Origin of the sequence: Streptomyces sp. NPDC051172, from assembly GCF_040682555.1 — a bacterium.
Taxonomy (GTDB): domain Bacteria; phylum Actinomycetota; class Actinomycetes; order Streptomycetales; family Streptomycetaceae; genus Streptomyces.
The window spans coordinates 57,672-114,495 of the sequence record NZ_JBFBBE010000009.1 but is presented as its reverse complement, the minus strand read 5'-3'; the positions used below and the strand labels follow the sequence as shown (position 1 = coordinate 114,495).

47 protein-coding genes and 1 riboswitch (2 of these 48 only partly in view) are annotated in these 56,824 nt (G+C 71.4%); of the genes, 30 read left to right on the top strand and 17 right to left on the bottom strand.

The window, feature by feature from the left end; genetic code table 11:
• Positions 1–809 carry the 5' portion of a PucR family transcriptional regulator ligand-binding domain-containing protein gene (locus AB0N07_RS07710; RefSeq protein ID WP_365833157.1) on the bottom strand. 799 nt of this gene lie to the left of the window's left edge, so 809 of the gene's 1,608 nt are visible here — the first part of the coding sequence; the start codon lies at positions 807–809; the stop codon falls past the left edge of the window.
• 243 nt (positions 810–1,052) lie between these two features.
• Between AB0N07_RS07710 and AB0N07_RS07705 the strand changes: the two genes are divergently transcribed.
• From AB0N07_RS07705 to AB0N07_RS07645, 13 genes are all read left to right on the top strand, one after another.
• The gene (locus tag AB0N07_RS07705; protein ID WP_365833155.1) at positions 1,053–2,321 is read left to right on the top strand and encodes an aminotransferase class III-fold pyridoxal phosphate-dependent enzyme; all 1,269 of its coding nucleotides are present in this window, start codon (positions 1,053–1,055) and stop codon (positions 2,319–2,321) included.
• A 154-nt stretch (positions 2,322–2,475) separates the two neighbouring features.
• Positions 2,476–3,915 carry an NAD-dependent succinate-semialdehyde dehydrogenase gene (locus tag AB0N07_RS07700; RefSeq protein WP_365833153.1) on the top strand — a complete coding sequence of 480 codons (1,440 nt, stop codon included), beginning with the start codon at positions 2,476–2,478 and terminating at the stop codon, positions 3,913–3,915.
• Between the two features lie 63 nt (positions 3,916–3,978).
• Entirely contained in the window at positions 3,979–5,535 is a 1,557-nt protein-coding gene (locus tag AB0N07_RS07695; protein WP_365833151.1) for an oxidoreductase, read from the top strand.
• A 383-nt stretch (positions 5,536–5,918) separates the two neighbouring features.
• Positions 5,919–6,815 carry a glutathione S-transferase C-terminal domain-containing protein gene (locus AB0N07_RS07690; RefSeq protein ID WP_365833149.1) on the top strand — a complete coding sequence of 299 codons (897 nt, stop codon included), beginning with the start codon at positions 5,919–5,921 and terminating at the stop codon, positions 6,813–6,815.
• A 66-nt stretch (positions 6,816–6,881) separates the two neighbouring features.
• A riboswitch (SAM riboswitch) is annotated at positions 6,882–6,991 on the top strand.
• A gap of 350 nt (positions 6,992–7,341) precedes the next feature.
• The gene (locus tag AB0N07_RS07685; RefSeq protein WP_365833147.1) at positions 7,342–8,322 is read left to right on the top strand and encodes an amino acid ABC transporter permease; all 981 of its coding nucleotides are present in this window, start codon (positions 7,342–7,344) and stop codon (positions 8,320–8,322) included.
• Positions 8,319–9,116: an amino acid ABC transporter ATP-binding protein gene (locus AB0N07_RS07680; protein WP_365833145.1), complete on the top strand. Its 798-nt coding sequence runs from the start codon at positions 8,319–8,321 to the stop codon at positions 9,114–9,116. The genes AB0N07_RS07685 and AB0N07_RS07680 overlap by 4 nt, the downstream gene beginning before the upstream one ends.
• A gap of 77 nt (positions 9,117–9,193) precedes the next feature.
• Positions 9,194–10,216, top strand: coding sequence for an ABC transporter substrate-binding protein (locus AB0N07_RS07675; protein WP_365833143.1), 1,023 nt, complete (start codon positions 9,194–9,196; stop codon positions 10,214–10,216).
• Positions 10,217–10,290: 74 nt separating this feature from the next.
• A complete protein-coding gene (locus tag AB0N07_RS07670) occupies positions 10,291–11,016 on the top strand; it encodes a GNAT family N-acetyltransferase (protein ID WP_365833141.1) in 726 nt (241 codons plus the stop codon).
• A gap of 26 nt (positions 11,017–11,042) precedes the next feature.
• Positions 11,043–11,153, top strand: coding sequence for a putative leader peptide (locus AB0N07_RS07665; RefSeq protein WP_365833139.1), 111 nt, complete (start codon positions 11,043–11,045; stop codon positions 11,151–11,153).
• A gap of 75 nt (positions 11,154–11,228) precedes the next feature.
• Complete coding sequence (locus tag AB0N07_RS07660; RefSeq protein WP_365833137.1) at positions 11,229–12,443, top strand: LLM class flavin-dependent oxidoreductase; 1,215 nt, start codon at positions 11,229–11,231, stop codon at positions 12,441–12,443.
• Between the two features lie 22 nt (positions 12,444–12,465).
• Complete coding sequence (locus tag AB0N07_RS07655) at positions 12,466–13,842, top strand: NtaA/DmoA family FMN-dependent monooxygenase (protein ID WP_365833135.1); 1,377 nt, start codon at positions 12,466–12,468, stop codon at positions 13,840–13,842.
• Positions 13,839–14,930, top strand: coding sequence for an LLM class flavin-dependent oxidoreductase (locus AB0N07_RS07650; protein ID WP_365833133.1), 1,092 nt, complete (start codon positions 13,839–13,841; stop codon positions 14,928–14,930). Before AB0N07_RS07655 ends, AB0N07_RS07650 begins: the two co-directional genes overlap by 4 nt.
• A complete protein-coding gene (locus AB0N07_RS07645) occupies positions 14,923–16,047 on the top strand; it encodes an MsnO8 family LLM class oxidoreductase (protein WP_365833131.1) in 1,125 nt (374 codons plus the stop codon). The genes AB0N07_RS07650 and AB0N07_RS07645 overlap by 8 nt, the downstream gene beginning before the upstream one ends.
• A gap of 3 nt (positions 16,048–16,050) precedes the next feature.
• On the opposite strand, the gene AB0N07_RS07640 is transcribed toward AB0N07_RS07645, so the two are convergent.
• Positions 16,051–16,560 (bottom strand): hypothetical protein, encoded by a 510-nt coding sequence (locus AB0N07_RS07640; RefSeq protein WP_365833129.1) that lies wholly within the window; start codon positions 16,558–16,560, stop codon positions 16,051–16,053.
• A gap of 208 nt (positions 16,561–16,768) precedes the next feature.
• Here AB0N07_RS07640 and AB0N07_RS07635 point away from each other — a divergent pair, with 208 nt between their 5' ends.
• On the top strand, positions 16,769–17,734 hold the full coding sequence (locus tag AB0N07_RS07635; protein WP_365833127.1) for a cytochrome c oxidase assembly protein: 966 nt from the start codon (positions 16,769–16,771) through the stop codon (positions 17,732–17,734).
• A gap of 74 nt (positions 17,735–17,808) precedes the next feature.
• Positions 17,809–19,086, top strand: a complete 1,278-nt coding sequence (locus tag AB0N07_RS07630; RefSeq protein WP_365833125.1) for an MFS transporter — start codon at positions 17,809–17,811, stop codon at positions 19,084–19,086.
• Here AB0N07_RS07630 and AB0N07_RS07625 read toward each other — a convergent pair.
• The 4 genes from AB0N07_RS07625 to AB0N07_RS07610 all read right to left on the bottom strand — a co-directional run bounded on the left by AB0N07_RS07625 (position 19,076) and on the right by AB0N07_RS07610 (position 24,093).
• Positions 19,076–19,582: an AAA family ATPase gene (locus tag AB0N07_RS07625; RefSeq protein ID WP_365833123.1), complete on the bottom strand. Its 507-nt coding sequence runs from the start codon at positions 19,580–19,582 to the stop codon at positions 19,076–19,078. The two genes, AB0N07_RS07630 and AB0N07_RS07625, sit on opposite strands and share 11 nt — an antisense overlap.
• A 299-nt stretch (positions 19,583–19,881) precedes the next feature.
• Positions 19,882–21,420, bottom strand: a complete 1,539-nt coding sequence (locus AB0N07_RS07620; protein ID WP_365833121.1) for an FAD-binding protein — start codon at positions 21,418–21,420, stop codon at positions 19,882–19,884.
• A 109-nt stretch (positions 21,421–21,529) separates the two neighbouring features.
• The gene (locus AB0N07_RS07615; protein WP_365833119.1) at positions 21,530–23,047 is read right to left on the bottom strand and encodes an APC family permease; all 1,518 of its coding nucleotides are present in this window, start codon (positions 23,045–23,047) and stop codon (positions 21,530–21,532) included.
• A gap of 110 nt (positions 23,048–23,157) precedes the next feature.
• On the bottom strand, positions 23,158–24,093 hold the full coding sequence (locus tag AB0N07_RS07610; RefSeq protein WP_365833117.1) for an NAD(P)-dependent oxidoreductase: 936 nt from the start codon (positions 24,091–24,093) through the stop codon (positions 23,158–23,160).
• Positions 24,094–24,248: 155 nt separating this feature from the next.
• Here AB0N07_RS07610 and AB0N07_RS07605 point away from each other — a divergent pair, with 155 nt between their 5' ends.
• On the top strand, positions 24,249–24,857 hold the full coding sequence (locus AB0N07_RS07605; RefSeq protein ID WP_365833115.1) for a TetR/AcrR family transcriptional regulator: 609 nt from the start codon (positions 24,249–24,251) through the stop codon (positions 24,855–24,857).
• 356 nt (positions 24,858–25,213) lie between these two features.
• Here the strand turns inward: AB0N07_RS07605 and AB0N07_RS07600 are convergent, their stop codons facing one another.
• Entirely contained in the window at positions 25,214–26,299 is a 1,086-nt protein-coding gene (locus AB0N07_RS07600; RefSeq protein ID WP_365833113.1) for a M12 family metallopeptidase, read from the bottom strand.
• A gap of 95 nt (positions 26,300–26,394) precedes the next feature.
• Here AB0N07_RS07600 and AB0N07_RS07595 point away from each other — a divergent pair, with 95 nt between their 5' ends.
• Complete coding sequence (locus tag AB0N07_RS07595; protein ID WP_365833111.1) at positions 26,395–28,296, top strand: LuxR C-terminal-related transcriptional regulator; 1,902 nt, start codon at positions 26,395–26,397, stop codon at positions 28,294–28,296.
• A 168-nt stretch (positions 28,297–28,464) separates the two neighbouring features.
• On the opposite strand, the gene AB0N07_RS07590 is transcribed toward AB0N07_RS07595, so the two are convergent.
• Positions 28,465–31,029: a CHAT domain-containing tetratricopeptide repeat protein gene (locus AB0N07_RS07590; RefSeq protein WP_365833244.1), complete on the bottom strand. Its 2,565-nt coding sequence runs from the start codon at positions 31,027–31,029 to the stop codon at positions 28,465–28,467.
• Between the two features lie 149 nt (positions 31,030–31,178).
• Between AB0N07_RS07590 and AB0N07_RS07585 the strand changes: the two genes are divergently transcribed.
• From AB0N07_RS07585 to AB0N07_RS07575, 3 genes are read left to right on the top strand one after another with little or no spacing between them, the layout of a single operon-like run.
• The gene (locus AB0N07_RS07585) at positions 31,179–32,615 is read left to right on the top strand and encodes a S8/S53 family peptidase (protein WP_365833109.1); all 1,437 of its coding nucleotides are present in this window, start codon (positions 31,179–31,181) and stop codon (positions 32,613–32,615) included.
• Between the two features lie 59 nt (positions 32,616–32,674).
• A complete protein-coding gene (locus AB0N07_RS07580) occupies positions 32,675–33,250 on the top strand; it encodes a sigma-70 family RNA polymerase sigma factor (RefSeq protein WP_365833107.1) in 576 nt (191 codons plus the stop codon).
• A 5-nt stretch (positions 33,251–33,255) separates the two neighbouring features.
• Positions 33,256–33,789: a hypothetical protein gene (locus tag AB0N07_RS07575; RefSeq protein ID WP_365833242.1), complete on the top strand. Its 534-nt coding sequence runs from the start codon at positions 33,256–33,258 to the stop codon at positions 33,787–33,789.
• Positions 33,790–33,804: 15 nt separating this feature from the next.
• On the opposite strand, the gene AB0N07_RS07570 is transcribed toward AB0N07_RS07575, so the two are convergent.
• The 3 genes from AB0N07_RS07570 to AB0N07_RS07560 all read right to left on the bottom strand — a co-directional run bounded on the left by AB0N07_RS07570 (position 33,805) and on the right by AB0N07_RS07560 (position 36,161).
• On the bottom strand, positions 33,805–35,025 hold the full coding sequence (locus AB0N07_RS07570) for a cytochrome P450 (RefSeq protein ID WP_365833105.1): 1,221 nt from the start codon (positions 35,023–35,025) through the stop codon (positions 33,805–33,807).
• A 72-nt stretch (positions 35,026–35,097) separates the two neighbouring features.
• Positions 35,098–35,901, bottom strand: coding sequence for an N-formylglutamate amidohydrolase (locus tag AB0N07_RS07565; RefSeq protein ID WP_365833103.1), 804 nt, complete (start codon positions 35,899–35,901; stop codon positions 35,098–35,100).
• The gene (locus AB0N07_RS07560; RefSeq protein WP_365833250.1) at positions 35,898–36,161 is read right to left on the bottom strand and encodes a hypothetical protein; all 264 of its coding nucleotides are present in this window, start codon (positions 36,159–36,161) and stop codon (positions 35,898–35,900) included. Before AB0N07_RS07560 ends, AB0N07_RS07565 begins: the two co-directional genes overlap by 4 nt.
• 109 nt (positions 36,162–36,270) lie before the next feature.
• Between AB0N07_RS07560 and AB0N07_RS07555 the strand changes: the two genes are divergently transcribed.
• Positions 36,271–36,612 (top strand): DUF5713 family protein, encoded by a 342-nt coding sequence (locus AB0N07_RS07555; protein WP_365833101.1) that lies wholly within the window; start codon positions 36,271–36,273, stop codon positions 36,610–36,612.
• Positions 36,613–36,986: 374 nt separating this feature from the next.
• Here the strand turns inward: AB0N07_RS07555 and AB0N07_RS07550 are convergent, their stop codons facing one another.
• Positions 36,987–39,206: an NADP-dependent isocitrate dehydrogenase gene (locus AB0N07_RS07550; RefSeq protein ID WP_365833099.1), complete on the bottom strand. Its 2,220-nt coding sequence runs from the start codon at positions 39,204–39,206 to the stop codon at positions 36,987–36,989.
• 219 nt (positions 39,207–39,425) lie between these two features.
• Here AB0N07_RS07550 and AB0N07_RS07545 point away from each other — a divergent pair, with 219 nt between their 5' ends.
• Complete coding sequence (locus AB0N07_RS07545) at positions 39,426–40,985, top strand: M1 family metallopeptidase (protein ID WP_365833097.1); 1,560 nt, start codon at positions 39,426–39,428, stop codon at positions 40,983–40,985.
• Positions 40,986–41,006: 21 nt separating this feature from the next.
• Here the strand turns inward: AB0N07_RS07545 and AB0N07_RS07540 are convergent, their stop codons facing one another.
• On the bottom strand, positions 41,007–42,113 hold the full coding sequence (locus AB0N07_RS07540; protein WP_365833095.1) for a mechanosensitive ion channel family protein: 1,107 nt from the start codon (positions 42,111–42,113) through the stop codon (positions 41,007–41,009).
• 145 nt (positions 42,114–42,258) lie between these two features.
• The gene (locus tag AB0N07_RS07535) at positions 42,259–43,023 is read right to left on the bottom strand and encodes a crotonase/enoyl-CoA hydratase family protein (RefSeq protein ID WP_365833093.1); all 765 of its coding nucleotides are present in this window, start codon (positions 43,021–43,023) and stop codon (positions 42,259–42,261) included.
• 104 nt (positions 43,024–43,127) lie between these two features.
• On the opposite strand from AB0N07_RS07535, the gene AB0N07_RS07530 reads away from it, so the two are divergent.
• Entirely contained in the window at positions 43,128–43,844 is a 717-nt protein-coding gene (locus AB0N07_RS07530; RefSeq protein ID WP_365833091.1) for an SDR family oxidoreductase, read from the top strand.
• Positions 43,845–43,859: 15 nt separating this feature from the next.
• On the opposite strand, the gene AB0N07_RS07525 is transcribed toward AB0N07_RS07530, so the two are convergent.
• On the bottom strand, positions 43,860–44,849 hold the full coding sequence (locus tag AB0N07_RS07525; RefSeq protein WP_365833089.1) for a lysylphosphatidylglycerol synthase transmembrane domain-containing protein: 990 nt from the start codon (positions 44,847–44,849) through the stop codon (positions 43,860–43,862).
• A 165-nt stretch (positions 44,850–45,014) separates the two neighbouring features.
• Here AB0N07_RS07525 and AB0N07_RS07520 point away from each other — a divergent pair, with 165 nt between their 5' ends.
• Positions 45,015–46,913 (top strand): ABC transporter ATP-binding protein, encoded by a 1,899-nt coding sequence (locus AB0N07_RS07520; protein ID WP_365833239.1) that lies wholly within the window; start codon positions 45,015–45,017, stop codon positions 46,911–46,913.
• Between the two features lie 75 nt (positions 46,914–46,988).
• Here AB0N07_RS07520 and AB0N07_RS07515 read toward each other — a convergent pair whose 3' ends face one another.
• Entirely contained in the window at positions 46,989–48,404 is a 1,416-nt protein-coding gene (locus AB0N07_RS07515; RefSeq protein ID WP_365833086.1) for an amino acid permease, read from the bottom strand.
• A 179-nt stretch (positions 48,405–48,583) separates the two neighbouring features.
• Between AB0N07_RS07515 and AB0N07_RS07510 the strand changes: the two genes are divergently transcribed.
• Together AB0N07_RS07510 and AB0N07_RS07505 are read left to right on the top strand one after the other, a co-directional pair.
• On the top strand, positions 48,584–49,309 hold the full coding sequence (locus tag AB0N07_RS07510; RefSeq protein ID WP_365833084.1) for an FCD domain-containing protein: 726 nt from the start codon (positions 48,584–48,586) through the stop codon (positions 49,307–49,309).
• Between the two features lie 53 nt (positions 49,310–49,362).
• Entirely contained in the window at positions 49,363–50,835 is a 1,473-nt protein-coding gene (locus tag AB0N07_RS07505; protein ID WP_365833081.1) for an APC family permease, read from the top strand.
• A 501-nt stretch (positions 50,836–51,336) separates the two neighbouring features.
• Here AB0N07_RS07505 and AB0N07_RS07500 read toward each other — a convergent pair.
• A complete protein-coding gene (locus AB0N07_RS07500; protein ID WP_365833079.1) occupies positions 51,337–52,398 on the bottom strand; it encodes an AraC family transcriptional regulator ligand-binding domain-containing protein in 1,062 nt (353 codons plus the stop codon).
• Positions 52,399–52,657: 259 nt separating this feature from the next.
• On the opposite strand from AB0N07_RS07500, the gene AB0N07_RS07495 reads away from it, so the two are divergent.
• From AB0N07_RS07495 to AB0N07_RS07480, 4 genes are all read left to right on the top strand, one after another.
• Positions 52,658–53,803 carry an MFS transporter gene (locus tag AB0N07_RS07495; protein ID WP_365833077.1) on the top strand — a complete coding sequence of 382 codons (1,146 nt, stop codon included), beginning with the start codon at positions 52,658–52,660 and terminating at the stop codon, positions 53,801–53,803.
• 71 nt (positions 53,804–53,874) lie between these two features.
• The gene (locus AB0N07_RS07490; RefSeq protein WP_365833075.1) at positions 53,875–55,221 is read left to right on the top strand and encodes an NAD(P)/FAD-dependent oxidoreductase; all 1,347 of its coding nucleotides are present in this window, start codon (positions 53,875–53,877) and stop codon (positions 55,219–55,221) included.
• Entirely contained in the window at positions 55,218–56,096 is an 879-nt protein-coding gene (locus AB0N07_RS07485; RefSeq protein WP_365833073.1) for an SDR family oxidoreductase, read from the top strand. The genes AB0N07_RS07490 and AB0N07_RS07485 overlap by 4 nt, the downstream gene beginning before the upstream one ends.
• Positions 56,093–56,824, top strand: partial view of an aldehyde dehydrogenase family protein gene (locus tag AB0N07_RS07480; RefSeq protein ID WP_365833071.1) — the 5' portion only. It continues 690 nt past the right edge of the window; the window shows 732 of its 1,422 coding nt (coding positions 1–732); the start codon lies at positions 56,093–56,095; the stop codon falls past the right edge of the window. The genes AB0N07_RS07485 and AB0N07_RS07480 overlap by 4 nt, the downstream gene beginning before the upstream one ends.

Here is a 56,824-nt window from a genome sequence, read left to right as displayed (position 1 = left end):
GTCAGGGCCATCGCCGTCCGCTCCAGCACGGTGACGTCCTCGTCCCCGAACTCCCCTCTGCGGTCGGGGCCCGGGAGCATCACGGCGCGGCCCCAGCGCTCGCCCTGGTACTCCACGGGCGCGACGAGCCAGCCCTCGCCGCCGCACACCTCGGTGCGCTCGCAGGACGGCACGCCCCGGGAGCGCTGCTCCCAGCCGGTGAGCGCCTCCGCCACCGTGGTGCCGGAGGGCTCGCAGATCAGCGCCTGGTGCACCAGGTTCTCCAGCACGACGGTACGGCCGCTCATCTCCGCCGCCGCGCGCACCACGTCCTCGGGCCCCGCACCGCGCAGCGTCAGCGCGGTGAACGCCTCGTGGATGCGCTGGGTCCGGCGCATCGCGTCCGTCTGGTTGCCCAGCAGGAGGGCATGGACGACCTGGGTGACCTCCAGGAAGTTGACGTCCGCCGCGAGCGTGACGAGGGGCAGACCGCGGGCCCGGCAGGCGTCGACGAGCTCCTCGGGCGGCCGGTGGTAGCGCCGCACCAGCTCGATGACCAGCGCGGCCGCCCCGACGTCGGCGAGTTCGTCGACGTACCGGCGCACTCCGGCCGGCTGCTCGGGCAGGGGCATGCCGGTGGTCAGGACGAGTTCGCCGCCCTTGAGGAAGGAGGCAGGGTCGGTCAGTTCGGTGATGTGGACCCAGCGGATCTGCCGGTCGAGGCCGTCCACGCCGGTGACGACCTGCGGCTGCCCCGCGGCGAGCACGGGCAGGGCCAGCGCGTCGGCGACGGTCAGTGGACGGCTCGCCGTGTCGGCGTTCTCACGCATGGGGCCTCGTCTCGGGCATCGGGACGGCCTGCCCGGACACTGTGACAAGCGGTGCTGACCTGCGCAAGACGCCCCGGACGCCCGTGCCTGCGCCCCGTGCGGGCGCATTGCCGCGCAGCGTGGTTGACACACCGTCCGAACACGGTGCTCCGGCTGGACAGTTCAGGCGTTGTGGCCGACCGTGGGCCGCCGGGACGCTCGAAGGACGGGAGCAGCCGACAACGCACGGCCCAGGAGACGAACATGACCGCACTGTCGCCGCACCTTCGCCAGGCCACCCCCGTCGTGGCGGCCCGGGGCGAGGGCGTCCACCTCTACGGCGAGGACGGCCGCCGCTATCTCGACTTCACCGCCGGCATCGGCGTCACCAGCACGGGCCACTGCCACCCGAGGGTCGTGGCGGCGGCCCAGGAGCAGGTCGGCACCCTCATCCACGGCCAGTACACGACGGTCCTGCACGAGCCGCTGCGCCGCCTCGTCGGCAAGCTCGGCGAGGTGCTGCCGGCCGGTCTGGACAGCCTGTTCTTCACCAACTCCGGCAGCGAGGCGGTCGAGGCCGCGCTGCGGCTGGCCCGCCAGGCCACCGGCCGCCCCAACGTCCTGGTCTGCCACGGCGGCTTCCACGGCCGTACCGTCGCCGCCGCGTCCATGACCACCTCCGGCACCCGCTTCCGCTCCGGGTTCTCGCCGTTGATGAGCGGAGTGGTCGTCACGCCCTTCCCGACGGCCTACCGCTACGGCTGGGACGAGGACACCGCCACCCGATTCGCCCTGAAGGAACTCGACTACACCCTCCAGACCATCTCCTCGCCCGCCGACACCGCCGCGGTCGTCGTCGAACCGGTGCTCGGCGAGGGCGGCTATGTGCCCGCCACCCGCGCCTTCCTGGAAGGCCTGCGTGAACGCGCCGACCGCCACGGCTTCCTGCTCGTCCTCGACGAGGTGCAGACCGGCGTCGGCCGCACCGGGCGCTTCTGGGGCCACGACCACTTCGGGGTCGCGCCGGACATCCTCGTCACGGCGAAGGGCCTGGCCAGTGGGTTCCCGCTGTCCGGGATCGCAGCCTCCGAGGAACTGATGAGCAAGGCGTGGCCCGGCTCGCAGGGCGGCACCTACGGCGCCAACGCCGTTGCCTGCGCGGCCGCTTGCGCCACACTCGACGTCGTACGCGACGAGAAGCTCGTGGAGAACGCCGAGGCGATGGGCAAGCGGCTGCGCACCGGCCTGGAGGCGGTCGCGGAGCGCACCCCGGCCATCGGCGACGTACGCGGCCTCGGCCTGATGCTCGCCTCCGAGTTCGTCACCGAGGACGGCACCCCCGACCCCGACACCGCCGCCCGCGTACAACGGGCCGCCGTCGAGGAGGGTCTGCTCCTGCTGCTGTGCGGAGCCTGGAACCAGGTCGTACGGATGATCCCCGCCCTTGTCATCGACGAGACGGCGGTGGACGAGGGGCTCCGGGCGTGGGCGGCAGCGGTGGAGGCCGGAACCTCGGGGGCCGCGGCCCGATGACGGAAGCCCGAACGGCCTCGCAGAAGGCCGTGGCGGCTCGGCAGCGCCCCTCAAGAGGCGCGGGGCTGTACCCATATGCGGCTCCGCCGGCCCCCACCGCGCGCGGCGGCGCCGGAACGGCGGGCGGTGCCGCCGACCGACCAGGAGAGACCTCATGACCGACACCCCCACGCAACTCTTCATCGGCGGCGCCTGGCTCGACGCCTCGGACGGCGCCACCATGCCCGTCGACGACCCTGCGACCGGCGAGATCCTCTGCCACGTCGCCGACGCAGGCCCGAAGGACGCACGGCTCGCGGAGGACGCGGCCGTCAACGCCCAGCAGGAATGGGCCCGTACGGCACCGCGCGCCCGCAGCGAGATCCTGCGCCGCGCGCACGAGATCATCCTCGCCCGCACCGACGAACTCGCCCACCTGATGACCTCCGAGATGGGCAAACCGCTGGCCGAGGCGCGGGGCGAAGTGGCCTACGCCGCCGAGTTCTTCCGCTGGTTCTCCGAAGAGGCGGTCCGCATCGACGGCGGATACGGCGTCCTTCCCGACGGCCGCAACCGCATGCTGCTCTCCCGCCGCCCGGTCGGCCCCTGTCTGCTGATCACTCCATGGAACTTCCCCCTGGCGATGGGCACCCGCAAGATCGGCCCGGCGATCGCGGCGGGCTGCACGATGGTCCTCAAGCCCGCCCCGCAAACCCCCCTGTCCAGCCTCGCGTTGGCCGCCGTCCTGAAGGAGGCGGGCCTGCCGGACGGTGTCCTGAACGTCGTCACCACCTCCCGCGCGGGCGAGGTGTGCGAACCGCTCCTGCGGGGCGGCCGGATCCGCAAGCTGTCCTTCACGGGTTCCACCGCCGTCGGCCGGCTGCTGCTGGCCCAGTGCGCCGACACCGTGGTACGGACGTCGATGGAGCTGGGCGGCAACGCCCCGTTCATCGTCTTCGACGACGCCGACCTCGAGGCGGCCGTGGACGGCGCGATGGTCGCCAAGATGCGCAACATGGGCGAGGCGTGCACGGCCGCGAACCGCTTCTTCGTCCACCGTGCGGTGGCCGAGGAGTTCGGACGGCGCCTCGCCGCACGCATGGGAGCCCTCGTCGTCGGCCCCGGCACCCGGGACGGCGTCGACGTGGGCCCCCTGATCGACGCGGCAGGCCGGGCCAAGGTCGAGGAACTGGTCGCCGACGCGGTGGACCGCGGCGCCAGGGTGCTGGTCGGCGGCCGTACCCCGGAAGGCCGGGGCTGCTTCTACCCGCCGACCGTCCTCACCGATGTCGCCCCCGGCAGCAGGCTGATGGACACGGAGATCTTCGGCCCCGTCGCCGCCATCCTCGCCTTCGACGACGAGGACGAGGTCGTGAGCCGCGCCAACGACACCCCCTGGGGCCTGGTCGGCTATCTCTTCACCGAGGGTCTGGACCGGGCGCTTCGGGTCAGCGAACGCCTGGAGGTGGGCATGGTCGGCCTCAACACCGGCCTGGTCTCGAACCCGGCGGCCCCGTTCGGCGGCGTCAAGCAGTCGGGGCTGGGCCGGGAGGGCGGCCGGGTCGGTGTCGAGGAGTTCCTCGAGTACCAGTACCTGGCGATCCCGGTGAGGTGACCACCGCCGTGGCGAGCGCGGAGAAGCAGGCCGGCGGAGAGGAAGGATCACTACTCTGTCCGTGTGCTGTCATACGACGAACTGACTCCACCGGAACGTGAGTTGTGGGACGCGTTCCCCGACGGGCGCCGCGTGGATCTGCGGTCCGGTGTGGCCGAGGACGACCGTGTGGCCGACGGCGGACAGTGGGGCCCCGGGCGGACCGTCCGGGCCGAAGTGATCGTCGCTCTGCTGCTCGGTGCGCACTCCGTGCAGCCCGGCGCGGTGGGCGCCCTGACGCTTGCGGGCGCGCGGATAACCGGCCGGATCAACCTGGCGGGTGCGCGGATCGATCACCCCCTCTGGATCGAGGACTGCTGGTTCGAGCAGGACGTCGGCCTCTTCGGGGCCGAGACCCGCACCGTCGCGCTCACCCGCAGCCGGATACCCGGCCTCGAAGCCGGGTCGGCCCGCATCGAGGGACGTCTCGACCTGCTGGGGTCGACCGTGGAGGCCGGCCCCGTCTCCGCCTTCCACCGGGAGCTCAGCGCGCTGTCCCTCACCCACGCGCATGTGACCGGCGGAGTCAACCTCAACAAGGCCCGACTGCTCGCACCCGAGGGGTGGGCCCTGTCCGCCGGTGGCCTGGTCACGGACGGAGGCCTCTTCTGCGGGGGCGGCTTCGTCGCGCACGGTGAAGTGCGGCTGCTGGGCGCGCAGTTGCCGGGCGGCCTTTTCATGCAGGGCGCGCAGCTGGAGTGCCCCGGCCCGCGCGGAGTGGCCCTCGCCCTGGACAACGCCGTGGCCTCGACGCTCGAGTTCTCCCGGGGCTTCACCGCGAACGGGACCGTGCGTCTGCGCGGTACCCGGGTCTCGGACAACGTCACCTTCCAGGGAGCCGTCCTGAACGGCCCTCCCGGCGGTGACGGCCCGGCCCTGCTGTGCGCGCTCATGCAGGCCGTCGACTTCGACCTCACCCTCGCCCGCCCGCCGTCCCAGGCGGTGGACCTGCGGGGCGCGCAGGTGTCGTACCTCCACGACAACGAGCACAGCTGGCCGCAGACGGTGGAGCTGGACGGTTTCGTCTACGGCTCCATCAAGGTGGCCGTGGCGGGCGAGCGGCGGGAGGCGGTGGGGCGGCCGGACTCCGTGGCGCACCGCATGCGGTGGATAGGGCGCAGCCCCGGCTACAGCCCCCAGCCGTACGAGCAGTTGGCGAGCTGGTACCGCAAGGCGGGCCATGACGACGACGCCCGCCGGGTGCTGCTGGCCAAGCAGCGGCACCGGCGCCGCACGCTGCGGCCGGCGGCCCGCGCCTGGGGGCAGTTGCTGGACGTGACCGTGGGCTACGGCTACCGCCCCTGGCTGGCGGGCGTCTGGCTGCTCGTGCTGACCCTGCTGGGGACCGCGACGTTCGGCGCTCACAGCCCCACACGGGTGCAGGCGGGCGAGGTGCCCCGGTTCCAGCCCCTCGTCTACACACTCGACCTGCTGATCCCGATCGGCGGTCTGGGCCAGCGCACCACCTGGTACTGGACGAGCGGCATCCTCCAGTGGCTGGCCTATCTGCTGATCGCCTTCGGCTGGGTGCTGACGACTGCCGTCATCGCGGGCGTGACCCGCGCCCTGCAGAAGAACTAGGTTCCCACCGCCGGGCCCGCGATCGGCCGGGAGGCACCGGCGAGTGCCACCGAGCCCTTGGCGCCCGGCACCGCGGGGGCCGGCGATGCGGCGGTGACGCCAGGGGGAGGGGTGTGTCCACCGTGCTGTCCGCATTGCGGGACGGCCCTCTTGACGTGGCTCCGAGCCGGACCGACACTCCAGAGGAGAATCCTAGTGAATGGGTAGGGAAACGCATGGGGCGCCTTGAGCCGGTCACCGTCCGAGTGATCCGTCCGCCTCTCCTCACCTCCCGCCGTCACATCGATCTGCAGCGTGTCTGCAGTGCGATCAGCCCCCAGGGCTGAGTTCGCCCGACGTCGCTTCCGCCGCGTGTACGTCCGCGCCCTCTCCCGGGGAGACCCATGTCCGTCACACCGCTGGCCGCCCACACCTCCGCCCAGCCCACGCCCGCCTTCCGCGGCCGGATCGGCAGCGATGCCCGCAGTGGTCACTACGCCGTACCGGGCCGCTACCGTCTCCATCTGTCGACCGCGTGTCCCGACGGTCTGCGCATCGCCGTCACCCACAGCCTGCTCGGCCTGCACACCGTCTGTCCGGCGACCTTCCTGCCCGCCGTCCCCGACACCCCCGAAGGCAGCCACTACGCCCTGCGCCCGCTGTACGAGGCGAGTGCGCACCACTACACCGGCCCGGCCGTCGCGCCCGTGCTCAGCGACGACTGGTCCGGACGGATCGTCAGCACGCACGCCCCGGACATCATGCGCGACCTCGCCCGCCGCTTCGGCAGCGACCGCCCCTCGCCCTACCCGTGCGGCGCGGAGTCGGAGATCGAGGCCGTGGAGCGGATGTGCGCGCAGGGCATCGAGGACGCCGCGCAACGCGCCGGATCGGCCGGCGGTGAGGAATCCGAGCGCGCGGCGGCGCTCGATACGCTGCTCGAAACGCTCGGTGCACTGGAGCGGTGGCTGGTCGGGCGGACGTACATGATCCGTGACGAAATCACCGCCGCGGACGTCGAGTTGTGGGTCGCGCTGGTCCAACTCGACACCGTGCACCGCAACCACCTGGACGCCGGTGCCGTCCAGCGGATCGCCGGCCATCCCACCCTGTGGGCCTATGCCCGCCGGCTGGCCGCCCACCCGGCCTTCGGCGCCCATCTCGACCTGGACGGCATCGCCCGGCGCCACCACGCCCGTTGCCAGGGTCTGGAGGCCGCCGGAGCCGCTGTCCAGATCCTGGACTGGGCGGCCCATGCATCCGACGGAAACGGGACAGGATCGCAGGTCAACAGGAATTGAGTCGTTCCACACAGTGGACCGGCGTTGACATTCCTTCGGGCAATTGTTTTAACTACGAACCAGAACGGTCATGAGTGTCAGCGACAAGCCCTGGCTAGCTGACCGGCAACCCTCGCTCCGCGGTGGGGTGCCCCAGGTGACGACCGGACCGGATGACGTTTCGGTAAGCGCGAGGCCCACAAGGGCCGGAACAGTGATGGTGACGCCATGTACGCAGCTCCCAGGACGGCCGCACGCCGCCCTCAGGGCTGCGTACAGCCGTACGCGAACCTGCTGAACCTGTTTGCCGCCGACCGTGCCGTCGACCTGCTCCGTGTGAACAGCGCACTGTGTACCGCACCGGGCTGTGCCCGCTGTCGGGGCTGACACCTCCCCGCAGTCCCCGCACTCCCTGACGAACACCGCCCGCGCGGTGTGTCGTTGTCCTCCCCGCCCCCGGTGCCCCTGCACACCCGTGCGCCGAGCAAACCGCTCCGGCGCACGGCTGCCGCGGCCCGTGGGGTGTCCGACTCCGCCGGAGCCCACCATGAGTGAACCCCCTGGCGCCACGGTCGCCCTCGCCGATGCGCCGCCCGCCGACGAACAGTCAAAGCCCCTCGCCGCACAGCGGGTTCTGCCGCTGCGCAGGCCGGGGCGCTGGATCGCCACCGCCGCCGTCCTGGTCCTCGCGGCCCAGTTCGTGCACGGCCTGACGACCAACCCGTTCTACCAGTGGGACCGCTTCGGCTACTGGTTCCTGCGGCCGAACATCCTCGACGGTCTGCTCATCACCCTCGAAGTCGCCGCCTACAGCGCGGTGCTGGGCCTGGCCGGTGGCATCGTCCTCGCCCTGGCCCGGCTCTCGAAGAGCCCGGTGCTGCGGGCCGTGAGCTGGACCTACATCTGGGCGCTGCGCTCCATCCCGCTCATCGTGGTGCTGCTCTTCCTCTACAACTTCAGCGCTCTGTACAAGACGTTGAGCGTCGGCGTCCCCTTCGGACCGGCCTTTCTCTCCTTCGACGAGTCCAAGCTCGCCACCGACATGGTCGTCGCCGTCATCGGCCTCAGCCTCAACGAGGCGGCCTACGCGGCCGAGGTCGTCCGCGGCGGCATCCTCTCCGTCGACCAGGGCCAGCAGGAGGCGGCGGCGGCCCTGGGCCTGCCGAAGAGCTATCAGTTCACGAAGATCGTCTTCCCGCAGGCGCTGCGCTCGATCACCCCGAACTACGTCAACCAGCTCATCGGCCTGATCAAGAGCACCTCGCTGGTCTTCTACGTCTCGCTGCTCGACCTGTTCGGCACCGCGCAGTCCATGGGCTCCACCTACCCCGGCGACATCGTGCCGCTGCTGCTGGTCGCCACCGTCTGGTACCTGATCCTGACCAGCGTCGTCTCCGTCATCCAGTTCTACGTCGAGCGGTACTACGCCCGGGGCGCCACCCGTTCCCTGCCGCCGACCCCGTTGCAGAAGCTCCGCACCGGTCTCATCGACCTGCGGGCCCGTATCCGCAGGGAGGCCGCCGTATGAGCGCGAAGACCCTTGAGGCGCTGGCCGGCGTCGAGGCCGCCACCGTAGAGGTGCACGACGTGCACAAGTGGTACGGCGCCCACCGCGTCCTGAACGGCATCGACCTGACGGTGCGGCCGGGCGAGGTGACCGTGATCCTCGGCCCGTCCGGCTCCGGCAAGTCCACCCTGCTACGGGTCATCAACCACCTGGAGAAGCCGGAGATCGGCCACGTCAGCATCAACGGCGAACTGATCGGCGTGAAGCGGCACGGCGAGCGGCTGAAGGAACTCAGCGAGCGGGCCATCCTCACCCAGCGCGGCCGGATCGGTTTCGTCTTCCAGAACTTCAACCTCTTCCCGCATCTGACGGTCCTGGACAACGTGGCCGCCGCCCCGGTCGCCACCGGCAGGCTCAGCAAGCCCGAAGCGCAGGAGCTGGCCCGCGAGTTGCTCGGCCGGGTCGGTCTTGCCGACAAGACCGGCGCCTACCCGCGCCAGCTCTCCGGCGGTCAGCAGCAGCGCGTCGCCATCGCCCGCGCCCTCGCCCTGCGCCCCGGCGTCATCCTCTTCGACGAGCCCACCTCCGCCCTCGACCCCGAACTCGTCGGCGAGGTCCTCGCCGTCATCAAGGACCTGGCGACCAGCGGCACCACGCTCGTCATCGTCACCCACGAGATCGGCTTCGCCCGCGAGATCGCCGACCGGGTCGTCTTCATCGACGACGGACGGATCGTCGAACAGGGCCCGCCCTCCGAGGTCCTCGACAAGCCACAGCACGAGCGCACCAGGGACTTCCTCAGCAAGGTCCTCTGACCCCTGACGCATCCGGCGCGCCCCACGACTTCCCCCCACGCCACCACCTCCTCACCTCTCAGCGACAAGGAACGGCCATGTCTGTCCACTTCACCCGACGCAGCCTGATACGCGGCATCACCGCGGCGACCGCGGTCGCCTCCCTCGCCACCGGGCTCGCCGCCTGCGGTGGGAACAGCGACGCGGCCACCACGACCGACGCCGCCAACGGGACCGTGACCGTCGGACAGCTCTCCAACGGCGCCGCCAAGCAGACCAGCCTCGAGGTCTCCGAGGTGAAGTCGATCAGCGCGGAGCTGCCCAAGTCCGTCAAGAGCAGCGGCAAGCTGGAGATCGGCGTCGGCGCCCTGCCCGCCGGGTTCGCGCCGCTGGCCTACGTCGGCAGCGACCAGAAGACCCTCACCGGCGCCGAGCCCGACTTCGGCCGCCTGGTCGCCGCCGTCCTCGGCCTGAAGCCCGAGGTGAAGAACTTCACCTGGGAGAACCTCTTCGTCGGCATCGACAGCGGCAAGGTGAACGTGGCCTTCTCGAACGTCACCGACACCGAGGAGCGCAAGAAGAAGTACGAGTTCGCCTCCTACCGCAAGGACAACCTCGGCTTCGAGGTGCTCAAGTCCAGCAAGTGGAACTTCGACGGCAACTACGAGAACCTCGCCGGCAAGACCGTCTCCGTCGGCGCCGGCACCAACCAGGAGAAGATCCTCCTGGAGTGGAAGAAGAAGCTGGAGAGCGAGGGCAAGAAGCTCACCGTCAAGTACTACCCGGACCGCAACGGCACGTACCTGGCCCTGAACAGCGGCAAGATCGACTCCTTCTTCGGCCCCAACCCCGGCATCGCGTACCACATCACCCAGTCCGCCAACACGCCCAACCCGACGCGCAACGCGGGCACCTACTCGGGCGCCGGAGCCTCGCTGCAGGGCCTGATCGCCGCCACCGCCAAGAAGGACAGCGGCCTCGCCAAGCCGCTCGCCGACGCCGTCAACTACCTGATCAAGAACGGCCAGTACGCCAAGTGGCTGGCCGCCTGGAACCTCTCCAACGAGGCCGTCGCCAAGTCCGAGGTCAACCCGGCCGGCCTGCCCCTCGACAACTCCTGACCCGCCCCCGACAGGGGACTCCGCCGCCCCGCGGCGGGGTCCCCGCTCCCAGGCCCCTCGGAGACCGCCCCACGATGTCCGCCACCAGCATCGAAGCCACCTCCTCGCACCTTCTGGACAACCCCGCCTGGGCGGCCCTGACCGGCCCGCACGCGCACTTGGCCGAACGCGTCGGCCGCGCCGCCCGCTACCGGCAGGACGTGGCCCCCTTCTACGCCGTCACCGACACCGGCGACCCGCAGGCCTGGGCCGACCTGGCCACCCTGATCGGCCCCGACGGCACCGCCTCGGTGCGCGGAGTGACCGAGGCACCGGCCGGATGGGAGGTCCTGCGCACCGGACGGGGCGTCCAGCTCGTGGACACCGGCCTGCGCGCCGAGCCCGACCCCGAAGCCGTACGGCTCGGCGCCGAGGACGTACCCGAGATCCTCGACCTGGTCGCCCGCACCCAACCGGGCCCCTATCTGCCCCGCACCGTCGAAATGGGCACCTACCTCGGCATCCGCCACCGCGGCCGGCTGATCGCCCTGGCCGGCGAACGTCTCCACCCGCCCGGCTGGACCGAGATCAGCGCCGTGTGCACCGACCCCGACCACCGCGGCCGGGGCCTGGCCACCCGCCTGGTCCGCGCGGTCGCAGCCGGCATCAAGGAGCGCGGCGAACGCCCCTTCCTGCATGCCAGGGCCACCAACGCCAACGCGATCCGCCTGTACGAGTCGATCGGCTTCACCCTGCGCCGCCGTACGGTCTTCTCGCTCCTACGGCCGACCGGAGCCGCAGTTCTGGAAGAAACGGCATAGCTGTGCCGTTGTCCTTGTCGAAGGTGATGCATCGAGCGGAGGTGGGCCGGATGACACGTGTACTGCGCGCCGTCCGCCTCCACTCCCGGCCCCATATCGACCTCCAGCGCGTGGCCGGCGCCCTCTGTTGCTCCTGACCCGTTTCCCCTGCCGCCGTGCGCCCCGATCCCGCGGGCCGGCGATCTCGTACGGACCTCCAGGAAGGCACCCTCGTGTCCTCAACTCCCGCTTCCCATCTGCACCTTGCCGTGGCCCTTGAGGGCACCGGCTGGCACTCCGCCTCCTGGCGCGAGCAAGTGGCCCGCCCCCGGGACCTGTTCACCGCCGGATACTGGGCCGGCCAGGTCGCCGAGGCCGAGCGCGGACTGCTCGACTTCGTCACCCTCGAAGACGGCCTCGGCCTGCAGTCCTCGCACTACGGAGAGCTGGACGGCCGCACCGACGAGGTCCGTGGCCGCCTCGACGCCGTACTGATCGCGTCCCGCATCGCACCCCTCACCCGGCACATCGGTCTGGTGCCGACCGTGATCGCCACCCACACGGAGCCGTTCCACATCTCCAAGGCGATCGCCACCCTCGACTACGTCAGCACCGGCCGCGCGGGCCTGCGGGTGCAGATCACCGCCCGCCCGCACGAGGCGGACCACTTCGGCCGCCGCACCTTCCCGCCGATCAACCTGGCCGAACTCCAGAGCCCGGCCGGCCAGGAACGGCTCACCGAGCTCTTCGACGAGGCCGCCGACCACGTCGAGGTCGTGCGCCGGCTCTGGGACAGCTGGGAGGACGACGCGGAGATCCGGGACGTGGCCACCGGCCGCTTCATCGACCGGGACAAGCTGCACTACATCGACTTCGAGGGCAGGCACTTCAGCGTCAAGGGCCCCTCCATCACCCCGCGCCCGCCGCAGGGCCAGCCGCTGGTCACCTCCCTCGGACACCAGACCGTCCCGTACCGGCTGATCGCCCGCCGGACCGACGTCGGTTACGTCACCCCGCAGGACACCGACCAGGCCCGCGCGATCGTCGCGGAGATCCGTGCCGAACAGGAGGCCGCCGGGCGTGCCGGTGAACTCCTGCACGTCTTCGGCGACCTGGTGGTCTTCCTCGACGACGACCAGGCCGCCGCCGAGGACCGCCGCGCCCGTCTCGACGCCCTCGCGGCAGAGCCGTACACCAGCGACGCCCGCATCTTCGCCGGTTCGCCCGGCCAACTCGCCGATCTGCTGCAGGAGTTCGCCGAGACGGGGCTGACCGGGTTCCGGCTGCGGCCCGCGGTCGCCGGACACGACCTGCCCGCCATCAGCCGGGGCCTGGTCCCCGAACTCCAGCGCCGCGGCGCCTTCCGCACCGCCTACGAGGCCGACACCCTGCGCGGCCTGCTGGGCCTCGCCCGCCCCGCCAACCGCTACGCCGCCGCCACCGCCTGAGCCGGAAGGACCGCACCCAATCATGAGCAAGCCGCTGAAGCAGATCCATCTGGCCGCGCACTTCCCGGGCGTCAACAACACCACCGTGTGGAGCGACCCGAAGGCCGGCAGCCACATCGAGTTCAGCTCCTTCGTCCACTTCGCGCAGACCGCCGAACGCGCCAAGTTCGACTTCCTCTTCCTCGCCGAAGGTCTCAGGCTCCGCGAACAGGGCGGGAAGATATACGACCTGGACGTCGTGGGCCGCCCCGACACCTTCACCGTCCTGGCCGCGCTCGCCGCCGTCACCGACCACCTCGGCCTGACCGGCACCATCAACTCCACCTTCAACGAGCCCTACGAGGTGGCCCGCCAGTTCGCCAGCCTCGACCACCTCTCCGGCGGCCGCGCCGCCTGGAACGTGGTCACCTCCTGGGACGCCTTCACCGGCGAGAACTTCCGCCGCGGCGGCTTCCTCCCGCAGGACGAGCGCTACTCCCGCGCCAAGGAGTTCCTGACCACCGCGCACGAACTCTTCGACTCCTGGCACGGCGACGAGATCATCGCCGACCAGGCCACGGGCGTCTTCCTGAAGGACGCGAAGGCGGGCTCGTTCGTCCACTCCGGCCGGCACTTCGACATCCACGGCCAGTTCAACGTTCCGCGCTCCCCGCAGGGCCGCCCGGTCGTCTTCCAGGCCGGCGACTCCGACGAGGGCCGCGAGTTCGCCGCCGCCTCCGCCGACGCGATCTTCAGCCGGTACGCCACCCTGGAGGCGGGCCAGAGCTTCTACAAGGACGTCAAGAACCGCCTCGCCAAGTACGGCCGCCGCGCCGACCAGTTGCTGATCCTGCCCGCCGCGAGCTTCATCCTCGGCGACACCGACGCGGAGGCCGAGGAGCTGGCCAAGGAGGTGCGCCGCCAGCAGGTCAGCGGGGCCACCGCCATCAAGCACCTGGAGTTCGTCTGGAACCGGGACCTGTCCGCCTACGACCCGGAGGGCCCGCTGCCCGACATCGACCCGGACGTCAGCGACAACCACATCTCCAAGGGCCGCGCCCAGGTGCGCATGTACCGCGACCCGCTGGCCACCGCCCGCGAGTGGCGCGAGCTGGCCGCCGCCAACAACTGGTCCATCCGTGACCTCGTCATCGAGACCGGCAACCGCCAGAACTTCATCGGCTCCCCGGCCACCGTCGCCAGGACCATCAACGACTTCGTGCAGGCCGACGCCAGCGACGGCTTCATCCTCGTCCCGCACATCACCCCCAGCGGCCTCGACGTCTTCGCCGACAAGGTCGTCCCGCTGCTCCAGGAACAGGGCGTGTTCCGCACGGAGTACGAGGGCCCGACCCTCCGCCACCACCTGGGTCTCGCGCACCCCGGCGAGGCGTCCGACGAGCAGCGGGTGGCCTCGTGAAGTTCCTCGCGATCACCCTGATCGTCCACCGCCCGGACCCGGTCACCGGGGTGCAGAAGTCCACCCACGACCGGTTCCGAGAGGTGCTCGACAACGCCCTGCTCGCCGAGGAGCTGGGCTTCGACGGCTTCGGCGTGGGCGAGCGGCACGAGCGGCCGTTCATCTCCTCCTCGCCACCGGTCGTGCTCAGCCATGTCGCCGCGCTGACGAAGCGCATCCGCCTGTTCACCGCGGTGACGACCCTCAGCCTCCTCGACCCGGTCCGCGCCTACGAGGACTACGCCACCCTCGACCACCTCTCGAACGGCCGACTCGACCTGATCATCGGCAAGGGCAACGGCGCCGCCCAGCGCGACCTGTTCCACGTCACGCCCGAGGACCAGTGGGACCGCAACGCCGAGAGCTACGAGGTGTTCCGGCAGATCTGGCGGCAGGACAAGGTCACCGCGGCGACGCGTTTCCGCCCCGAGCTGGCGGAGGCGGAGGTCTGGCCGCGCCCGTACCAGCAGCCGGTCCGGGTCTGGCACGGCAGCGCGACCAGCAAGGAGTCGGTCGACCTCGCCGCCCGCTACGGCGACCCGCTGTTCTCGGCCAACGTCACCAACCCGATCGAGCCGTACGCCGAGTTGATCCGCTACTACCGCGAGCGCTGGGAGCACTACGGCCACGACCCGGCACGGATCGCCGTCGGTGCGGGCACAGCGGGCATCCATGTGGCCCCGACCTCCCAGGAGGCGCTGGCCGCGTACCGGCCGGTCTTCGAGTCCAACCTGGCGTTCTTCAAGAAGGCCGGTCTGCCGGTCGTCTTCGAGACCCTGGAGGACTTCGTCGAGCGCAGCTCCGCACTGATCGGCAGCCCGCAGCAGGTCATCGACAAGGTGCACCGCTACCACGAGCAGTTCGGGCACACGGTCGTGCACCTGCACGCGGACGCGAGCGGACTCACCGACACCCAGCACCGCGACTCGCTGGAGCTGTTCCAGTCGGCGGTGGCCCCGACTCTGCGAGGGGCCATCCCGGACCCGCCCTTCGACTGGGGCCCCGTGCTGCCGGGAGCACCGACCAGTGAGGAGCCGGCCCATGTCTGACATCCCCCTCGGCGTCCTCGACCTGGTGCCGATCTCCTCCGGTTCGACGGCCGCCGACGCCCTGCGCAACTCCATCCACCTGGCCCAGCAGGCCGAACGCCTCGGCTACGCCCGCTACTGGTTCGCCGAACACCATCTCAACCCGGGCGTCGCAGGCACGTCCCCCGCGGTCGTCCTGGCCCTGACGGCCTCCGCCACCTCCACCATCCGCCTCGGCTCGGGAGCCGTACAACTCGGCCACCGCACCGCCCTGTCCACGGTGGAGGAGTTCGGCCTGATCGACGCCCTGCACCCCGGCCGCTTCGACCTGGGCCTCGGCCGCTCGGGCGGCCGCTCGCCGGGCGAGAAGGCGACCGGGCAGACGGCCACCCCGGTCGTCGACGGCCGCGCTCCCAACGGCCTGCTCATCCCGCCCCGCTTCTCCTTCGAACGCCTCCTCGGCTCACCCCGGATCGCCCTGCAACGGAGACTGCTCCTGCTCCCGAACGCCGAATCGCAGGACTACGCGCAGCAGATCGACGACATCCTCGCGCTGCTGGCCGGCACCTACCGCTCCCCGGAGGGTGCCGAGGCGCACGCCGTGCCGGGCGAGGGCGCCGAGGTCGAGCTGTGGATCCTCGGCAGCAGCGGCGGCCAGAGCGCGGAGGTCGCGGGCGCGCGCGGCCTGCGGTTCGCCGCCAACTACCACGTCAGCCCGGCCACCGTCCTGGAGGCGGTGGACGGCTACCGGTCCTTCTTCCAGCCCTCCGACGTCCTCGACAAGCCGTACGTCAGTGTGTCCGCGGACGTCGTGGTCGCCGAGGACGACGAGAAGGCACGCGAACTCGCCACCGGCTACGGCCCGTGGGTGCGCAGCATCCGCACCGCCGAGGGCGCGATCGAGTTCCCGACGCCCGAGGAGGCACGCGCCCACCCCTGGACCGACGAGGACCGCGCCCTCGTCCAGGACCGCCTGGACACCCAGTTCGTCGGCTCCCCGGCGAGGGTGGCCGACCACCTGGAGCAGCTCCAACAGGCCACGGACGCCGACGAGTTGCTCATCACGACGATCACTCACGACCATGCGGACCGGGTGAGGTCGTACGAGCTGTTGGCGCAGGAGTGGAAGCGGCGGTGAGACTCAGCACCCCGAACCGGCCGGGGCGAACTCCACACGGCTGTGCCGGTCCGCCGCCTGTGCCCGGTCGTAGGTCTCGCGGGTGACCCGGTACCAGACGTCGTCCTGGGCCTTGACGCCGTTCACGTCGTCGAGGCTCACGCACCACCGCTCAGGCCGGACGACCCGCCGGTACGTCTCCGTACCCTGACGGACCTGTCTGCAGCTCCGGTAGTGCTCGGTGGTGTACCGGACGCGGGTCGTCCTCCGGGTGCCGGAGCCCGAACGCGAGGTGTGCCGGACCTGCTTGGTGGCGGACGTGCACTTCCTGACCAGGTGCGCCCGCGTGTCCGTGACCGTCCTCCGGGAGAGATGCCGGACGGTGTCCCGGAGCCCGGAAACAGTGTCCGGACTCGGCCGGACGTGCCCGGCGACGCTGCCCTGCGCGGCGTCGTCGGGCACGCCGCTCCGACAGGCGCCGAGCCCGGCCATGAGTACGGCCGTCACCCCGGCAGCCAGCAGTCGACGCGTCATGAACATGTCTCCCCCTGAGGTCGGCGGCCAGCGTAGTCGATCCCTGGCCGAAAATGATCGCTTCGGAGGTCTCGGTAAGAGCTCGGCATGAGCTCGGTATGACGGGCGCCGATCGCCGGGCCCAGCGCGGTCCGGCCGATCGAGGGCGGCGTAAAGTGCCAGGCCGGGTCCGGTCGGGTGGCCCGACATGCCGTGGAGGGAGCGCGCGATGGTAAGTCCGCCGGAACTCACACCGGGGCGGCTGCTGTCCTCATGGCAACCGGACCTGCCCGCGCTGCTGCTCGTCGTGCTGCTGGGTGCCCTGTACGGCTGGGGCGTCCTGCGGCTTCGGCGCCGGGGTGAACGCTGGCCGGCCGCCCGCATCGCCGCCTTCGCCGTGCTCGGTCTCGGCACCCTCGTCGTGGCGACCATGTCGGCCCTCGCCGTCTACGACCACGTGCTGTTCTGGCCGGCCGCGGTCCAGAACATCCTGCTCGACCTCGTCGCACCGCTCGGCCTGGCACTGGGCGACCCGCTGCGGCTGGCCGCCCGCGCCCTTCCCGAACGGGCCGCCGGGCGCGCCCAACGGGCGATGACCGGACGCCTGGTACGCCTGCTCACTTTCCCACTGGTCAGCACAGCCCTGGTGCTGGCGACCGAACTGACCGTCTACTTCACCCCGTACTTCGAGACGGCCCTGCGCCACGGCTGGCTGCACCAGCTGATGTATCTGCACCTGCTGCTCGCCGGCTGCCTGTTCGTGGTGCCGGTGCTCACCCGCGAGGAGACGCTCCCCGCCTGGTGCACCCACCCGGTGCGGGCCGCGCTGGTGTTCCTCGACGGCATCGTCGACGCCGTCCCCGGCATCGTGGTCATGACCCACGGCACGCTGATCGCCGGCGCCTGGTATCTGCACCACGCCCCGCCCTGGTCACGGGACGTACAGCATGACCAGCAGCTCGGCGGCGGCGCGATGGTCGGCATCGCCGAACTCGTGGCCCTGCCCTTCCTGCTCGCCATCCTCGTCCAGTGGGCCCGCACCGAACGCGCGACGACGGCCGTACTGGACCGCCGCCTGGCAACGGAACTGATCCCGGCGGCGCCGACGCAGGGGCAGATCGAGTCGCCCGACCTCGTACGCCCGTGGTGGGAGACCGAGAACAGCGACATCGCCCGCCGCATCCGGCAGCAGTGACCCATGCGCTGACCCACGCCGCCACCTCTCATGGCAAAGTGCGGCCGTGGATCTGAAAGCGGGGGGTCGGTGCGGTGACGGAAGCAGCGAAGGATTTGCAGGGCCTGTGGCGGCAGCGGGATTTCCTGCTGCTGTGGAGCGGCCAGACGGTCAGTGAGATGGGATCGGCGGTCACCGAGGTTGCTCTGCCGCTCCTCGCGGTCGTCGCGCTGAAGGCGAGCACGTTCCAGGTCGGACTGCTGACCGCGGCCACCACCCTGGCCTTCGCGGTGATCGCGCTCCCGGCGGGTGCGATGGTGGACGGCGCCGCCAAGCGCTCCATCATGATCGTCTGCAACCTTCTCCGTCTGTTGATCATCGGCTCGGTTCCGGTGGCCGGGGCGTTCGGTGCCCTGACGATGGCGCAGCTGTACGCGGTCGCGGTGGCGGCCGGTGTGTGCTCGGTGTTCTTCGACGTCTCGTACCAGAGCTATGTGCCCTCACTCGTCCGTCCCGAACACCTGATGAGCGCCAACGGCAGGCTCGGGACCACCCAGGCGTTCGCCCAGCTCGGGGGACCGAGTCTGGGCGGCGGCCTGGTCGGGGTGTTCGGCGCCGCGGGGGCGATGACGGCCGACGCGGTCTCCTACGCGGTCTCGGTCCTGTCGGTCCTCGGGATCAGGACCCGGGAGCAGCCGCCGCCTCCGCGACCCGCGGACGAGACGGTGCGGCACCGGATCGCCGAGGGCCTGAAGTTCGTGTTCGGGCACGCCATTCTGCGCAGGGTCGTGGCCTGCACGGCCACCGCGAACCTGTTCGGCGGTATGAGCTCGGCACTGGCGATGGTCTTCCTCATCCGGGTGCTGCACGTGCGCCCCGCACTCACCGGGCTGATCATGGCGGGTGCGGCCGTCGGAGGGATCGTCGGAGGAGCGTTGGCCGGCCGGCTCGCCAGGAAGGTCGGCTCGGCGCGCATCATCTGGGTGTCGATGCTGGTCTTCAGTGCGCCGCAGGTGATTGCGGCGGCGGCCTGGCAGGGCTGGGGAGTGCTGCTGTTCCCGCTGGGTTGGGGTGTCGCGTACTTCTCCGGGATGGTCTACAACATCGCCCAGATCAGCTACCGGCAGTCGGTGACACCGCCGGATTTGATGGGCCGGATGAATGCGGCCGTCCGCTGGGTGGTGTGGGGCACGCTGCCGCTCGGCGGCGTCATCGGCGGGGCGCTGGGCACCCTGATCGGGGTGCGGCCCGCACTCTGGCTGGCCTTCATCGGTTCGTGGGCGGCCGGCTGGTTCGTGTTCTTCTCCCCGCTCCGCCGCATGCGCGATGTTCCGCAGGCCGCGCCGGCGTCCGCCCCCGTGGTCACGAGTTGACGGTGATCGCCCTCACCAGCGCGGCCAGCGACTCCTCGGGGGTTGCCCCTGCGGTGTCCACGACGATGCGCTCGCGGTCCCACGGCTCGTACCGTCTGCCGGTGGCCTCGTCCCAATCCGGCAGCGGCAGACCGGGGATGTCCACCGACCGTGATGCCATGCGCCGCCGGTGCTCCGTCGGATCCGAGCAGACCACCTCCACCTCGGCCCAGGCGACACCCGCCCGCACCGCCGCGTCCCGCCAGGCGTCCCGTGTGACCGCCAGTGGATTCACCGACTCCGCGATCACGGACAGGCCCTGTCGCAGATGCTCCTCGGCCAGCGCGTACCCGACGACGTAACCGGCAGGCCCCACCGGGTGCCGCGCCAGACCGGAGCGGACCAGTGCCTGCTCGATGGTGTCCACCCGCACATGCACCGCGCCGGTCTGCGCCGCCAGGAGCCGGGCAAGGGTGGTCTTTCCGGTGGCGGGCAGGCCGCCGATCACAACGAGCATGCGGTCATCCTGCCGGGGGTCGGACGGCCGGCGGCCGCGATGGTTGAGTGTTCATACGAGTGCAATGCTGCGGCCTGGCCCGTTGCCGGGCGCGCCGTCTGCGGTGACGGGGTGACCGGCCCGGCGCTCATGACCCCCGTCACCAGCCACGACACCACCCTCGGCAGCCACCACTTCGGTGTCGACCTGCCCCGAACCGTCGATGACACCACCGCCGACGCGTTCGACCACCCGGACCGCCCTCCGCCACCCCGAGAACCCGTTGGTCCATCCGCACAACGTCCGCGTCTACCGCAAGGTCATCGGCGTGGAGCCGTTGCGGCCCGCCCCCTGAGCATGCCCCGGCGCCGCCCGTCCGTGGGGGTGGAGAAGATGCCCTGGCCGGGCGCCAGGATCCCGCACGGGTCGTACGTGCGCTTCGCTGACTCGAACCGCTCCCAGGCCGGACCGAAGTGGGTGCGCCAGTCCGCGTGGGTGAAGGGGATGCTGCCGACCGGGTACTGCGTGCCGCCGGCCGCCGCGGTGGCCTCGTAGGCCCGGCGGTTGGCGGCGAGGAGTCGGTCGACGGCGGCGGTGTCGTCCGGTGGGGTGGCGCGCAGGACCGCGAAGAGGTACGGCACGGGATCGTCGGGGGTGCGCAGCAGGGGCGTGGTGAGGCGCTCGGGCAGGAGCGGGTAGACGAGGACGACGCCGGGGCCCAGGTCGGTCGTGGTGAGCGCGTCCAGTACGTCGCCGGTGAGGTCGGCAGCGGACCGTCCGGGGAGCAGGAGGTTGAGCCAGGGGTGGGCGTACGTCCACAGGCCGGCCTCCTTGAGGGCTTCGACGCCGGGGGCGATCCGGTCGAGGAAGTCGTAGTAGCGGAGGTCGGACTGCTCGACGCCGGACGGGTTGTGGCGCAGGCCGCGCAGCAGGACCGTGTCGTCGGGTACGGGGCCGACGGGCGGGCCGTACGCCACGGCCTCCAGGGTGTACGCGCGGAAGGCTCCGTCGGCGTCCGCCGAGACCTGGCCCTCGACGTAGTCGAAACGTCCCTCCCGGACCAGGGCGCGCTGATCCTCCAGGAAGGTCTGCAGGTCGTCGTAGGGCAGCAGGTAGTGCCGTACGGTCTGCGGCGCCGGCAGCAGGCGCAGGGTGGCGCCGACGATGACCGCGCACTGGCCGAGGCCGGCCAGGACGGCGTGGAAGAGGCCGGGGTGCCGGGTGGGGGAGCAGTGCACCGACTCGCCTGCCCCGGTGACGACTTGGAGTTCGGTGACGTTGTCGACCTGGGCGCCGTGCCGGTGCGTCTGGCCGCCCAGACCGCCCACGGAAAGGGTGCCGCCGACGGAGAGTTCCAGATAGTCGGTGAAGACGGGCGGGGTGCGGCCGTGCGCGAGAGTGGCCTTGGCGACCTCGCTCCATCTGGCGCCCGCGCCGACGGTGACCGTCGTGCTGTCCGGGGCGAGGGGGCCGATGTCCGCGAGGGCGGCGGTCTCGATGACCAGGCCGCCCTGGACCTGCGCCTGGCCGTGGGTGGCATGTCCCTGGCCGCGTGGTGCGAGGGGCAGGCCGTGCGTGTTGCAGAAGCGGACCATCGCGACGACGTCACGGACCGAGCCCGGGCGCAGGACGGCGAGGGGACGGTGGTGCACGATGTGGCCGAAGTCCTCGGAGGCGGCGGCGAGTGACGCCTCGTCGATGACGAGCGTCCCGTCGAGCGCGGGGATGCCCGCCAGGCCCGGGCCGGACTCGGATCCCGTCACCGCCCAGCTCCGGGCGGCGGGGTCGAAGCCGACCACCGCCGCACCGGAGACCGCGAGTCCGCGCAGCAGGGCACGTCGTGACGGTGTGTGGGACATGGGCACAACCACCTCGCACGCAACTGAGGGCGATCAACTCCCTGTCATCCTAGGAGAGTTGAGCGGGTTGTTGTGGTGTGCCGTGCCGTCCGCGGGGGAGCGGATCAGGTCATTTCCCGTCGGCGAGCGACGCGCGGGTCGGCTTGCCCAGGGCCCAGAACAGCACGCCCAGGAGCATGAACCCGACGAGTGGGACGGCCTCCGTCAGCAGGTACTTCCAGCGCTCGCCGTGACTCCAGCCGCTCGGCGCGTAGGCGGATCCGAACCAGTGGTCGCCGAGCCCGGGGGCGACCAGCTGCACGCTGGCGAACAGGATCAGCACGCTGAGCACGACGCTGATGATGCCGGGGATGGGCGCCTTGTACGGACGGGGGACGTCCGGGGCCTTGCGGCGCAGTACCGCGAGCGCCGGGAAGATGCCCAGGTAGCTGACGAGCGTGGTGGAGACGGCGAGACCCAGGACCGCGCCGAAGAGCTTGGCCGCGCTGCCGTGGGTCAGTTCGTGGGCCAGCACCAGGACGACGGTGGAGACCAGGCCGCTGAGGATGTTGACCCGCACCGGGGTGCCGAAGCGGCTGGAGATGACGCCGAGGAAGCGGGGCGCGGCGCCGTCGTAGCCGGAGACGGCGAGGGCGCGGTCCGAGCCCATGATCCAGGTGACGCCCGACGACAGCACGGTCAGGATGAACATGATCGCGGCGAGGTCCCCGAGCAGGCTGCCGGCGCCGCTCAGCGTGGCCGTGCCGTCGGAGGCGACGTGGCCGCCGTAGACGGTGAAGACCTGCCGGATCGCGTCCAGGAACCCGCCGAGGCCGGTGACGGCCTTGACCGGCAGGACCAGCAGGATGCCCAGGATCGGCAGTGCGTACAGCGCAACGGAGAGGGCGGCGCTGCGGAAGATGGCGAAGGGCACGTCCTTCTGGGCGTCGGTCATCTCGTCGCCTGCGGTGTTGGGCAGTTCGAAGCCGACGTAGTTGAACATCAGGACCGGCACCAGGCCGACGAAGCCCGCGTACGTCGGTGAGAAGTCGCCGGTCCCGAAGCCGTGCAGGCCGTGCTTGATCCCGTAGATCACGACGGTGACGGTGAACAGGCCGAGGAGGACGAAACGGCTCCAGGCGCCGAGGGTGGGAATCCACTTGCCGACGTCGAAGGAGAGGATCGCGGCGAGGACACCCAGCCAGACGAACACCAGGGTGAACACGTAGAAGGCCGGCGTGCTCAGGTCCTTGCCGTCGTTGAAGAAGGTGGTGAAGGCCGTGACGGCGGAGACGGAGAGCGTGCCGCCCAGCCACACCGGGTTGGTGATCCAGTACAGGAAGTTGTTGACGGCACCCGCGAGGCGCCCGAAGGCCCGGCTGGTCCAGATGTAGGGACCGCCCTCGTCGGGGAACGCGGCCCCGAGTTCCGCGGTCAGCAGCGCGGAGGGCACGAAGAACACGACCGCCAGCACGATCAGCCAGGTGAACGCCTCGGCACCCTTCGAGGCCACCGTGCCGATGGTGTCCACGCCGACGATGGTGCACAGGAGGAAGAAGAGGATGTCGAAGCGGCCGAAGTGCTTGCGCAGCTTCTGCCGCTCCGTCTGGGCCGTTGCCGGCTCGGACGCGATCTGGCCAACGGTCACGGGAGCTCCTGCGTGCGCGCGGGGTATGGGTGCGATTCGGCCAATGATCGGCGCCGCTGCACAACCGCACAAGCGTTCCTGTACAAGTCTTGACCATCGCCTGGTGCGCCTTACTGCACCGGAAACCCAGCCGAAACATCTGACCCGGCAGGAACGGGGCGGGCGGATACGGCAGCGCCGTCGGAGCGGGCCTCCAGTGCCCACACTACGGCGACCATGTCCTCGTCTCCATGGCCCTGGGCGACCGTTTCGCCGAACAGGGCGTGGCAGACGTCGAGCAGCGGGGAGGCGAGACCGGCCTTTCGGGCGGCCTCCGCGATCAGCCGGTTGTTCTTCAGGACGTCCGCGGCCGCCGCCTGGACGGCGAAGTCACGCTCCAGCAGTTTGGGCGCCTTCATCCGGGAGACGGCGCTGGCCATCGGGCCCGCGTCCAGGACGTCCCGCAGCAGCCGCGGGTCGAGTCCGTGCCGGTCGGCGAAGTGGAACGCCTCGGTGAGCCCGGTGACCAGTGTGATCAGGAACAGGTTGACCGAGAACTTCATCAGCAGCGCGCCCGGGACGGGGCCGCAGTCGAACGTCTCCCGGCACATCGGGGCGAGCAGGGGCCGTACGGCCGCCACGGCGTCGCCGTCCCCCGCCAGCATCGCCACCAGCTGCCCCTGCTCCGCCGGGATTCGGGACCCGGAGACCGGGGCCTCGACGTAACGCCCATCCGCGCCGTTGACGGCCTCCCGCAGCCCGGCTGAGTACTCCGCCGAGGTCGTGCCCATGTGGACGACGGTGTGCCCGGCGACCCGCGCGGCGAAATCCGGGGTGCCGCGCCCCAGGACCGCGTCGACGGCGCACTCGTCGGCCAGCATCAGGATCACCGTCTGCGCCCGGCCGAAGACCTCGGCGGGACCGGCCGCGATCTCGGCTCCGACGGCACGCAGGGGTTCGCACCGGGCCGGGGTGCGGTTGAAGACGACCAGAGGTGTTCCGGCGCGGGCGAGGTTGAGCGCCATGGGCTGCCCCATGACCCCGAGGCCGACGAAACCCACGTACACGATGTACCACCGTCCTGGCTGATACCGATCCGGCCGACGCGGAGGCCGACTGCCCCTGCCCCGGACTATGACAGCGGTCATAGTAGCCCGCTCTATGACGACGGTCATAGAGTGCAGGGGTCGTCGATGCTTGGCGCGGTGGGAGGAGAGCGAGGATGACGGCGGCAGAGGCGTCGCGGCGCGGGCCGCGGGAGCGGATGGTCTTCGGTGCGGCCCAGCTCATCCGGCGCGACGGGGTCGCCGCCACGGGGATGCGGGAAGTCGCCGCGTACGCGCAGGCGCCACGCGGTTCCCTCCAGCACTACTTCCCCGGCGGCAAGGAGCAGCTCGTCAACGAGGCGGTGGGCTGGGCCGGGAGATACGCCGGCAACCGCATCGACCGGTTCCTCGCCGCGCTGCCCACGCCGACGCCCGGCGGGCTGTTCGCCGAGATGGTGCGCCAGTGGACCGACGAGTACGAGACCACCGGATTCGCGGGCGGCTGCCCGGTGGCCGCCGCCACGGTGGACTGCGCCGAGTCCACCGCGTCGACCCGTGAGGCCGCGGCCGCCGCGTTCGGCACCTGGACCGGCTCGGTCGCCCGAGCCCTGACGGACATGGGCGTACCCGACGACCGGGCCGGGACGCTGGCCACGCTCATGATCGGAGCCCTGGAGGGAGCGATCCTCATCGCCCGCGCCGAGCAGGATGTCCGCGCCCTGACGAGCGTGGCCCGGGAACTGCGCCCGCTCCTCGACGCGGCGGTGAACAAGGACGGTGCCTGACCCCGACGGGGGTCCCCACCGACCGCCCGTACGCGATCGCTTCGGCACGCCCCGCCGCTTCGCCGCGCCGATACCGGAACACTTTCCGGGCGAACACGACCACGCGCTCGTCCCCCACGGTGAAGTCCGCGTACCAGCCGTTCTCCGGCTCCAGCGCTTCGGTGAGAGCCTGCGCGAGTCCGCTCACGTCGTCGCTGTCGGCTGCTACTGACATAGTCCCGGAACGGCAGCCTGCCGAGGCGACCCCGGACATGGGTCGGGGAACGGTTTCCCTCCCCCGAAGGCAACCGTTCCCCGACCGCTCCCCCGGCGCCGGACTGTGGGCCGGCTGACCGCGTGGGCGCGGATCCGTGCTGTCACCAGCACATGACCGCTGTTTCCCCCGGACCCCACGCGGAGTACAGACGTACTCGGACGAAGTAGCGGCGGCCCTTGACGAGCCGGGCCTTGATGGTGGCGTTGTGCGGCGCTCCGCCGTCGTCCCGGCCGGCGAGGTAGCGCGGTTCCCCGTCCCGCTCCTCGAAGACCACGAGGACGCAGTCGCTCGCGCCGAAGGTGCCGATGGTGTACTCGCGGGTCTCCGGCGGATCGACGGTGAAGTCGGCCTGCTCGCCGGGGCCGAGTCCCAGCGGCGCGGAGCGGAAGGGCACCAGCGCGGGCGGCCGCGGCACGTCGGCCGGCGGGTACCAGCGCAGCACGAACTCCTTGTCGGCCGACGAGAGCGTGCCGGGCGGGTTCAGGCCGCCGCGGAACTGCTCCGGCTCCAGGATCAGCCCGTCCGAGAACGGATACTCCATGATCGACTGCGGGTCCCAGGCGGAGCCGTTGACCTCGTCCGGGTCGAGCTTGCGCAGGATGTTGAAGTACGTCGTGTCCCGGCTCCAGAAGTTCGGCGGCCCCGCCAGGTCGGCGTACACGGCCTCGTCGTCCCAGTGGATGCCGGCGAACGGGCTCTGGTGCTCGTGCAGCATGCCGAGGGCATGCCCGATCTCGTGCAGGGCCGTCCCACGCTCCCCGGGCGCGGTCAGGTCCCAGCCGAAGTTCATGGTCCGTTCGTTCTGCCCGGCCTGCAGACAGTCCTTGCCCACCATCGACCAGGAGCCGTCACCGAGCTGGAACCCGATGCGCAGCTCGGCCTCCGAGCGGTCGCCGACCTCGACGAAGGACACGCCGATGCCGAGGCCCTGCCACTCCTCGAAGCACTCGAGCACCACGTCCCGCTGATCCTTGGCACCGACCCACGACACCCGGCGGGACTGCCCGGTTCCCGGTACGGGAATGACCGACCCGTCGGTGTCGCCGTCGAAGAACCAGTAATGCAGCACGGTGCCGTTGACCCACATCGACCGTCCGCCGATGAGCGCACTGAGCCGCTCGGCGGTCAGCCCCGGCGTGAAAGCGGGGGCCGACTGCTGCGCGAGGGAGCAGTAGCGTCCGGTCATGCGCACAGGTTGCCGTGGGCAGGGTCGCAGGCGCCTGAGTCGGGGGCTACTCAAGTCACCCTGTATCAGGGTTGAGTACTCGCGCTCATACTCCCGTGACGACTTTCGAACGCGACGCGAAGACCCTTGAACTGCCCTGGCAGTTCACCGGACGTGAGGACGAGCTCGAGCTGATCCGCCGCTCCCTGACCGCAGGCCGGCACGGCATCGTGGTGACCGGCCCGGCCGGCAGCGGCAAGACCCGGCTGGTCACCGAGGCCGTACGGGGCAGCGACCGCACCCGAGCGGCCGGGACACCCGAGACCCGGCACCTCCCCTTCGCCGCGTTCGCCCATCTGCTGCCCGAGTCGGTCTCCCTGCACCGGGCGGTCCAACTCCTGTCCGGGGTACGGCTGCTGGTGGTCGACGACGCGCATCTGCTCGACGACGCCTCGGCCGCCCTCGTGCACCAGCTGGCCGTGCACGGCCGCACCCGCCTGGTCGTCGTCGCCGCCGACGGCGGTCCGTGCCCCGACGCGATCTCCCGGCTGTGGACCGGCGAGCTCCTGCCGCGCCTCACCCTGGAGCCGCTGCCCCGCGAGGACACCGAACAGCTCCTCGCGGCGGGCGTCGGCGGCAGCCTGGAGCCGCTCACCCTCAACCGCCTCCACCGCTTGTGCCAGGGAGATCTGAGGCTGCTGCGCGAACTGGTGGACGCGGTCCGCGAGCACGGCCTGCTGACCCGTCTCGCGCCGGACACTGAGGAATGGGCTTGGCGAGGCCCGGTGCCGGTGACCGCGACCGTCCGCCGGCGCACCGAGCTCCTCGAACGCCCGGGCGCCGACGAGCGGGACACCCTTGAACGCCTCGCCTTCGCAGAGCCCCTGCCCCTGCACATGGACGACCTCGACCTGCGGATCCTCGAAAACCTCGAGGCCGACGGCCTGATCCGCGTCGACGACCAGGGCGACCAGGGCACCGTCCGCCTCGCCCACCCGCTGCACGGCCCGGTGCTGCGCGCCGCGGCCGGCAGGCTCCGGGCGAGGCGGCTGGCCCGGACACCGGCCCAGTGCGCCGCGGCCCTCGCCGCCGAGTCGGCCGCGCTGACCCGCCGGATCGAGCAGGCGGACGTACGGCCGCTGCCGACGCCCGTGGGGGAGTGGCTCGCGCAGGAGGGCGCACCGGTGCCCGCCGGGTACGCGGCCGTACGGGCGAGGTTCTCGCGGCTGCGGGGGGAGCTGCGAGAGGCGGCGGCCTGGGCGCGGGAGGGGCTGCGGGGCGCGTTGGGGGACGTGTCCTGCCGCACCGAACTCGCCCTGGCCGCCGCCCAGTCGGGGGACGCGGCGACCACCCGGGCGGCCCTGGGAGGCTGCCCGGACCTGGCCGAGCCGTCCGCCTGGCTGATCGCGGCCCGCGGGGACATGGACGGGGCGCTCGCGGCGATCGCCGACGCCACCGACGGCATGGTGCAGAGGTACGGCGACGGCGGCGACCGTATGGCTGCCGGCTCCGACAGCGCGTTCGCCCTCTACGACGCCGTACGCCTCGGAGCCCCCGAGAAGGTCGCCGAACGCCTCCCGGCCGACGGCGTGTTCGCCGAGCACGCCGACGCGCTGGCCCGTGGCGACGGACCGGCGCTGGACCGGGCCGCGGAGGCGCTGGAGGGGCGCGGCTTCCTGCTGTTCGCGGCCGAGGCGCACGCTCAGGCGGTACGTGCGCACCGCGACGCACGCGCCGCGCGCACCTCACGCACGCGTGCTGTAGCCCTGGCCCGCCGCTGCCAGGGCGCCCGTACCCCGGCCCTGTCCGGTCTCGTCCTGGGTGAACTGACCGCCCGCCAGCGGCAGATCGTCACCCTGGCGGCCGCGGGCCTGAGCAACCGGCAGATCGCGGAACAGCTGACACTGTCCATCCGCACCGTGGGCAACCACCTCTACAGCGCTTACGCCCGGCTCGGCGCGAGCGACCGGGGTGCCCTGCCGTGGCTCGTGGAGCTGCCGGACGCGCAGCCGGCCTGAGCCGCGCCCGAGAACCGGCGGTCTGACCCCCAGTATTCGGGGGAGGGGTCAGGCCGCCGACCGACGTCTCCCGTCAGGCGTGGATCCAGCGCCACCAGGCGGAAGCTCATCAGCAGTTCCCGGCGAAGCAGACAGCCCGCCGCCAGGGAGATGTGGGCCACTGCGTGTTCAGGCCGCCCCGAACGCCGTGAACGCCCACCCCGTGGCCTGGTGCAGCGCATCCCCCGGCAGCGAGGCGCGCGCGTCGCGCAGCGCCTCGGCCAGGGACAGGCCCGCGCTCAGCCCCTTGTGCAGGGCGAGCATCAGTGGCACCACGGCGTGGTCGTTGACGGGTGCGCTGCTCGCCAGCACTCCCGCCGTGCCGAGCGGCAGCAGGGCGGTGACCAGGCCGAGGAGTTCGTCCGCGCCGACCGAGGCGAGGCGGGCGGTGTCGCAGCTGGACAGGATGATCCGGTACGGGCTGCGGTCCAGGCGTTCGAAGTCATGGACGATGAGCGGGCCGTCGGCCATCCGCAGCGCGGAGAACAGGGGGCTGTCGGCGCGGAAGGTGCCGTGCGCGGCGATGTGGGCCAGCGCGGCGCCGTCGAGTTCCTCCAGGACGCGCGGCACGCGCGCGTCCTCGTGTTCCAGGAGGGTCGGTCTGCCGTAGCGGTCGGCGAGTTCGGGCACTTCCGCGCCGCCGGTGGCGAGCCCCGGCCCGCGCACCAGGACGTGGCGGCCGCCGGGCGGCGGCTCGGTCTCGCGGGCGCGCAGCCAGCTGCTCGCCGACGGCGACACGCTCAGCACCCGCTCCCGCAGCGACGGCAGCAGGGCCCATGGCACGCGGTGCAGTCGGCCCGGCGGCACGACCACCACCGGACCCGAGCCCAGCTGCGCGGCGGCCGGGCCGAGCAGCAGCTCCTCCAGTCGGCGGCCCATGGCCTCGACCACCGGGAGCCGTGCCTCCGCGCCCGGGTGAGCCAGCCTGCGCAGTCCTGCCTGCACATGCTCGGCCTCGGTCTCGGCGTCCGCGAGCAGCCCCGCCTCGAACCGCCGCACCCGCCCCTGCCCGCACAGCAGCACCTGGACCCGTCCATGGAGCACGGCGAGCTCCACCAGCCGCACCTCGCCCAGCCGTTCCAGCAGCCGGCCGACGTCGAAACGGTCCCCGTCGCCGGGCGCGTCGCCGCGCATGTGCAGGGTCCGGGAGCGGATCTCCCGCTCCAGACGCCGCTGTTCACGCTCCAGGGTGGGAATGGGACGGCCGTCGCTGCGGGCCTCCTCCGCGCGGGCCGCGATCTCCCGGAACGCGGTCAGGTTGCCGAGCAGCGCAGGGTCGGCGGGCGGCCGGGTGGGCGGTGTGGACAGGACGGTGGCCCGCCAGCGTTCGCTCCACATCAGCAGCCGGCGCGGGCTGCCCGAGTCGAGGCTGGCCTGCTGGGCCAACGCGGCCAGCTCCGCGCCCTGTTCGGTGGCGCGGGCCCGCAGCTCGGAGGCGCCCAGCGTCATCCGGTGGTCGTCGAGCACGTCGAGGCCGCGCCGGCACGCCTCCAGGACCCCGCGGCCGGAACCTGCTGCCCGCGCGCGCAGCGCCTGCGCCGCCCAGCCGGTCATCCGCGCCAGCGGCGGCCCGCTGTGCCGGCTGCGGGCGGCGACGGCCAGATGCCGCTCCGCATCCGCCGTCCAGCCCAGCGAGAGCGATATCCGGCCCGCGAGCAACGAGGCCTCCGGGGCGGCCGGCGCGCCGAAGGAGGCGAGTCGTTCGGCCACCGCCGCCGCGTCCGCGACCAGGCGGCCCGAGCGGCGCCCTGCGGCCACCCGCGCCTCGATCAGCACCAGCCGGGCGTGCGCCTCCCACCAGCTGCGCCGCTGCCCGGCGAACAGCCGCACGGCCAGTGCCGCGCGCGCGATCGCGGTGTGCGGATCGCCCGCCAGCCGCGCCGCGCGGGCCGCGACCAGCAGCAGCTCCGCCTTGCGGGTGGACTGCCCGCCGATGCCGTCGAGCGCCCCTGTGGCCGTGTCCGCCTCGGCGAGCGCCTCCGGGGCGAGCCCGGCGGCCATCAGCACCTCGCAGCGCCGGATGTAGAGCATGAAGGACGGTGTGCCGAGCTTGGCGTAGCGCTCCTCGGCCTCGTCCAGCAGCCGCAGCGCGAGGGGGATGTCACCCGACCGGAACGCGGCAAGGCCCCGGCTCTCCACCACGTCCGCCTTGTCGTGCTCCTGGCCGGTGGTGTCCCACTGTGCGTGCGCCGCCGTGAAGTCCGCCTCCGCCCGGTCCACGGCGCCGAGCGCCAGATGCACCGTGGCCCGCAGGGTCAGCGCCCGCGCCGTCCAGATGACGTCGTCCGCCTGCCGCAGCACGGGAATCGCCCGGCGTACGTCCTCCAGCGCCTCCCGATGCCGGCCCAGCACCCAGGAGGCGTACGCCCGCCGGAACAGGACCCGCGCGCGGGTGTGCCCGCTGCTGACCGCGACACCCCGCTCCAGTGCCTCCAGGCCCTGCCGGGTGCGGCCGGAGTGCACCAGCGCCACGCCGAGGGTGGCCAGGATGTCGCCCTCCCGGTCGGGTGCCTGGGCGCGCGCGGCCAGATCGCGGGCGCGGCGCAGATGGTGCAGCGCGATCCGCATGTCGCCCCAGTCCCGCTGCCAGATGCCGATCACCTGGTGCGCGACGGAGGCGCGCCAGGGCGTGGGATCGGATTCCAGCACGCCCTGAGCCTGCGCCCGGGCCTCGCCCGGGTCGGCGAACACCATCGGCAGCAGTTCGAGAACCGAGTCGCTTCCCGCTGTCACTCAAAGGATGGTAGTGGCCGTGGTTGCGCCCCACACCGGTTTGGCGCTGTATCAATCGACGGCACCGCGACTCTGTCTGACGACAGTCGCCTCAAGGGGGAGGACACGCCATGGCACCTCAGCGATTCCACGAACAGTTCGACCAGATCCAGCGTTCGATGCCGGCCGTCTCCCTGGCGATGGGGCCCGACGACGCGGCGGAGTTCATCTACGAGAAGGGCGTGGTCCTGGCCCGCGACGGTGAGGAGGCGCGGCTCGTCGAGGACACCGTACGCGGCCACTTCACCGAGGCGACCGGACTGACCGCCGACCATGTGCGGCGGGTCGGCCCGGAGACCAACCGCTCGGGCATCACCCGTATCCAGGTCGGCGACCCCGGCCACGGCGACCGGCGCGGCGACCGGTCGGTGGCGCACGCCCTGCGGGCCATGCGCGAGCACGAGGCACGCGCCGAGCGCCGGCTGGTCAGCCGCAACCACGTGGTGTCGATCGCGGTCAACTCCTGTCCGGGCGACGAGCCCGTGCCCGCCCCCCTCACCCAGGGCACCAACCCGGCCGCGGCCGAGGCCGGTTACGACGCGGACACCGCCGTCGGCGTCCTCGTCATCGACAACGGTCTCACCCACGACCACGGCACGGTGCCGCTGCTCGCCCACGTCCAGGGCGACCTGCACGGCACCGAGACCGACGCCCAGGGCAACCTGCTGCAGTACGTCGGCCACGGCACGTTCATCGCGGGCCTCCTCGCGGCCGTCGCACCCAACACGAACATCACCGTCCGCAACACCCTCAACGACGCCGGCGCGATCCTGGAGGACCAGTTCGGTCAGCGCCTCTTCGACGCCGTCGACGAGCACGGCTGGCCGGATGTCATCAGCCTCTCGGCCGGCACCGCCAACGGCCGCGACGACGGCCTGCTCGGCGTGCAGAGCTTCATGGACGAACTGCGCCGGCAGCGCACCCTGCTGGTCGCGGCCGCCGGCAACAACTCCAGCGCGTCGAAGTTCTGGCCCGCCGCCTACGCCGATCTGCCCGACTACGAGGACGCCGTGCTGTCGGTCGGAGCGCTGCGCAGCGACGGCGAGTTCGGCGCCTGCTTCTCCAACTACGGCTCCTGGGTGAAGGCCTACGCCCCCGGAGAGCGGCTGACCAGCACACTGACCGGCTTCGACGCACCCGTGCCGTACGCCTACCAGCACTCCACCTACGACGAGTGCCGGTACCACTTCACCTACGCGTGCACCTGCCAGTACCCGCGGCACACCGGCGCGCTGAGCACGGCGGGGACCCCCACCGCCGGCAAGGCGGACCAGGTGATGTTCGAGGGCTACGCACACTGGAGCGGCACCTCCTTCGCCACTCCGGTCGCCGCGGGCATGGTCGTCGCCTACATGACCGCCAACAAGCTGGGTGATGCGCGTGCCGCCCGCAGGAAGCTCCTCGCGGAGACCGGGGCGTACGCGGAGGTGCGCGGGGCGCATGTGCCGGCGCTGCGTCCGCCGACGTGGCACCCCACGCCCGTCACGCAGCTGGCGCCTCCGGCATGAGGTCCGGAACGGTCCCTTCCACGGCGTACGATGACTTGCCGTACACGAGGGGTGGGGCCGTGGACCGAGCAGATGTCGGCGCGTTGGTCCAGTCCGCTGTCGACGGCGACGCGGCGGCCTGGAAGGCGCTCGTGGAGGGGCTGAGCCCACTGGTGTGGTCCGTCGTGCGCGCGCACCGGCTCTCCGACGCCGACGCGCACGAGGTGTACCAGACGGTGTGGTTCCGCTTCGCCCAGCACCTGGGGCGCATCCGCGAACCCGACAAGGCCGGGTCGTGGCTGGCGAGCACCGCGCGCCACGAGTCCCTGAAGGTCCTCAAGAGCTTGCGGCGGCTCACCCCGACGGACGATCCGCAGCTGCTCGACCGGGTCAGTGAGGACCGTACGCCCGAGCAGTCGTTCCTCGACCTGGAGGACGCGGCCGCCGAGACCGAGCGCATCCGGCACCTGTGGCAGGAGTTCGAGGAACTCGGCGATCGATGCAGGCAGTTGCTGCGCGTCCTGATGGCCTCGCCGCCGCCCAGCTACCAGGAGGTGTCCGCGGCGCTGGGCATCGCCGTGGGCAGCATCGGACCGCTCCGCCAGCGCTGTCTGCGGCGCCTGCGGGCACGACTGGAAGCACGGGGAGCGGTGTGACCGACATGAACGACGCCAACAACAACGCCGACCACAACGACGACATCAACGACATCAACGACATTAAGGATCTGGGCGGCATCGACGGCATCGACGGCATCGACGAGGTGGCGTACGACCTGGTGGAGGAGGAACTCCGCAGGGCCGCGGCCATCCTGGACCCGGTGCCGGCCCAGCTGCGGCAGATCGCCGTCGAGGCCTTCGCCCTGCACGACCTCGACGCCCGCATCGCCGAGCTGACCTTCGACTCGGTGGTCGACGCCATCCCCGTCAGGGGAGCGACGGACGTGCCGCGGATGCTCACGTTCCACGCGGGCGGGGTGACCGTCGACGTCGAACTGACCGCACAGGGCCTGATGGGACAGGTGCTGCCGCCGCAGACGGCCGGCATCGAGGTGCTCAGCGGCCCCCAGGCCGGCTCGCCGCTGACCACCGACGACATGGGTCGCTTCACCTACGACGAGTCCCCTGCCGGTCCCTTCGCGCTACGGCTGCGGACCGGCGAGGGAGTGCTCGTCACGGACTGGGTGACGGTCTGACGCGGGACCCTGCCCTTACCAGCTGACGGGCAGGGTCTGCGGCCCGCGGATCATCGTCCTGCGGCGCCAGACGACCTGGTCGGCGGGGACCGCGAGGCGCAGGCCCGGCAGCCGTTCCAGCGCGGTGTCGACAAGCAGTTCGGTCTGCAGACGGGCGAGCACGGCGCCGGTGCAGTAGTGCGCGCCGTTGCCGAACGCCACATGCGGATTGGGGTCGCGGTCGGGGTCGATCCGGTCCGGGTCGGGGAAGACGTCCGGGTCGCGGTTGGCGGCAAGGTAGGAGACGTACACCGGGTCACCGGCGCTGATCCGGTGGCCGTGCAGCTCGACGTCCTCCAGGGCGATGCGGGCCAGACCGACCGAGGTGCGGTGCGGGATGTAGCGCAGCAGCTCGTCCAGCACCCGCCCGCGTGCCTGCGGCTGACGCATCCGCTCCCTCAACTCCGGCCGGGTGAGCAGCAGGAACAGCATCTGCCCGCAGTTGTGGGTGACGGCCTCGCCGCCGATCTGCAGCGGCCCGGCCAGGCCCACGGCCTCCTCCTCGCTGATCTCGCCGCGGCCCACGGCTGCACCGAGGAGCGCGTACACGTCCTCGTCCGTGCTGTGCGCCCGTGCCCGGATGGTGTCGGTGATCCACCCGTACATGCCGTTCTTGGCGCGGTCGGCGGCCTCGGACCCGCCGGAGGTGGAGATGATCTGCCGGGTCCAGGCATGCACCTGCTCCCGGTCCTCGGCGGGCACCCCCATCACCTCGCTGACCACGGTGATCGGGAAGGGTTCGAGGACCCGCTCGACGAGATCGGCCGGCGGCCCGTCACGCAGGACCCCGTCGAGCAGCTCGTCGAGGATCTGCTGCGCGCGGGGCCGCAGCCGCTTCATCGCACCCACGGTGAAGGCGCCGGCCACCGGTTTGCGCAGCCGGTTGTGGTCGGGCTGGTCGGCCCAGGCGAGCGAGCCCGGCCGGGGCGCGAAGTTGGGGGCGAGCCGGGTCACCTGACGGCGAGTGACCTCCGTGCGGCTGAACCGCGGATCGTTGGTGATCAGCTTCACGTCCTCGTAGCGGGTGGCCAGCCACGCCCAGCCCTCGCCGTGCGGCAGCCGGATGCGGGTGAGCGGGCCCTCGCGCATGAGGTCCGCGAGGACCGGGTCGAACTCCGTCCCGGTCAGGTCGTGCGCGGGCCACTCCCGTACCGGGGGCGGGACCTGCTCGGTCAGCGTGGTGGTCTCCTCGGTCATGCCCTCCACCCTCCCTGCGGTCCGGGCGCCTGTCGCGCGGGAGTGCTCCAGCCGGAGGGCGGGAGGCGTGCCTCAGCGGGTCATGGCGTCGACGAGCGCGGCCAGCGCCTGTGCCGGCCGGATCAGCCCGGGTCCGGCGGGCCCACCCGGCTCGGTCATGTACGTGTCCCGCCGGATCTCCACCATCAGGGCGCTCACCCGCGGGTCCTTCCCGTAGAACTCCAGTGGCACATACGTCCCGCTGAACGGGCTGTCCAGCCCTGTCTCCCCGCACCCCGCGAACGCCTCCCGCGCCGCTGCCAGCAGCTCGGGCGGTGTGTGGAAGGGGTCGGTGCCCAGGCAGACGGGCGGCCGCGGGCCCTCGCCGTGCAGCTCGTAGGGCAGCGGCGCGCTCGGGTAGGAGTGGACGTCGACGATCACGGCCCGCCCGGTCGCGGCCAGCCGGTCGGCCACCGCCTCCGTCATGGCCTGCGCATACGGCCGGAAGTACCGCTCGATCAGCGGCGCGGGGTCGGTGTCCTCGCCCCGCAGCGCCTGCCGGTGCGTGGTCCGCGTGTACACGGCGCCCATCCCGACGGCGAGCATCTCCTCCCGCTCGTCGGGAAAACGCTCCGGATCGACCACCAGCCGCGAGAGCCGGTTCACGAACCGCCAGGGAGCGACTTCTGCCAGCCCTGCCGCCGCCGCGGCGAGCTCCGAGGTGTGCGCGTCGGTGATGTGGTCCAACTCCCGCTCCAGCGCAGGCCCGTCCAGCACGATGCCCGCCCGCACCTCGGCCGGAATGTCCCGCGCCGAGTGCGGCACATGCAGGATGACGGGGGAGCCTGCCGCACCGGGCAGCAACGCGTAGGACGGTGACGGTACGGAGGAGTTCATCTGCGCCGCCCGCCGATTTCCCGGGCGTGGACCTCGACGTCCGCGTAGCGCTCCGCGGTGAGGACGGCACGGGCCTTGTCCGGGTCGGGAGCGCGCAGCAGCCCAGCGGTACCGAGCCGGGTGGCACCGTCGTCGGACAACAGCGGCCCGCCGCTCGCGCCACCGCGAAACTCCCACGTGGTGCGTCCCGGCAGCACACTCCCGGAAGGTGTCTCACGGTCGTCGGCGAACTCCACCAACTCCCCACAGCAGAACTCCATGGCCACAGCCTGCCAGCACCCGCCAGGAGACGCCGCGTGATATCCGTGCGCCCCGGGGGCTTACGGTGTGGACCGCCTTCGTTCGACGAGCACCGGTGGGGGGAGCAGCATGCGCATCACCAATCAGCAGGTCATCGAGCACGCCTTTCTGGAAGTGCTGTACGAGGACGACTACTTTCCCGATCAGGTGCTGGACCGCGGCAAGGCGATCCTGCTGAGTCTGTGCGAGCGCATCGAGGCCGAGCGGCCCGCAGACCTCGCCGCGCTCTATCACCTGACGCAGGCGGCCACGGAGGAGTTCAACGTCCTGGAGGCCGCGTTCGACGCGGCGGGCAGCGAGATCGAGACCGTGGCGCGGGAGGAGATCGGCGGCGACTTCTGGTTCATCGCCCAGGCCTACGGTTTCCAGGACGCGGACGCGGAGCAGCTGATCGCCCCCCGGGAGTGGTGAGCCGTCGGCGCTGCCGGTCCGGTACGGGGACCGGTTGGTCGGGAAGCTCGATGCCATAGCGGACCGCAAGGCCGGGGTACTGCGGGTCGGCGCCGTCGATGAGGACGTCCCGTTCACCCCGGCCATGGCGGCGGAGATCGGCCTGCCGTCAGCCGCCCCCGCTGACACCCGACGCCACGAATCGCCGGTGCAGCGGTGCGAACGTGGACTCCGGCTCGCCGGTGATGCCCGCCTCCTTCACGGCAGGTGCCGGCCGGCCGGCGAAGAACCGCTCGAAGTCGGACGTGGTACGCCGTTCGGGACACGGCTCCGCCCCGGCCGGGCAGTGTGCCGACCGGGGCGGAGTCAGGAACGGGCCGTCGAGGCCCGGTGCGTCAGCTCAGCGACGCCAGCGCCTCGTTCCAGGTGGCCGAGGGGCGCATGACCGCAGCGGCCTTGGCCGGGTCGGGCTGGTAGTAGCCGCCGATGTCGGCAGGCCGGCCCTGGACGGCGAGCAGCTCGTCGACGATCTTCTGCTCATTGGCGGTGAGCGTGTCGGCGAGCGGGGCGAAGACCTTCGCCAGGTCCGCGTCCTCGGTCTGCGCGGCCAGCTCCTGCGCCCAGTACAGGGACAGGTAGAAGTGGCTGCCGCGGTTGTCGATGCCGCCGACGCGACGGGTCGGGGACTTGTCCTCGTTGAGGAAGGTCGCCGTGGCGCGGTCGAGGGTGTCGGCCAGGACCTTGGCGCGGGTGTTGCCGGTGGCCGTGGCGTACTGCTCAAGGGACGGCACCAGCGCGAAGAACTCGCCCAGCGAGTCCCAGCGCAGGTAGTTCTCCTTGACCAGCTGCTGGACGTGCTTCGGCGCGGAGCCGCCGGCGCCCGTCTCGAACAGGCCGCCGCCCGCCATCAGCGGGACGACCGAGAGCATCTTGGCGCTGGTGCCCAGCTCCAGGATGGGGAAGAGGTCGGTGAGGTAGTCACGCAGCACGTTGCCGGTCACCGAGATGGTGTTCTCACCGCGGCGGATGCGCTCGATCGACAGCTTGGTCGCCTCGACCGGGGCGAGGATCCGGATGTCCAGGCCCTCGGTGTCGTGCTCCGGCAGGTACTGCTTGACCTTCTCGATGATCACGGCGTCGTGGCCGCGGGTCTCGTCCAGCCAGAACACCGCCGGGTCGCCGGTGGCGCGGGCCCGGGTGACGGCCAGCTTCACCCAGTCGCGGATCGGTGCGTCCTTGGTCTGGCAGGCGCGGAAGATGTCGCCGACCGCGACCGGCTGCTCCAGGACGACGTTGCCGGCCTGGTCGACCAGACGGACCGTGCCGGCCGTCTTGATCTCGAAGGTCTTGTCGTGGGAGCCGTACTCCTCGGCCTTCTGCGCCATCAGGCCGACGTTCGGCACCGAGCCCATGGTGGCGGGGTCGTAGGCGCCGTTGGCGCGGCAGTCGTCGATGACGGCCTGGTAGACGCCGGAGTAGGAGGAGTCCGGCAGCACCGCGAGGGTGTCGGCCTCCTGGCCGTCCGGGCCCCACATGTGGCCGGAGGTGCGGATCATCGCCGGCATCGAGGCGTCGACGATCACGTCGGACGGCACGTGCAGGTTGGTGATGCCCTTGTCGGAGTCGACCATCGCAAGCGCCGGGCCGTCGGCGAGCTCGGCGTCGAAGGAGGCCTTGATCTCGGCGCCCTCCGGCAGGGCCTCCAGGCCCTTGTAGATGCCGCCCAGACCGTCGTTCGGGGACAGGCCGGCCGCGGCGAGGGTCTCGCCGTACTTCGCGAAGGTCTTCGGGAAGAAGGCGCGCACCACGTGACCGAAGACGATCGGGTCGGAGACCTTCATCATCGTGGCCTTGAGGTGCACGGAGAACAGCACGCCCTCGGCCTTGGCGCGGGCGACCTGCGCGGCGAGGAACTCGTTGAGCGCGGCGGCGCGCATCACGGAGGCGTCGACGACCTCGCCCGCGAGCACCGGTACGGACTCGCGCAGCACCGTGGTGGTGCCGTCCTCGCCGAGCAGCTCGATGCGCAGCGCACCGGCCTCGGAGATCACCGTGGACTTCTCGGTGGAGCGGAAGTCGTTCTCGCCCATGGTCGCGACGTTGGTCTTGGACTCGGCGGTCCAGGCGCCCATGCGGTGCGGGTGGGTCTTGGCGTAGTTCTTGACCGAGGCGGGGGCGCGGCGGTCGGAGTTGCCCTCACGCAGCACCGGGTTCACGGCGGAGCCCTTGACCTTGTCGTAGCGGGCCTGGACGTCCCGCTCCTCGTCGGTCTTGGGGTCGTCCGGGTAGTTCGGCAGCGCGTAGCCCTGGCCCTGCAGCTCGGCGATCGCGGCCTTCAGCTGCGGGATCGAGGCCGAGATGTTCGGCAGCTTGATGATGTTGGCCTCGGGCGTCTTGGCCAGCTCGCCCAGCTCGTGGAGGGCGTCCGGGATCCGCTGGTCCTCGGTCAGGTACTCCGGGAACAGGGCGATGATGCGCCCGGCCAGCGAGATGTCACGGGTCTCCACAGCGACACCCGCCTGCGAGGCGTACGCCTGGACCACCGGCAGGAAGGAATACGTCGCCAGGGCCGGGGCCTCGTCAGTGTGCGTATAGAAGATGGTCGAGTCAGTCACCGGGTGCTCCGCTCCACGTCTGCAACATTGCTCGACATCAAGATATCTCCTGATCGAGGTCGGCTCGACAGGGGTCCGGCCACACGTCCCACACTCCGGAACCGATCTGCGCTACCGCCGTGCAACCAAAGCGGCCGATCCAGGGTCCTGGAAGGAGATCGTGCATCTGATCGTCGACGGCCGGAGCTGACCTCCCGGCCGCCAGAGCGAAAGCTGACCATGAGATATCGCAGCAGAGTGACGGCCCCCGCGGCCGCCCTGATCGGCACGGCCGCGGCACTGACCGTGGGGGGTACGGCGTCCGCCGCACCGAACGGCAGGCGCACGCCGAAGGACGACGGCACGCCGGGCCCCGAGACTCTCGGCGACTCCGTCTTCCCGACCCTCGGCAACGACGGCTACCGCGCCTTGGCCTACCACCTCGACTTCTCCTACGACTCGACGACCAAGCTCGTCGACGCCACCGCCGTCCTGAGGATCAGCACCACCCAGGCACTCAGCCGCTTCTCCCTGGACGCCCTCGGCCTGGACATACGCTCCGTCCGCGTCGGCGGCCGCACCGCCGCCTTCGAGCAGGCTGACGAGAAGCTGCGGATCACGCCCGACCGCCCGCTGCCCGCCGCGGCCCGGACGACGGTGTGCATCGAGTACGGCGCGGACCCGAGCCGCACCCTCGCGCACACCGCCTGGGTCGTCACGCCGGACGGCTTCGCGATCTGCCCGCAGCCGAACTCGGCGCACACCGTCTTCCCGTGCAACGACCACCCGTCGGACAAGGCGGAATTCACCTTCCGCGTCACCGTCCCGGCAGGCCTGCGGGGCGTCGCGAACGGACTGCTCACCGGCACCGAGACCCTCGCCGACGGCCGCACCGCGTACTCGTACCGCTCCCGCGAGCCGATGGCCACCGAACTGGTGCAGATCACCGTCGGCGACTACGTCGTCAAGGACCGGCAGGGCCCGCACGGGCTGCCGCTGCGCGACGTCGTGCCGACCGCCCGGGCCGCCGCCCTGGAACCGGCGCTGGCGCTCACGCCCGGGCTGGTCGACTGGCTGGAGCAGCGGCTCGGGGCGTTCCCGTTCGAGACGTACGGGCTGCTCCCCTGCAACTCCGACAACCCGAACGCCTTCGACTTCACCGGCCTGGAGACCCAGACCCTCACCCTGTACAAGCCGAACTTCCTGCTCCAGGAGGAGAAGAAGATCGGCTCGCACATGATGCACGAGCTGGTCCACTCCTGGTTCGGCAACCTCGTCAGCCCCGCCAACTGGGCCGATCTGTGGCTGAACGAGGGTCACGCCGACTACTACGGACTGCTGTACCGCTACGAGCGCGGCTGGACCGACTCGCTCGGCTACAGCACGTTCGAGGACCGTATGAAGTACACCTACGGCGTCGGCGACCAGTGGCGCCACGACTCGGGGCCGGTCGCGGCCCCGAACGCGGTGAACCTCTTCGACAGCCAGCGCTACACGGGCGGCGTGCTGGTCCTGTACGCGCTGCGCCAGGTCGTCGGCGAGGACGTCTTCCACGCCATCGAGCGGTGCTTCCTGGACCGGTACCGGGGTTCCTCGGTGACGACGGACGACTACATCGCCGTCGCTTCGGAGGTCTCCGGGCAGGATCTGTCCGGATTCCTCAAGGACTGGCTCTACGGTACGAAGACGCCGCGGATGCCCGGCCACCCGGACTGGACGGTCAAGCCGGTGAGCTCGGCGCTCGCCTCCCCGCACAGCCGCCGGGGCGGGCACTGGCACGAGAACTCCGCGACGCTCTGACCTCGTTGACCCTTGAGGGGCTCAGTCGAGGCGGGCGGCGGACACCTCGCCCGCCTCGACGACCGTCCCCTGTGGGCCGCGCTGCTGCGGGATGGTCACGGACCCCTGCTGCAGCGCCACCGTCCGCGCCGGCGCCGGGATGCGGATGCCCTCTTGGCGGTAGCGCTTGTGCAGCGCCTTGATGAACTCGTGCTTGATCCGGAACTGGTCGCTGAACTCGCCCACGCCCAGGATGACCGTGAAACCGATCCTGGAGTCGCCGAAGGTGTGGAAGCGGATCGCCGGCTCGTGCTCCGGGACCGCACCGGCGACCTGGGTCATCACCTCGGCGATGACCTCCAGGGTCACGCGCTCCACCTGCTCCAGGTCGCTGTCGTAGGCGACTCCGACCTGGACCAGGACGGTCAGCCGCTGCTCGGGCCGCATGAAGTTGGTCATGTTCGTCTTCGCGAGCTGCCCGTTGGGGATGACGACCAGGTTGTTGGAGAGCGCGCGCACGGTCGTCTGACGCCAGTTGATGTCCTCGACGTAGCCTTCCTCGCCGCTGCTCAGCCGGATGTAGTCACCGGGCTGCACGGTCTTCGAGGCCAGGATGTGGATGCCCGCGAAGAGGTTGGCGAGGGTGTCCTGCAGTGCCAGCGCGACGGCCAGACCGCCCACGCCCAGGGCGGTGAGCATCGGGGCGATCGAGATGCCCAGCGTCTGCAGGACCACCAGGAAGCCGATCGCCAGGACCAGCACCCGGGTGATGTTCACGAAGATCGTGGCGGATCCGGCGACCCCGGAGCGGGAGGTGGTGACCGCCCGCACCAGACCGGCGATCACCCGGGCCGCCGACACCGTGACGACGAAGATGAGCACCACCGTCAGCACCTGGTTGACGTGGTTCTGGACCGTCCTGGTCAGCGGCAGCGCCGCTCCCGCAGAGGCCGCACCGCCCACGACCGCCGCCCACGGCACCACCGTGCGCAGGGCGTCGACGATGACGTCGTCGCCGCTCCAGCGGGTGCGGTCGGCGTGCTTGCCCAGCCAGCGCAGCAGCATGCGCAGCAGGAACGCGGCCAACAGGCCCGCCGCCAGCGCGACTGATGCTATGACCAGGTCGTCCACGGTGAGGGCTCGGTTCACGGGCTACCTCCAAGGTCGGGATGTGCGGCCGCTCATCCTGCCCTATTCCGCACAGGAGTTCGTACCTGGTGGCCGACGGGACGGTGCGGTTTCGGACGACGTCCTACGCCGGTTCCGCCTGGCCGCGCTCGCAGCCGTACGCGGTTCACACGTCGGTGAACGACCCGCCCCGTCCGGCTCCGGCCGCGAACCGTGCCGCCCCTTCCAAACCCTCTGCCAACGCCCCCATCCCGTACCGGAGTTCGCCCCCCATCGCCGCAGACTCGTCCAACCCGTCCTGCTCCAGCACCGAAGCCCGGTCGCCGCGCAGACAGGCCTGCGGGAAGCGGGCGATCTCGGCGGCCAGTGTCTCCGCCGCGGTGCGGGCCGTGCCGGTGGGGACGAGGCGGTTGGCGAGGCCCATCTCGTAGGCCTCGCGTGCCGGTACCGCCCGCCCGGTGAGGATCATGTCCAGGGCGCGACTCTGCCCGATCAGCCGGGGCAGCCGTACCGTGCCGCCGTCGATGAGCGGGACGCCCCAGCGGCGGCAGAACACGCCGAATACGGCGTCCTCCTCGGCGACCCGCAGATCGCACCAGAGCGCCAGCTCGAGCCCGCCCGCCACGGCATGCCCCGCGATCGCGGCGATCACCGGCTTGGACAGCCGAAGCCGCGTCGGCCCCATCGGGCCGTCGCCGTCCTCCGCGACCCGGTTGCCGCGGTCGGTGCCGAGCGCCTTGAGGTCGGCGCCCGCGCAGAACGTGCCGCCCTCGCCCCACAGCACCGCCACCCGCGCCTCTTCGTCCCCCTCGAACTCCCGGAAGGCGGCGACGAGTTCGGCGGCCGTAGGACCGTCCACCGCGTTGCGGACCTCGGGGCGGGAGAGGACGACGGTGGTGACGTGTCCCTGGCGTTCGGTACGGACCGGCATGCTGGGGCCCCTTTCTCCGACAGTGCCGGTGCGGGCGGCGACCGGCGGGGCGATCGTGGAACGGCTGTGCGAGGCTGGATCACCGTACAGAGGGAGTGTTGCTGATGGCAGCTGCACATGCGGGCGCGCCGCCGGTCGCCGTCGTGACCGGCGCCAACCGTGGCATCGGATACGAGGTCGTACGGCAGCTCGCCGCCCGCGGCCACCACGTGGTGCTCGGCTCCCGTGACCTCGCGAAGGGGCGCACTGCCGCCGCGCGCATCGACCCGGGCGGCGAGCGGGTGAGCGCAGTGCAGCTCGACGTCTCCGACGCGGCGAGCGTGGCCGCCATGACCGACTGGGTGAGCGGGAACCCGGGGCGCGTGGACGTGGTCGTCAACAACGCGGCGATCCTGTACGACACCTGGGCGCAGGCCCGGTCGGCCGATCTCGGTGAGGTGCAACGGGCCCTGGACACGAATCTGTTCGGAGCCTGGCGGGTCACTCAGGCGCTGCTGCCGCTGCTGGAGCGCAGTCCGCATCCGCGGGTGGTGATGGTCAGCAGCGAGGGCGGCTCGCTGCAGTCGATGAGCGGCGGCACCCCTGCCTACAGCGTCTCCAAGGCCGCGCTCAATGCTCTGACGTGCCTACTGGCCGGTGAGTTGCGTCGGCAGCGCATCCTCGTCAACGCCATCTGTCCCGGTTGGGTAGCCACCGACATGGGCGGCCATGGCGGGCGTCCCGTCGCCGAAGGTGCCGCCGGGATCGTGTGGGCGGCCACGCTGCCCGACAACGGGCCGACCGGGGGGTTCTTCCGGGACGGGAAACCGATTCCCTGGTGAGGCTCGGGAGCCGGCTCAGATCACCTTCAGGCGGACCAGCGCGCCCAGGGTCAGTGCGCCCGGCAGCAGCGGCAGCCACACCGTGATGATCCGGTAGGCGAGCACGACCGCGGTCGCCACGGCCGCCGGGCCGCCCGCGGCCACCAGGGCCACGACCAGCGCCGCCTCCACCGAGCCGAGCCCGCCCGGCGTCGGCACCAACGCGACCGCGACCGTCGCCGCCAGATAGGCGACCGCCATGTGCACGGGCGGCACCGGCAGCCCGAGCGACAGCCCGACCAGGACCAGCCCGGCCGCCTGCAGCGCGGGGAAGGCGAGCGAACCGCCCCACAGCGCGAGCGCCCGGGACGGGCGGGTGTGCACCGAGCGCAGTTCGCACAGCGCCGTGCGCAGGAAGGACAGCGCGGCCGTCCGCACCCGGCGGACGAGCAGCAGGAACCCCACGGCCAGGACCGCGACCGCGCCGACTGTGAACAGCAGCGGACCCACGGAGCGGTGGGGCAGCAGATTGTCGAACTGCAGCGCATCGGGGAAGACGAGCAGCAGCGCGATCAAGAGGCCCAGCCGGGTGACCGACTCCGCCAGCAGGTACAGGGCGAGCGCCGCCGAGGAGCGGGCGAGCGGGATGCCGCACACGGTCATGAACCGCAGGTTGACCGCGCCCGCGCCGAGGCCGGTCGGCAGCAGGTGGTTGGCCGAGCCCGCCGCGAACTGGGTGGCGAGCAGTCGCCGTCTGGGCAGCCGGTCGACGACCGCGCCCTGCCGGGTGAAGGCGGCCGCCACCCAGGTCAGGCAGGTAGCGCCGGCCGCAGCCAGCAGCCAGGGCCACTCGGCGGCCCGCAGATGACCGAAGCCCTCGACGAGGACCGAGCGGTGCTGAACGGCCACGACGGACACGAGCAGCAGCGGCAGCAGGCACAGGATCTGCCGGAGCACGCGGGCCGGGACGCGTCGGGGGAATCGTCCTGGGGGGAGTGGCCCTTGGGGAAGGTGTACCGCAGTCACATCGGGAGAGGGTTTCCAGGCCGTGCCAACGGCGGGTTGCGGAAGCGGGGACAGCGGCTGAAGCGGGGGCAGCGGCTTGCGTACGGTCATCGGGTCCTTCGCCGGAGACGTCGGGAAAACATTGACCTCAACGACGCTTGAGGTCTTACGGTCTCCCTCATGAGCATGGAGACCACAGCCTGGATGCAGCTGCACAGTGTCATGAACGCCGAGCAGGAGCGGCGCCCCCTGGCGCGCGACACGCTGCGTCGCATCGCCGCCTTCGCCCGCCCGCACCGCGCCCGCATGGCGCAGTTCGTGCTGCTCGGGGTGGTGACCGCGCTGCTCGCCGTCGCGACCCCCGTACTGGCCGGGCGCGTCGTGAACGCGATCGTGTCGGGTCGCGACGAGGGCACGGTCGTACGCCTGGCCCTGCTCATCGCGCTCATCGCGGTCGCGGAGGCGGCCCTCGGCATCCTCGGCAGGAGGCTTTCGGCGACGCTCGGGGAGGGACTCATCCTCGATCTGCGCACGGCTGTGTTCGATCATGTGCAGCGGATGCCGGTCGCGTTCTTCACACGCACACGTACGGGAGCACTGGTCTCCCGTCTCAACAACGACGTGATCGGTGCGCAGCGTGCGTTCAGCAACACCCTGTCCGGAGTGGTCAGCAACCTGGTCACCCTGCTGCTCACCCTCGCCGTCATGCTGACGCTGTCCTGGCAGATCACGCTGCTCGCGCTGGTGCTGCTGCCGGCGTTCGTGATCCCCGCCCGCCGCATGGGCAGCCGCATGGCCCGTATGCAGCGGGAGGCGGCCACCCTCAACGCGGCGATGGGCACCCGGATGACCGAGCGGTTCTCCGCTCCGGGGGCCACGCTCGTCAAGCTCTTCGGGCGGCCGGAGGAGGAGTCGGTGGAGTTCGCGGCCCGCGCCCGCCGGGTCGCGGAGATCGGCGTACGCACCGCGACGGCCCAGTCGGTGTTCATCACCGCACTGACCCTGGTCTCCTCCCTGGCCCTCGCCCTGGTCTACGGCCTCGGCGGCTGGTTCGCGCTGCGCGGCAGCCTGGAGCCGGGCGCGGTGGTGTCGCTGGCGCTGCTGCTGACCCGTATGTACGCGCCGCTCACCTCGCTCGCCGGGGCGCGCGTCGAGGTGATGAGCGCCCTGGTCAGCTTCGAGCGGGTCTTCGAGGTGCTCGACCTCAAGCCCCTCATCGAGGAGAAGCCCGACGCGCACACCGTGCCGGACGGCCCGGTCTCCGTCGAGTTCGACGACGTCCGCTTCGCCTACCCGTCCGCCGACAAGGTCTCCCTGGCCTCCCTGGAGGAGGTGGCGAGCCTGGACACCCGGGGCGGCGCCGAGGTCCTGCACGGCATCTCCTTCCGCGCCGAACCCGGCCAGACGGTCGCACTCGTCGGTTCGTCCGGTGCGGGCAAGTCGACGATCGCCGCACTGCTTCCGCGCCTCTACGACGTCGACGGGGGCGCCGTACGCGTCGGCGGCAGCGATGTCCGTGACCTGACCGCCGCGTCCCTGCGCGCCACCCTCGGCATGGTCACCCAGGACGGCCACCTCTTCCACGACACGGTCCGCGCCAACCTTCTGCTGGCCGCCCCCACCGCCACCGAAGCCGAACTGTGGGACGCCCTGCGCCGCTCCCGTCTCGACGATCTCGTACGGTCCCTGCCCGACGGTCTCGACACAGTTGTCGGCGAGCGCGGCTACCGTCTCTCCGGCGGCGAACGCCAGCGCATGACCATCGCCCGGCTGCTGCTGGCCCGCCAGCGCGTGGTCATCCTCGACGAGGCCACCGCCCACCTCGACAACACCTCGGAGGCCGCCGTACAGGAGGCGCTGGCCGAGGCGCTGGAGGGCCGCACCGCCGTCGTGATCGCCCACCGGCTGTCCACGGTGCGGGCGGCGGACGTGATCCTGGTGGTCGAGGGCGGGCTGATCGTGGAGCGGGGAACGCACGAGGAACTGCTGGTGGCCGGCGGGCGGTATGCGGAGCTGTACCGGACGCAGTTCGAGGAGCGGGCGGCGGAGGCGACCGGGATCGCCGCCGGGGAGGCCGTGGCGTAGGAGACGCGTCGACCCCGAGGGGCGGTGTTGCCACCCCTCGGGGTTCCGTTGTCTCACCGGATCAGTGCGTCGGTCCTACGGGACCAGCGCGTCCCGCTTCCTGCCCACCCGCTCGCGGACCAGAGCGAAGACCACCACGCCGAGCGCCACCAGGGTGGACAGGACCACCTGGTCGCGTCCGCCGCCGTCGGCCGTGTCGGTGAGCATGTAGCCGAGGACGAAGGTGATCAGGGCGATGGTGGCCCAGGTCAGGTAGGGGTAGAGCCACATCCTGACGACGAGCTTCTCCGGCGTCTCCCGTTCGATGATCCTGCGCATCCGCAGTTGCGAGAAGCAGATCACCAGCCACACGAACAGGGCGATCGCACCGGAGGAGTTGAGCAGGAACTGGAAGACCGTGTCCGGCCACAGGTAGTTGAAGGCGACCGCGACGAAGCCGAAGACCACCGAGGCCAGGATGGCCGCCTGCGGCACACCGCGCTGCGTGGTGCGCCCGAAGGAGGCGGGCGCGTCACTGCGCCGGGCCAGCGAGAACGCCATGCGCGAGGCGGTGTACAGACCGGAGTTGAGACAGGACAGCACCGAGGTCAGCACGATGGCGTTCATGATCTGGCTCGCGTGCGGGATGCCGATGGAGCTCAGCGCGGCGACGTAGGAGCCGTCCTTGAGGATGGCCGGGTCGTCCCAGCGCAGCAGCGACACCACGATCAGGATCGAGCCCAGGTAGAACACGGCGATACGCCAGATCACGCTGTTGGTCGCCTTGGTGACCGCGCCCTGCGGGTCGGCGGACTCGCCGGCCGCGAGCGTGACGATCTCGCTGCCCATGAAGGAGAAGACCACCATCAGCACGCCGGTGAGGATCGCCCCTGGCCCGTGCGGCAGGAAGCCGCCGTGGCCGGTCAGGTTGGAGAAGCCGGACGCCGGGTGGTCGGAGCCGGGCAGCAGGCCGAAGATGGCGAGACCGCCCACCACGATGAACGCGGCGATGGCGACCACCTTGATGCCCGCGAACCAGAACTCGAACTCGCCGTAGGAGCTGACCGAGGCCAGGTTGGAGGCGGTCAGCACGACCATGACGATCAGCGCCCAGCCCCACTGCGGGACCGCCGGTATCCAGCCGGCCAGGATCTTCGCGCCCGCGGTCGCCTCGACGGCGAGCACCACGACCCAGAAGAACCAGTAAAGCCAGCCGATGGTGAACCCGGCCCAGCGGCCCAGCGCCCGGTCGGCGTACGCGGAGAACGAGCCCGAGGTGGGGTTGGCCGCGGCCATCTCGCCCAGCATCCGCATGACGAGGACGACGAGGACGCCGACGAGGGCGTAGGAGATGAGGATTCCGGGGCCCGCGGCGGCGATGCCGGAGCCGGAGCCGACGAACAGGCCGGCGCCGATGACGCCGCCGATGGCGATCATCGACAGATGGCGGTTCTTCAGGCCGGCCTTGAGGCCGGGCTCGGCGGGCGGACTCTGGGTGAGCGTTGAGGTCATCACACATCCATGAGGGGAGCGGGGACGGTGACCGGGAAATTAGTTCAGTACGATCCAAAAGAACAGTCTTGTTTAACTGTTCACCATGCCCTATTTTCCGAGCATGCATCCGAGCGCGCACAGGACCCTGCTCCGCCGCCCGCCGTAACCCCCGCTCAGCAGGCCGTTAAGGTGACGTCGTGGTGAATGCAGCGGGCAAGTTCGGGCCCTACGGCCAGCCGACACCGGCGTCGGCCGCCGGTGTGCACGACGCCCGAGTGCTGCCCGGCCGCGGCCAGACCGGCGCGGAACTCGTCCGCTCCCGGATCGCCCTGCAGGTGCGCCTGACCTCGGTCTCCCCGGGGGACCGGCTGCCCGACGCCGGCGTTTTGGCCGAGGAACTGGGCATCGGGGAGATCACGGTGCGGCGCGCGCTGGAGGCCATGTGCCAGGACGGCCTGCTCGACCGCAGGCGCGGCCGGACCGGCGGCACCTTCGTCGCCCAGGGCTGGGACACGATCGTCCCGGCGCTGCACGACGAGGGCGAGGCGGCCTCGCTGAGCGCCTTCCACCTGCTCCTGGAGTGCGGCCTCGTGGCCCACGCCGCGGGCGAGGTCCCGGCCGACCGGCTCGACGGCCTCCAGGCGCTGGTCGACGAGATGGACCTGACCGAAGACCCCGGACAGCTGCTGATGCTGGAGACCCGCTTCCACCTCGACCTCGCCGAGGCACTCGGCGGCGCAGGCGTCAGGGAACTGACCGCCGATCTCCTGGGCAGGATGTGCCTGGTCCAGCCCACCCCGGACCTCGCGGTCGTACGGGCGCGCAACCGCTGCCACGCCGACCTGCTCACCGAACTCGGCCGCGGCGCGCTGGACCCGGCCGTACAGGCAGTGAAGGCACACCAGCACACCCACCCCGGCTGACACCCGCAGCGCCCCGCTCGCACCGCCGCACCGGATCAGAAGGAGCCGCCGCCATGCCCGACCCCAAAGCCGTCGGCCCGCCGCCGACGCCGGGCGCCGTCGGCGGCACGCCCCAGCGGCTGCGCGGCGGCGTGCTCGGCATGGCCGACATCGCCGCCGCCACCATGGCCAACGTCGGCCCGGCCATGAGCTTCTTCTTCGGCTTCGCCTTCCTGTCCACCACCGCCGGAGTGGCGTCCCCGCTGACCATCCTCGCCGCGGGCATTGCGGTCGCCCTGCTGGGCAACACGCTCGCCCAGTTCTCCCGCGCGCACCCCTCCGCGGGCAGCTTCATCACCTTCGTGGGCAAGACCTTCGGGCCGGTCAGCGCGGTGACCACGGCCCTGCTGGCCGTACTCGGCTACATCATCGCGATGGCCTCCGTCATCGCGATCTCCGGCGGCTTCGTGCAGATCACCCTGCACCACTACACCGGCGTCGACCTGCCCTGGATCATCTGGACCCTGCTGCTGACCGGCCTGGCGGTGGTGCTGATGCTGCGCGGGGTGGTGGTCTCCACCAAGTGGGCCGGCTACTTCTTCGGCGTCGAGATGCTCGTGCTCGTCGTGGTCTCGGTCGCGGCGCTGGTCGAACACCGCGGCAACCTCTCCGCCGCGCCGTTCCTGCCCGGCCACATCCACCACGGCCTCAGGGGCCTGGCGGCGGGCTTCCCCCTCGCGGTCTACCTCTTCATCGGCTGGGAGAACTCGGCGGCCCTGGCCGAGGAGACGGAGAACCCCCGGCGCAACGTCGGCCGCGCCGTGTTCTCCTCCATCGGCATCATGACCGTGAGCTACATCCTCTTCTCCTACGCCACGGTCACCGGCTTCGACTACGACGTCGCCCGGCTCGGCGAGGCCCGCATCCCGTTCATCGACGTCGCCCACCACACCCTCGGCGCGCTCGCCTTCCTCGCCTATCTCGGCGGCCTGACCTCCACCCTCGGCGTGCTGGTCGCCGGCATCAACTCCCAGGCCCGCCTGGTGTTCAACGCCGGACGCGAGGGACTCCTGCCGTCGTACCTCGGCTACGTGCACCCCACCCGCCGTACGCCGAACAACGCGATCGTCACCTTCGCCGCCATCTCCCTGCTGATCATCGGCGGCTGGGGCCTGGGCCATCTGCTCGGCGCCGACGGCGGTCCGATGAACCCCGTCGTCTTCTTCACCGAGTCCTCCAGCCTGGGCTCCATCCTGATCCTGCTGGTCTACCTCGCGTCCAACATCGCCCTGCCGCTGTACTACCGCCGCTACCGGCCGCAGGAGTTCCGCACCGGCCGCCACCTGGTGCTGCCCGCCCTCGGCGCGCTCGCCATCCTGGTCCCGCTGTACTACCTGGCCAAGCCCGGCCAGCCCGCGCCGTACAACTGGTTCCCCGTCGCGGCGCTGGCCGCCCTGCTGCTGTCCGTCGGTTATGCGACCCTGCTGGTCCGCCGCGATCCGGGCCTGGCCGAACGGGTCGGCTCGGTCGTCGCCGACGCCGAGTGAGGGTGTCCCCGGCCCGGCTCCGACGACTCCGACCGTCCGCACGGGACCGGGCCGACTCCTGTCCAATCTCTGTACAGGCGCCGGGCGTCTACGCGTGGCGTGCAGGTGACCGAAGGGGTGGTCACCGTGTCGGACCTCGGTCCGGGCAGCCGCGGTTTCGTCTGCGAGCGGGACGGTGAGGCCCTGCCGTTCGGATCAGGTCGGCTGTAGGGATCGGTGCCTTGCAGCCGACCCGAGCGGGGTCATGGGGCCCCGCTCGGGCGAAGCCGAAAGCTGGGGGAGCTATGCGGTTGCAAGGCGGACGAGGCTGCGACATCAGCCGCTTGCCGCGGCGGGTGACGCGGAGGGTCGGCGACCGACGACGATGCGGCTGGGTGCCCGACGCCCCTCAAGGCAGTGAGGGAGTGCGTGCCAGGGCCCGCGGCGCCGAGCTGGGTCGAACGACGGGGCCCGGGTTCGATACCCCGCTCGGGCAGCGCGTGCAGTCGGGCCGGTCGGCGTCTACCGCTCCAGCAGACCGGCGCGCAGTTCGAGCGGGGTCAGGTCGTGCCAGCGGCGTACCGCACGTCGCAGTGCGCTCACGTCGGCGAAGCCCGCCTGGCGGGTGATGTCACGGAGCGTCAGTTCCGGGCGCCGCAGGAGCTGTTCGACCTGCTCGCGACGGACTCCGTCGACGATCGCCTCGTACGTGGTGCCGCAGTCGGCCAGGCGGCGGCGCAGGGTGCGTTCGCTGGACGCGTGTCTGCGGGCCTGTTCGGTGAAGGAGGGGACGGCCGGAAGGCTCTGCGCGATGGAGATCTCCAGGACCTCCAGCAGGTCCTGCTGGTCGCGCCGTGAGGCCGTCTCCTTCTCCAGGACCTCCAGCACCGAGGCGTAGGTGATGGGGTCCCGGCCCGGCATGGCCGCACGGGCCCACCGGGCCGGGAACACCATGCGGTTGCCGGCGGCGTCGAAGCGCAGGGGGCAGCGGAACAGGTCGTCGAACGGGCGGGTGTCGCGCGGGGCGGGAAAGGCGAACGCGACCGTCTGCGGGGCGAACGCGGCGCCGATGCTCAGCCGGGTGAGGGTGACGACGCTGGAGTACGCCTCCTCGGTGAGGAAGACGGCGACCGTCGGATCCAGCGCGGGGTCCGGCAGATCGGCGCGCAGCACATAGCCGGCGTCCTCCCAGCGGGCCGACCACACCGTCATCGCCCCGGACAGGTTCTGAAAGCGGACCCCGGTCTCGATGGCGTCCTGAAGAGTGTCGGCGGCCATCATGGCCAGGCCGATCAGCCCCCACGCGGTGAGGTGCTGCGTCGCGCCCACCCGCAGCCCCAGATGCTCGTCGCCGGTCAGGCGCACCGCCTGGCGGATGACGTCACTGCCCTGCCGGTAGGAGACCCGCAGCGCGGCGGAGCCCATCACCGCCGGGTCCAGCCCCACGCGGGTGAGCAGCGGCTGCAGGTCGACGCCGGACTCGCCGACGACCCGGCCGAGGTAGCGCAGGATGTTCGGCGCGATGGTCGCCGAGGTGCTGCGGTTCGTTCCCGGAGATGTGACCGGTGCGGGAGCATCGGGCATCGCGTCCCCTCTCACCAGGGCGTTTCTCGCCTCACTGTAAGCAGCCGGGCCGCGCCTGTCGCGGGGGTGGCCGCCGGGGCCCCCTGTTCGGCCTCCGGCGCGCTGCACACGTCTTTTCGCCGTCCCTACCTTGTGCCGAACCCGCCCATTCTGCGCTCTCGCGCCGGTGTACCGAAGGCTCACCATGATCGCACCTGTTCAGACTCCGGCCCGGCGACGAACCGTGCGCCGCAGCCCTCATACGGCGGCCCGAGGGGCCGTGGCGACGGTGTTCGCCGCCCAGGGAGCGGCGGTGGCCGCGGTGTCCACCACGGTGCCCGCCGTCAAGGAGCGTCTCGCGCTCTCCCCGCTGACGATGACCGTGCTCGTCGTGACCGTCGCGCTCAGCGCGGGCGTCGGCAGCTTCGCCGGGCTGGCCGTGATCCGGCGTGTCGGGCTGGTCGCCGCGATGCGGGTCGGCGTCCTGGCGACCGCCGCGGCCCTGCTGCTGATCAGCTGGGCTCCCAGCCGGGCCGTGGCCGCCGTGTCCTACGCACTGTTCGGCATGGCCCTGGGCTGCATCGACGTGTCGGCGAACGCGCGGGCCGCGGCCGTTGAAAGCCACTACGGCCGGAGCATCTTCGCCTCCTTCTACGCCGCCTGGAGCGCGGCCGGAATCGCGGCCGCGCTGCTGACCGCGGGCACCGCTCACCTCGGCTGGCCCGTCGAGTACACGCTGACCGCTCAGGCCGGCCTTGTTCTGGCCCTTGCCCTGACCGTCCGCGCCCACGAGCTTCCCACCGACTCACCCCTCGCCGTGTCCGCCCATGAGGAGACCCGCGGAGATTCCGTCGCGCTCGGCCGCGGACTGTGGGGCAGACTCGCCCCGTTCGGCCTGGTCCTCCTGGTCGCCTATGTCATCGACTCCACGGTCTCGTCGTGGTCGACGCTGTACCTCCACCAGACGCTGGACACCGCCCTGTCCCTCGCACCCCTGGCCTATGCGGCCTATCAGGTGGGCACCGTCACGGGGCGGACCTGCGCCGACCGTCTCGTACGTACCCTCGGCCCGGTGGCGGTGATCCGTGCCGCCACGGTGCTCACCGCCGCCGCCCTGGCCGGACTGGCGGCAGCACCCGCCTGGCCGTACGCCGTCCTGGCTGCCGCGTGCACCGGGCTCGGGGTCTCCGCACTCGTGCCCCTGTGCCTCGCCTCTGCCGGACGCCTGCGACCGGGGGCGACCGAGGCGGTTCTGGCCCGTATGAACGTCTTCAACTACGCGGGCGTACTCGTGGGCGGCGCCGCCAGCGGAATCCTCGGGTCCACCGGCCATTTCCGCCTCGCCTACGCCATCCCCGCCGCACTCGTCCTCGCGCTCCTGACGACCGCACGGTCTTTCGCATGGCCGCCCAGGCCCCCTCTCTGACCGGCCGGACCATTTCCCGCTGAACTGCAGATGAATAAGTTTCCTTCCACCGATAGAAAAGGGATCCCCTCATGGGAAAAAACCAGTACGACACCTGCGTGATCGGAGCGGGACCTGCCGGGCTCGCGGTCGCCAGAGCCCTGACGGAGCGGAACCTGCCGTACACGCACCTTGAGCGGCACACCGGGCCGGGCGGAATCTGGGACATCGACAATCCCGGCAGCCCGATGTACGAGTCGGCTCATTTCATTTCCAGCAAAACCCTCTCGGGCTTCGGAGGATTTCCGATGCCCGACGAATTCGCCGACTATCCGCCGCACCGGCAGATCCTCTCGTATCTGACGTCCTTCGCCGACGCCTACGGACTGACGGAGCGCATCCAGTTCGGCGTCGAGGTCGAAAGCGTGGAAAAGAACGCCGACGGCACCTGGACGGTAACCCGGACCGACGGACCGCAGACCGTGCACAGCCAGGTCGTGGTGTGTACGGGGTCGCAGTGGCACCCCAACGTTCCTGAACTGCCCGGCAACTTCACCGGGGAGGTCCGCCACACGGTCGGCTACCGCAGCGCGGAGGAGCTGCGCGGCAAGCGCGTCCTGGTCGTGGGCGCCGGGAACTCCGGCTGCGACATCGCGTGCGACGCGGCCCGCAGCGCGGACCACGCGGTGATCAGCATGCGCCGCGGCTACTGGTTCATCCCCAAGCACCTCTTCGGCCGGCCCGTGGACACCATCGCCAACGACGGGCCGCACCTGCCGATGTGGCTGGCGCAGCGGGTCTTCGGCACCCTCCTGCGGATCATCAACGGCGACCCGACGCGCCTGGGCCTGCAGAAGCCGGACCACAAACTGTTCGAGACCCACCCCACGATCAACTCGATGCTGATCCACCACCTCCAGCACGGCGACATCTCAGCCAGGCCGGGGATCGCCCGCACCGAGGGCCGCACGGTCCACTTCACGGACGGCACCCGCGACGACTTCGACCTGATCCTGCTGGCCACGGGTTACGTCCACCAAGTGCCGGTCGCGCAGAAGTACTTCGGCGACGAGCAACACCCCGACCTGTACCTGTCGTCGTTCTCCCGCGAGCACCAGGGCCTGTTCGGAGTCGGCTTCGTCGAGACCAACTCCGGCGCCTACCGGCTCTTCGACACCCAGGCCCAGCTGATCGCCGGGCACATCGACGACGTGGCGCAGGGACTGCCGAACGCGCAGCGATTCGCGGGCGTGATCCGTAACGACCGTCCGGACCTGTCCGGCGGCCTCAAGTTCGTCGACTCGCCCCGGCACACCGGCTACGTCGACAGCGAGGCCCTCGTGAAGCACCTTGCCAAGATCGCGGCCGACATGGGCTGGCGCACCGAAGGCCTACCGCCGCGCGTGCGGTCCCTGCGGGACGCGGAGGTGGTGTCGTGAGCGGCTTCGACTTCCGTGACAAGGTCATGCTGGTGACCGGCGGCGCCGGCGGGATCGGCAGCGCGATGAGCCGCCGCTTCGCCACCGGCGGCGCCCGCTGCGTGGTCGTCGACATCGACGAGGCCCGCGCCAAGCGCGTCGCCGCCGAGCTTCCCGGCGCCGGCCACACCGCTCTCGGCTGCGACCTCACCGACCGCGCCCAGGTGGAACTCCTCTTCGACCAGGTCGCCGACGTGTACGGACGCCTCGACGTGCTTGTCAACAACGTGGGAATGACCAACGCCGAACGCTTCGACGTACGCAGCGTCGAGAGCATCGAGGAGGAGATCGCCCTCAACCTGACCTCGCCGCTGGTCGCTACCAGGATCGCGATCCCGCTGCTGCGAGCCTCCCAGGATGCCCGAGTGGTCACCACCGTCTCCCTCGGCGGGATCTTCCCGCTGGGCGAGACCCCGATCTACACGGCCTCGAAGTTCGGGCTGCGCGGGGCGATGCTCGCCATCGGGCTCGACCTGAGGAGCAAGGGCATCCTGGCCGGGTCGGTGCTGCCGTCGGCGACCGACACCCGGATGCTGCGCCAGGAGGCCGTGGACGGCGGGAACTCCATGCAGTTCCAGGACCCACCGCAGCAGCCTGCCGACGTAGTCGCAGCCGTGGTGAGCCTGCTCGACAAGCCCCGCCTGGAGGCCTATCCCCGGACAGGGGAGTCCCGCCTGGTGCGGTTCGCGATGCTGGCGCCGAACCTGCTGCCGAAGGTGTTCCCGCTGTTCCGACGGAGAGGGGAGCGCGGCATGGCCCGCTATCTGGACGAGCTGCGCCGTCGGGGGCTGGCCCGGCAGACCGACGGACGCTGGGAGCTGGTGGAGGAGAAATGACCGCAGTCGAGGGCCCCGCCACGCTGGAGGTCGTCAACCCGGCCACCGGCGAACTGATCACCACCGTGCCGGCCACCAGTGCTGAGGACGTCACCAAGGCCGCCGAGCGGGCCGAGCAGGTCTTCGCATCGGGCGTGTGGTCCGGGTTGCCGGTCCGCGAGCGCAGCGCGGTGCTGCTGCGACTGGCCGACCTGATGGAACGCGACACCGGGATCCTGGCCCGGCTGGACAGCGAGGACGCGGGAAAGTCGATCACGGAATGCCTGACCGGCGACGTACCGGGCGCGATCGAGTCGATCCGCTGGTTCGCCGAAGCAGCCGACAAGGTGTTCGGCAGAATCGCCCCCGGCGGACCCGACGGCCTCGGCCTCATGAGCCGGGAACCGATCGGGGTGGTCGCGGCGATCCTGCCCTGGAACTACCCGCTGGCCATGACCGCGTGGAAGGTCGGCCCCGCGCTCGCCGCGGGCAACTGCCTGCTGGTCAAGCCCGCCGAGGCGACCCCGCGCTCGGCCCTGCACCTGGCCCGACTCGCCACCGAGGCGGGCCTGCCCGAAGGGGCCCTCACGGTCCTGCCCGGCCACGGAGCCGTCACCGGCACCGCCCTGGCCCGCAACCCCGTCGTAGGCGCCCTCTCCTTCACCGGCTCCACCGGCACCGGCCGCCGCATCCTGAAGGACGCGGCCGACACCAACTTCAAACGCGTCTCGCTGGAGATGGGCGGCAAG

What these genes read in the sequence shown, in the direction of transcription:
- AB0N07_RS07560 (WP_365833250.1), bottom strand. Translation starts at nt 36,161, where the DNA reads ATGGAGTTCTGCTGTGGGGAGTTGGTGGAGTTCGCCGACGACCGTGAG.
- AB0N07_RS07705 (WP_365833155.1), top strand. Translation starts at nt 1,053, where the DNA reads ATGACCGCACTGTCGCCGCACCTTCGCCAGGCCACCCCCGTCGTGGCG.
- AB0N07_RS07530 (WP_365833091.1), top strand. Translation starts at nt 43,128, where the DNA reads ATGGCAGCTGCACATGCGGGCGCGCCGCCGGTCGCCGTCGTGACCGGC.
- AB0N07_RS07600 (WP_365833113.1), bottom strand. Translation starts at nt 26,299, where the DNA reads ATGACCGGACGCTACTGCTCCCTCGCGCAGCAGTCGGCCCCCGCTTTC.
- AB0N07_RS07645 (WP_365833131.1), top strand. Translation starts at nt 14,923, where the DNA reads ATGTCTGACATCCCCCTCGGCGTCCTCGACCTGGTGCCGATCTCCTCC.
- AB0N07_RS07565 (WP_365833103.1), bottom strand. Translation starts at nt 35,901, where the DNA reads ATGAACTCCTCCGTACCGTCACCGTCCTACGCGTTGCTGCCCGGTGCG.
- AB0N07_RS07685 (WP_365833147.1), top strand. Translation starts at nt 7,342, where the DNA reads ATGAGTGAACCCCCTGGCGCCACGGTCGCCCTCGCCGATGCGCCGCCC.
- AB0N07_RS07680 (WP_365833145.1), top strand. Translation starts at nt 8,319, where the DNA reads ATGAGCGCGAAGACCCTTGAGGCGCTGGCCGGCGTCGAGGCCGCCACC.
- AB0N07_RS07505 (WP_365833081.1), top strand. Translation starts at nt 49,363, where the DNA reads ATGCCCGACCCCAAAGCCGTCGGCCCGCCGCCGACGCCGGGCGCCGTC.
- AB0N07_RS07640 (WP_365833129.1), bottom strand. Translation starts at nt 16,560, where the DNA reads ATGACGCGTCGACTGCTGGCTGCCGGGGTGACGGCCGTACTCATGGCC.
- AB0N07_RS07675 (WP_365833143.1), top strand. Translation starts at nt 9,194, where the DNA reads ATGTCTGTCCACTTCACCCGACGCAGCCTGATACGCGGCATCACCGCG.
- AB0N07_RS07515 (WP_365833086.1), bottom strand. Translation starts at nt 48,404, where the DNA reads ATGACCTCAACGCTCACCCAGAGTCCGCCCGCCGAGCCCGGCCTCAAG.
- AB0N07_RS07520 (WP_365833239.1), top strand. Translation starts at nt 45,015, where the DNA reads ATGGAGACCACAGCCTGGATGCAGCTGCACAGTGTCATGAACGCCGAG.
- AB0N07_RS07655 (WP_365833135.1), top strand. Translation starts at nt 12,466, where the DNA reads ATGAGCAAGCCGCTGAAGCAGATCCATCTGGCCGCGCACTTCCCGGGC.
- AB0N07_RS07700 (WP_365833153.1), top strand. Translation starts at nt 2,476, where the DNA reads ATGACCGACACCCCCACGCAACTCTTCATCGGCGGCGCCTGGCTCGAC.
- AB0N07_RS07635 (WP_365833127.1), top strand. Translation starts at nt 16,769, where the DNA reads ATGGTAAGTCCGCCGGAACTCACACCGGGGCGGCTGCTGTCCTCATGG.
- AB0N07_RS07670 (WP_365833141.1), top strand. Translation starts at nt 10,291, where the DNA reads ATGTCCGCCACCAGCATCGAAGCCACCTCCTCGCACCTTCTGGACAAC.
- AB0N07_RS07585 (WP_365833109.1), top strand. Translation starts at nt 31,179, where the DNA reads ATGGCACCTCAGCGATTCCACGAACAGTTCGACCAGATCCAGCGTTCG.
- AB0N07_RS07545 (WP_365833097.1), top strand. Translation starts at nt 39,426, where the DNA reads ATGAGATATCGCAGCAGAGTGACGGCCCCCGCGGCCGCCCTGATCGGC.
- AB0N07_RS07535 (WP_365833093.1), bottom strand. Translation starts at nt 43,023, where the DNA reads ATGCCGGTCCGTACCGAACGCCAGGGACACGTCACCACCGTCGTCCTC.
- AB0N07_RS07625 (WP_365833123.1), bottom strand. Translation starts at nt 19,582, where the DNA reads ATGCTCGTTGTGATCGGCGGCCTGCCCGCCACCGGAAAGACCACCCTT.
- AB0N07_RS07555 (WP_365833101.1), top strand. Translation starts at nt 36,271, where the DNA reads ATGCGCATCACCAATCAGCAGGTCATCGAGCACGCCTTTCTGGAAGTG.
- AB0N07_RS07570 (WP_365833105.1), bottom strand. Translation starts at nt 35,025, where the DNA reads ATGACCGAGGAGACCACCACGCTGACCGAGCAGGTCCCGCCCCCGGTA.
- AB0N07_RS07620 (WP_365833121.1), bottom strand. Translation starts at nt 21,420, where the DNA reads ATGTCCCACACACCGTCACGACGTGCCCTGCTGCGCGGACTCGCGGTC.
- AB0N07_RS07605 (WP_365833115.1), top strand. Translation starts at nt 24,249, where the DNA reads ATGACGGCGGCAGAGGCGTCGCGGCGCGGGCCGCGGGAGCGGATGGTC.
- AB0N07_RS07575 (WP_365833242.1), top strand. Translation starts at nt 33,256, where the DNA reads ATGAACGACGCCAACAACAACGCCGACCACAACGACGACATCAACGAC.
- AB0N07_RS07590 (WP_365833244.1), bottom strand. Translation starts at nt 31,029, where the DNA reads ATGGTGTTCGCCGACCCGGGCGAGGCCCGGGCGCAGGCTCAGGGCGTG.
- AB0N07_RS07500 (WP_365833079.1), bottom strand. Translation starts at nt 52,398, where the DNA reads ATGCCCGATGCTCCCGCACCGGTCACATCTCCGGGAACGAACCGCAGC.
- AB0N07_RS07665 (WP_365833139.1), top strand. Translation starts at nt 11,043, where the DNA reads ATGCATCGAGCGGAGGTGGGCCGGATGACACGTGTACTGCGCGCCGTC.
- AB0N07_RS07690 (WP_365833149.1), top strand. Translation starts at nt 5,919, where the DNA reads ATGTCCGTCACACCGCTGGCCGCCCACACCTCCGCCCAGCCCACGCCC.
- AB0N07_RS07490 (WP_365833075.1), top strand. Translation starts at nt 53,875, where the DNA reads ATGGGAAAAAACCAGTACGACACCTGCGTGATCGGAGCGGGACCTGCC.